The organism is Virgibacillus chiguensis, from assembly GCF_900129865.1.
Lineage (GTDB): Bacteria > Bacillota > Bacilli > Bacillales > Amphibacillaceae > Virgibacillus > Virgibacillus chiguensis.
Map to the genome: position 1 here is coordinate 86130 of NZ_FQXD01000010.1, position 57671 is coordinate 143800.

Here is a 57671-nt window from a genome sequence, read left to right on the forward strand (position 1 = left end):
AAAGCGCTCCTCCTCGTTCGGAAAACGCTCCCGTCCGTCGGAAAAGCGCTCAGCCCCGCGAGGGAAACCGCTCATGCCCGTCGAAAAGCGCTCCTGTTCCTGAAAAAATTGCTGTTCCACGCAGCAAGTCGCTTGCCAATCGATGGCAAGCTTGCTCGGATATGTCATTTTAGACAAAAAAGAGTATGAAGCAATCATCCGATGCTTCATACTCTTCTGCCTACCCATTATTTCCGACAATACCGTAAAAAACAAGCTTTGTAATGTCTTCTGTTATGGGTAAAATTTGTTGAAACACTTCTTTACGTTGAAAAGCTTCTTGAAAGATTTGTAAATAAACAAACAATGCTTCGTTCGATATGTTTTGGTCGATATAGCCTTGTCGTTTCCCTTCTTCAAAAAAATCCATCATCATGGGCACTGCTTTTTTACTGTATACATCTTGAATATAACTATCTTTTCTAGAATATATCTCCATAATTTTTTGGTAAAAGTTATCATTTATCTGTTTTGCTGTTTGGCTTTTATTAAAAATAACCGCCTTTATTTTTTGTGGGAATGTATCATTGCTCTTTATTAACTGCTCAAAATTTGCTAACTCAAGATCTATATAATAGTTGATGACTTCATCTATTAGAATGTCTTTGCTGACAAAATAGTTATAAATGGTAACTTGAGAAACATCTGCTTTACTGGCAATTTCTTTTATCGATACTTTTTGTACCCCGTATTCCATAAACAGATGAAGCGCTGCTTGTAAAATATCCGCTTTTTTCATTTCACGCCTTCTTTGAAACCCATCCATGTAGTTCACCTCAACACTAGTGTATTAAAAGAAATGAAATAAAACAACAAAAATATTTCATATCTTATTGTAAATGTATCATAAATTGTATAATATGAAATATATAAGTAAATTTATTTCATATTATACATTAGCGTACCATGTATTCGCTTTATAAACCTGAAGGGAATGATAAATGATGACAGTTTTACAAACAAAAAGTTTAACCAAACGTTTTGGAAAGTTCACTGCCTTAAATCAAGTCAATATAGACGTGAATGAAGGGGAGGTATATGGATTTATTGGACCTAATGGAGCAGGAAAATCGACTGCAATTCGTGTTTTGTTAGGGATTTTGAAAGCAACGAGTGGGGAAGCACGCATTTTTGGGATGGATGCTTGGAAAGATGCGGTGGCAATTCATAAACGGACGGCTTACGTGCCAGGAGATGTGCATCTTTGGCCAAATTTATCTGGCGGTGAAGTCATTGATTTATTTATTCAATTACGTGGTGGTGTTAAGAATAACCGTAAAGAAGAACTTATCCAACGTTTTGATTTAGATCCTAGCAAAAAATGTCGCACCTATTCAAAAGGGAATAGGCAAAAAGTTGCGTTAATAGCTGCTTTTTCCTCAGAAGCCGACTTATACATATTGGATGAGCCAACATCTGGACTCGATCCATTAATGGAGCAGGTTTTTCAATCTTGTGTGATGGAAGCAAAAGCAGCAGGAAAAAGCGTCTTATTATCTAGCCATATATTATCAGAAGTGGAAAAACTTTGTGATCACGTTGGAATTATTAGACAAGGGGAAATCATTGAATCAGGCTCTCTTCGTAAAATGCGACATTTAACGCGTACAAACTTACTAGTGGAAACGAAACAGCCGATTCTTGATTTGGGAAAACAAATTGGCGTCCATGAAATAGAAAAAGAAGGCGTTGAAGTAACATTCCAAGTTGATACAGAAAATTTAGATCAAATTATTCGGTATGTGAGCACGTTTGGAATTATAAAACTAGAAAGCGCTCCGCCAACTTTAGAAGATTTATTCATGCGGCATTATGAAGGAAAATGAGGGGAGGGATTGTATGAGTCACTTACTGTGGAAACAAACGGGGCGCTTATCACGCTTTCTTTTTAGGCAAAATCGTATTAGAATGCCTATTTGGATTCTTTCTATCGTTATGTTAACGTTAACGATTGCTGTATCGTTCACGGATTTATATGATAATAAGGCAGAAAGACAAGCAATTGCTGAAACGATGCATAATCCAGCGATGACGGCGATGGTAGGGAAAGGATACGGATTAGATGACTATACATTTGGGGCGATGATGGCTCATCAAATGCTATTATTTACAGCGATTATCGTTGCTGTTATGAGTATCTTGTTAGTAACTCGCCATACCCGTGCAGAAGAAGAGGATGGACGGATGGAGCTTATCCGATCACTTCCCACAGGGCGTTTAGCCAACTTGGGTGCCGTGCAAAACTTTGCCTTAGTAATAAATCTACTATTAGCTTTAATAGTAGGTATAGGGTTGTTTTCGCTTCGAATAGAGAGTATCGATGTCCAAGGTTCCTTATTATATGGAGCCTCACTCGGAGCAATTGGCTATTTCTTTGCTGCAATTACCGCTGTTTTTGCGCAGTTGTCTGAGAGCTCTAGAGGTGCAAATGGATTTGCTTTTTTACTTTTAGGTATGGCGTATATCGTTCGAGCAATTGGAGACGTCAGTAATGAGACGTTATCTTGGTTCTCGCCATTAGGCTGGATTTTAGGTGGAGAAGTTTTCGTCTCCAATTATTGGTGGCCAGTGCTGATTACCATTATGGCTTCGTTCTTCTTATGGTTACTCGCTCTTTATTTACATCATATTAGAGACATGGGTGCTGGCTTTCTACCTGCAATAGGTGGGAGAAGGCAGGCATCGAAATGGTTGACTACACCTATTGGATTGTTTGTTCGTATTCAACGCACAACAATGATTGCCTGGGCAATCGCTTTATTTGCTATAGGTGTGTCTTACGGTTCAGTACTTGGAGACTTAGACTCGTTTTTTGCTGATGTGGATATGATGCAACAAATGTTAAATCCGGTGGAAGGATATACGTTAATGGAACAATTCATTACTATGCTGATGAGCATTATGGCAATGATCAGCACGATCCCCGTATTGCTTGCTATGTTGAAAATCATTAGTGAAGAAAAAAAGAACCGTACGGAACATTTCCTTAGCCGTGCTGTTTCTCGTCCGCGTTTAATCGGTAGTTCTCTAGCAATTGCGTTTATCGTAGCGTTTTTTATGATCTCTCTTGCCGCAGTTGGTTTATGGAGTGCAGGGACTGCAGTTGTAGAAGACGGATTGGACTTTATGGTTGTGTATAAAGCTGCTATCGTCTATTTACCTGCTGTATGGGTCATGCTTGGAATTACAGTGACGTTAATTGGAATATCAGTGAAGTTTTCAAGTTTTGTTTGGGGTTATTTGTTGTATTCGTTCATTGTTGTTTATTTAGGAAATCTCCTACAATTCCCTGAGTGGATGATGAAGTTATCTCCATTCGGACATATTCCTCAACTACCTATTGAAGATATGGATTGGGGAGTGACCGTAAGTTTAACCTTGCTAGCGGTTGTTTTTATGTTCATCGGTTTTATTGGCTACCGAAAGCGTGATCTAGAAGGGTAATTTTATAAGGCGGCTTTCATTTTAATGCTTAATATTTGTGCGCGATTTCATGACAAAGCTGTCCATATAGCTTGAAGTAAGCATTCATATGCATCCAAATAAAAACTATATTGCGTATAACGTAACGTCATATGCTAATGTATAAGTATATAATACAATGAGCATTTGGTATAATTAACATAATGCCATGAAGGTTGTTCGGCTTTTTCATGTATAAATGAAGTTGAGTGCTTATGGAAGCTGGAGGTAGCGTTACATATGGAACATAATAAACGTCGTTTTACATCTTTTATCACTTTAATTCGTTCTACCAACATCCCAAAAGTCTCCCTTATTATGGGGCTTGTAGGAAGTATAATTACAACAATCGTTGGTTTAAGTATACCGTTGTTAACGAGAGAGCTAGTGGATGGTTTTTCTGTAGCTACCTTAAGTTGGACGCTCGTTGTTGTCATCGGGATTGTATTTATTTTGCAGGCCATTATTGATGGTGTTTCCACCTATCTATTAGCTGCAGTAGGTCAAAAAATTGTTGCCAGGCTTCGTGAACGCATGTGGTTAAAGCTTATTAAATTACCAGTGAGCTACTTTGATCGAACGAAAAGTGGGGAATCCGTTAGTCGTGTAGTCAATGATACTGGGATTGTGAAAGATCTTATTTCCCAACACTTTCCACAGTTTATCAGCGGGATTATTTCGATTATCGGCGCGGTTGCTATTTTATTAATTATGGATTGGAAAATGACGCTCATTATGCTTATCTCTGTACCTGTGACAATTATTTTTATGATACCTCTTGGGAGAAAAATGGCGTCCATTTCTCGAAGCCTGCAGGACGAAACAGCAAATTTTTCTGGAGATATTCAGCAAACATTAAGTGAAATACGACTGATGAAAGCTTCTACTGCAGAGCCATATGAGGCGAAAAAAGGTGTCCAAGGGATTGGCAAGCTACTTACACTTGGCTTGAAAGAGTCAAAAATTTTAGCTTTGATTGGGCCATTGATGTATTTTATCATTATGGCAGTAGTTGTCCTCATTATTGGTTATGGAGGAATTCGTGTAGCTAATGGAACCATGTCAACGGGTTCGCTAGTTGCCTTCCTACTTTATTTATTTCAAATCGTGATGCCGATTACGTCATTTGCTATGTTCTTTACCCAATTGCAAAAAGCACAAGGGGCTACAGAGAGAATTATTTCGATTTTGGATTTACCTGAAGAAGTCGATCGAGAAGGCTTTGTTAAGGAAAAGGTGAGTGAACCGATTCATGTGCAACATGTTTCGTTTGCGTATGAAGGGAACGATACGGTGCTTGAAGATGTATCGTTTACTGCAAAACCAGGGGAAATGGTTGCTTTTGCTGGTCCTAGTGGTGGTGGAAAAACAACTTTATTTGGTTTGTTAGAAAGGTTCTACCTTCCTACGTCAGGCGATATTTTGATTGGGGATCATTCCATACAAACGATCTCGCTCAAAGATTGGCGAAAGCAAATTGGTTATGTTTCTCAAGAAAGTGCTATGATGGCTGGAACGATTCGTGAAAATTTAACATACGGGCTAGAAGAAGTAGACGCTATTTCAGATGATCAGCTATGGGCGGTAGCTAAAATGGCGTATGCCGATGAATTTATTGCTGCATTTCCTGATCAATTGGATACGAAAGTAGGAGAAAGAGGTATTAAATTATCTGGCGGGCAACGACAACGTATCAATATTGCTCGCGCTTTTCTAAGAGATCCACAAATATTGATGATGGATGAGGCTACTGCGAGCTTAGATAGTCAATCGGAAAGAATTGTCCAACAGGCGTTAACAAAATTAATGCACGGAAGGACAACGTTTGTTATTGCGCATCGATTAGCGACGATTGTAAACGCAGATAAGATTATTTTTATAGAAAATGGCAAGATTACAGGTATTGGAAAGCATGAAGTGTTATTAGAGCAACATACTTTGTATCGAGAGTTTGCTGAGCAACAATTAACGAATGGCGAAAACAGTAACTAGCTAGTGTGTAAGCTTTTTAAGCTAGCTCACTGATGATGGGCTAGCTTATTTTTGCACTATAGGAAACTAATAATCAATCATGTGGGCATTACATTTTCCCCCCTAGCTATTTGTCTCCTCCAATGATTGCACTTCTATTTTCTTTCCAACAAACGGAAGAAGCGTGGTGGAAAGAGCTATTATCCAAGCAATGAGATTGCGATTATCGATTAAGAACACAGCCATTAAAGCATTTGTAGCAATCGTAAACGCGGTTATTACATGAATAACATGGATTCTTTGCATAATAGATCCTCCTGATGATATGTTTTATATTATATTGAAGCAAAAGAGCAAGAGAAGTTCGAATTGCAAACAATACGGATTATCTGTAAGGAGAGAATTGTCTATAATAACCAGATTTATTAATAAATAGTGACAATTCTCTTCGTTCATGTCGAAATGTTGAAATAATTTAAGTAATATATTGCATGTTTGTCGAAAACATAGTATGATGTATGTCATCAGCGATATATTGCATATTATATTGTTTAACTATTTTAACATCGGGAGAGAACATAATATATGAATAAAAAACTATCTTTTTCTAGTTATACAGCAATAGGCGTTATGTTGTTTGCCTTGTTTTTTGGAGCAGGTAATTTAATTTTTCCCGCCCAACTTGGTCAACTGGCGGGAGGTAACATTTGGCAAGCAGTAGCTGGATTTCTGATTACAGGAGTTGGACTACCTCTATTAGGTATTTTAGCTATGAGTTTTTCAAATAGTGAAAGTTTACAGGATTTAGCTGGAAGAATTCATCCTGTTTACGGTGTTTTATTTACATCTGTATTATATTTAACAATTGGGCCTTTTTTTGCAGCACCACGTACAGCTACAGTTGCTTATGATGTTGGTTTTTCTTCTTTTACGGCTGAAGAATTCTCACAAATCGGACTATTTATTTTTTCTTTTCTATTTTTTGTTATAACGATGCTATTTTCACTATATCCAGCAAAAATTGTCGATTATGTCGGTAAACTGTTAGCTCCAGGAATTGTTATATTACTACTTGTATTATTGACGTTTGTTTTTGTTAACCCGATGGGGCCAGCTGAAATGCCGCAAGACGGTTATGTGAGTGGAGCGTTTGTTAAAGGGTTTTTAGAAGGTTATAATACGATGGATGCACTGGCATCACTTGTATTTGGGATTATAGTGATTAAAGCTATCCGTTCCTTTGGAGTAACATCAAAAACAGAAATTATGCGCACCACAGCGAAGGCAGGAACTGTTGCAATTGCGTTACTTGCTACTATTTATGTCGGAATTGCTTATTTAGGAGCTACGAGTACGAGTGTCTATGGTATTTTTGACACAGGCGGCCCCGTTTTAAGTAGTGCAGCGACACATTATTTTGGGACAGCTGGCATGATTTTACTTGCGATCGTTATTACGTTAGCTTGTTTAACAACGAGTATTGGCTTAACAACTGCATGTTCGGAATATTTCCATTCTTTATATCCGAAGTTAAGTTACCGGAAGTTCGTATTACTGTTTACAATTGTTACTTTTACCATTGCGAACTTTGGATTGGCTAACATTATAAAATATTCAATACCCGTTTTAATGTTGATATACCCACTTGCCATTGTGTTAATGATATTAGCGTTTCTATCACCATTGTTTCACCATAAAAGAGCCGTTTATGTTTCCGTCACTTTAGTGACTTTTGGCATTAGTTTAGTTGATGGTTTGAAAACATTATGTGAGACGTTAGGTATCGCGTACTTTCCATGGTTAAAGCCAATTGTTTCTTTTTATGAATCGATGTTGCCTCTTTACAATCAAGGGCTTGGCTGGCTATTACCTGCTTTTATCGTATTGATTATATCTGGAACGGTTTTGAGATTAGTAAAGCCTTCTACGGTTCATGCTTCTTAACGTTCATGTTTCGTTATAGAAGGTATATATTTCTGATAGTCAAAACCACGCCATATGATTTTGCACAAAGCTAAGTTTTCTAAACTTGTACTATATTATGTTTAAAGAGTGTGACTTCAGCAATTTTGAGTGGTTTTTCCATTAAGAGCCAATTCGCTATTATTCATATGTGAAAATGATCTGCTGCAAAAATATGCGAGCAGATCATTTTCGTTTTTATCCTGTAGATAAGATGCTGTAAAATTCCATTTTAAGAATTGGAAGATGGGAGCTAGGTGTAAGTAGTAGAGTACAAAACTTATTTATTTTTCGTAAGCGGCCTTTAGGTCATATTTTTGAGCAATTAAATAAGCGGTGGAAGATAAAAGAAACCTCCCACTAATTAGCAAAAAAGAAGGTTTTCGCTATGAAAAGCTTAACAAATAGCCAAATTTCTAACATAGAGGATTGCTGTTGCAAATAGTAAAATTCTATGCTATGAGGGGGGGAGATGCGGTCATATTGCGAAAGGTGGTGCGAATGATAACGGACGAATATATGCACCTGAAGGGTTGGCGTGAGCCAAGTTCATGATTTACTACGTGTTGGGTTTACAGTTGACTACGCCTTTGTCAGGTATAGATGAGTTTCTTTTATATCTCCTGTATAAATTTATTGTGATGATTCAATTTCGTCTATCGTTCGTAACCAATTCTCTTTCATTATTGGTGATAATGCTTCTTTGTTACTGTTTTTTATTAGTTCAATAATTTTTGCATGCTCTTCGATCGATTTTTCAGTTAAAACAATGGAGTTATGAAAAAATAATCGTCTGACATGCGCTTGCAGATGTGCAATAATTCGCTGGATGTAAGGGTTGTTTGCTATATCAACAATGATTTGATGAAACTCTTCATCGATCTTTAATGCGGCATAGTAATTTTCGGAATGAATGGCTTTTGCAAATCTGTCGTTCGTTGTTTCTAGCAAGTCGAGGACATCTGTCGTTAAATTGTCTACCGCTAATTCAGCAGCCAAAGCTTGCAAAGCAGCTAAAGGCGGTAGCAATTCTTTCATCGATTCTTTTTCCACTTCGGTTACTTGTGTAGCTTTTCCAGGAAACATTTGAACAAATCCTTCTGTTTCCAATAGTTGCAGCGACTCTCTCACTGGTGTTCTGCTAATCCCCAATGCTTGCGCTAATTCTGAATCATTCAGCTTTTCACCGGGCTGTAATGTACCATCAATAATCCATTGCTGTATTTGATTATATGCGCTTTCTTTTGCTGATTGTCGAACAGGTTTCGAATGATTTACAGGTATAGGCATCTCTTTTCCCCCTTTACCGAATAAATATATTGTATAATCAATAGTATACATTAAAATAAGAAGTCATGGAAATATACAATATATTTGTGTTCTTTTCCCTTTTTGAAAAACTTTACTTGTCGAAAGTCGTATGGCGGAAAAACGCTGTCGTTTTTCTTATACAATAAAGGAGGCTTTATTTTATGGATGCTTACGAACAGTCTGTACAACGTGAACTCGCGCAGTGGCGAAAGAAGATGTATCAAAATCCTAATCTGTTTCATCAAGTATCTAAAAAAGCGCAAACGAAAATAAATAGTTGGATTCCTGCTAAGGCGCAACGTTTTATTACAGAAAGCATTAAAAATATGGTGAAAACTATGCTAGTAGGATCGCAACTTACGACTAAAAAAGCGCTTATTCCAGAAAAAAGTTTATACAAGCAGGATGCGCTAGTAAAAGAAAAATTAGAAAGCTATCGCAAAACAGCTACGATTGAGGGGGCTGGAACAGGAGCAGGAGGTATATTTCTTGGTTTGGCAGACTTTCCACTCTTATTGTCTATTAAGGTGAAGTTTTTATTTGAAACTGCGGCTATCTATGGTTTTGATACAAAAGAATACGAAGAACGGTTATTTATGTTACATGTTTTCCAGCTTGCTTTTTCTCGCGATGAAATGCGAAAACAAACGATGTATACGATTGAAAATTGGGAGCAGGAAAAACATAAGCTAGTTGAAATGGATTGGGAAGTGTTTCAACAAGAATATCGCGATTATATCGACTTGGTAAAATTACTGCAAATGGTGCCAGGATTTGGTGCGATAGTCGGTGCATATGCTAACTACAATTTATTGGACCAATTAGGAGACACGGCGATGAATGCATATCGCTTACGTCTACTGACACATCCGGGTGGTGGGTCTTTCATTTCTAAACAAGAATAAAGTAAAAAGCAGTTGGTATTTGGCTATATAGACAGATTCTTTTCAAACATGTAAAATAAATGATATTTTTATGCTATCGATAGTAGAATTAGACAGAAGGCGTCGTTTTTTTCCATAAAGAGTTGGCGCTAAACCAAGTTTTTCTAACACGATAGGAAATAAAAGTTTACAGGATGATCGTATAAGAAAATGACAGCTTTCGCCATATGACTTGGCGACAAGTAAAGTTTTCTAACCAAAGTAGAAGGGGTTTTACGTGTGAAACAAATACAAGCGAAGAAACAAATGTCACCTTCCTATGATCCTTGGGAAGCATATTTAGATGTGGAACAGCATGGAAAGATGACATTATCAAACATTGAATTTACTACAACAACGCTTTGTAATATGCGCTGTGCCCATTGCGCTGTTGGCTACACATTGCAAGCGAAAGACCCAGAAGCATTGCCAATGGAATTATTGCAGCAAAGGCTGGATGAAATTCCCCATTTGCGAACATTAAGCATAACGGGTGGCGAACCAATGATGTCCAAAAAATCGGTGCGCGAACATGTTGTGCCACTATTGCGCTATGCTCATCATCGTGGTGTGAAAACGCAAATAAATTCGAATCTGACGTTACCATATAGTAGATATGAAGCTATTATTCCGTATTTAGACGTTTTACATATTTCTCATAACTGGGGCACTGCCGATGAGTTTGCGGAAACAGGATTTGCAAAAATGGAGCGAAAACCTTCGTTAGAAAACCGGAAAAAATATTTTTCTAGAATGGTAGAAAATGCACAACGATTATCCGAGGAAGGTGTCATGGTATCAGCCGAAACGATGTTAAATCGTCGTACGTATCCATATTTGGAGAGCATACACGATCATGTTCTGGAGATGGGTTGTGCAAGACATGAAATTCATCCGATGTATCCCGTTGATTTTGCAAGCAACTTAGAAACGTTGACTTTGGATGAAATTCGTACTGGAATAGAACGATTACTTAATCATCGAAACCAAGAAGTTTGGATGTTATTTGGCACATTGCCGTTTTATCCATGTAGCTCGTCACAGGCTGATTTAGAACTGCAAAAACGTATATTTAAAGCGAAGAATGTTTCGGTAAGAAATGATCCAGATGGTCGTTCTCGCTTAAATGTGAATATATTTTCCGGGGACATCATTGTAACGGATTTTGGTGATGAACCGAAGCTCGGAAATGTACAAACGACTCGTTTACCGGAGGCTTATGAGCGCTGGCTGGCAACCGAAACGGCTACATCTCTTAACTGCCATTGTCCTGCTGTAAAATGTCTTGGCCCCAACGTATTAGTAAAGAACACATATTACAAAGACGTTGATTTTCAACAGCGACAAGCAAGGATCAAGCGATAAGAAAATTGTATAGGTAGTTTTGAACTACATGATAGGATAAGGAAATAGGCCCATCTTTCGCTAAAAGAGTAGGCGATAACGAAACATTTGGATGACATATACTGGAGGGGGATTGGATGGAAGTATGGGATCTTTATGATCGGAACCGAAACAAACTGAAGGAGATACATACGAGAGGGGAGCCAATACCTAAAGGGAAATATCATTTAGTTGTTCACGTTTGGATACAAAATGAACAAGGAGAATTGTTGCTTTCCAAACGGCATCCAGACAAGTCATATGGAGGTTATTGGGAATGTACAGGTGGCTCTGTGATCGCTGGAGAAAATAGTTTGCAAGGTGCCTGTAGGGAAGTAGCTGAAGAATTAGGTTTGCCTTTGCAAATGGAAACTGCGCAGTTACTTCAGCATGAGGTTAGAGAAAATCATCATCTTGACACGTGGTTGTTTTTTTCGAATATTGCCATCGAAGAACTTACCCTGCAACCGGAAGAAGTTATAGATGCGAAATGGGTGACGAAACAAACCTATCAACAAATGAGGGAACGAGGACAAATTGTTCCAACCATCCACGATTTTTACGCCTTAGTACCCTCCAAAAAACCTAGATATTGCTAAAATATTTAACAATATTTTGGTGTTGGGTATATACCATTAAAATGTAGACTCTGCTTCATTCGCGGAGTGTTGTTTTTTATTTTACTTCTCGGACTTTACTAAACAAAAATTATAAAAAAATGACGTACTTGACTACAGTAATCGTGGTAACTTTGGCATCATTCATTTTTTTCGCTTTAACATATCTATTTAGTGAAGACGGATGGGAAATTATGGGAAATTATGGGTAATTATTTCCTTGCGATTGTCATTGTAGTAGGCGCTTTGATTGGAACCTCCTTCCATTTATCCATTCAAAGTATAGATGAAATACAGATTAATGGAAGCAAAAAAGCACGGTACTTATGCCGTGTTTTTTGTGTTATAGGAAAGGGGACAGAAAGTGGGATAATTGATAACTCCTTTATTGTGCTTGTAAGAAAGATGCAAAGCGTAGCTATACATATCAGCAGTTGAACCCCACAATTCATAGGAATGATAGAACCCCTGCTATGGTTGCCCTTTATTGGCATACTTCTCTTTTTACTGAACGATATTTTCACAAACCTGTATGTCTAATTTCCTGTAATAGCTTATATACATAGTAGCAAGGAAGACATTATGTTGTGGAGGTAAGGTTGGTTTATGTTATGGGATATTTTGCAAGCATATGAAAAAATCATTCATAGCAGTATATCGATTATTGTATTACTAACTTTTTTCTTTTTACGCAAACGAGCGACTCGTTATTTATTTGCATTGTTATTGAAAATTAGTAATCATACATTAAACGGCATTTTTGTTCAGTTGCGTGCTTCTTTTGAAAGACCTATACAAGGGCTTATTGTCATTATGGGCTTATATATTGCTGTGGTCTTATTTCCATATGTTCATCATACAAACGCTTTTTTTCTGCAAGTGATTCGTTCTGCCATTATTTTTATATTTGGCTGGGGGTTATTTCATCTATCTTCTTCCTCCTCCTTGCTCTTTACAAAGTTGAATGAAAAATTTCAATTTAATATCGACTCTATTTTAATCCCTTTTTTATCAAAGGCAGTGAGGTTAATTATCGTTGCTATCTGTTTTAGCATTATTGCCCAGGAATTTGGTTATGATGTCAATGGGTTTGTTGCAGGTCTCGGTATTGGAGGGTTAGCTTTCGCACTGGCTGCTAAGGATGCGCTTGCTAATTTCTTTGGTGGGATCATCATCATCACGGAAAAACCATTTACGATTGATGATTGGATTTTAACCCCAAGTGTAGAAGGAACGGTAGAAGATATCTCTTTTCGTAGTACGAAAATACGTACATTTGCTCAAGCACTCGTTACCGTTCCCAATGCAACGCTAGCTAATGAATCCATCACAAATTGGAGTAAAATGGAAAAGCGACAAATTACATTTAATTTACGGGTGACCTATGACACTCCAAGAGATCGAATGGAGAATGTGATTGCGCAAATTAGAAAAAAACTGTTAGCAAACGAAGCGATTCATAAAGAGACTATTTTTGTTCATTTTGATCAATATCAGGAAAATGGTTTAGATATATTCTTATACTTTTTCACGAATACGACGGATTGGGGAGCGTATTTGCAAGTTAGAGAAGAAGTGAATCTAATGATTTTAGATATTTTGGAAAAAGAGCAAGTGACCATCGCGTTGCCTACACGAAAATTATTTGTCACAAATGAAGCGGATAACTTTTTGAAGCGTGTAAGGGGAGGGGAGGAAGGTTAGGGCGTAGTATAAAAGCTTTAAGGCACAACAACAAAGTGAGGTAAGTGCCTCTTAAAATCATTATAATGATTCAACTAACTGAAGTCACATTCATAGGAGAATGGAAAACTTCATCGGAATGTAGTTGTGATACGAGAACAACTACAAGCATGAGACCATTTTGGCTAAAAATGCTGAATATGGATATGGGTTCTAATGGTTGTGTTGCAACAATTTGAAGGCAGATAGAAAGAATTGTAAGACTTACACTTTCATAATGGCAAATGTGAACGGGGAAGCTTAAGTGGGAGATTACATCAAGTAACCCCCCCCTTTTTCCTTCAGAAGCCAGCCGCTTTAGCTTATACGTTTAGGCTATGTTCGTGGAGAATGAGAGAAAATCCTTACTGTTCTTTTATCCTTGCACAAAAGTAACAGCTATTTCTTTTATAGGTGCTTGTTTATATGTTGAAATCAGTCCTTGCTCGTAAATAGCTGTTTTCGTCACCTGCTTATACGGGTAAGTGAATGTTGTTGCTGATGAAAATGGAAGTTGTGATAGTTGAATTGTTTGTTTATCTTGCCACGTCGTTTCTAGTAGTTGATTTGTAAAGCCTTTCAATTTAGCTGATAATGGGATCCCATTTTTAAAGAAAGGGTGCGTGTTTTCTCCTGGTTTATTGAGGCAAATAAATAAAGAAAGATTATCACAAAGCTGCAATAAATCAAGATGGATAGCTAATGTTTCTTCATCAAACTGTTTCAGAGAACTTATGATTCGTTGTTGTCTCCTTCTTTCTTGATCAACAAATTGTTTACTATAGTAAGAAGTATCTTTTTCAAGAAACCGCGTATAGTGTAAGCTGCATAACAAACCCGCATACAAATCTGCGGAAGCGACTTTTTCGATTCCAGCGGTATATAACACTGTCTTAGCCGGCGTTGGAAAATCTGTGAAATTGTAAGGTGCTTGCGATTGGTCATTCCAAAATGGTTCTTCATCAAACGGTCTCCATCCAACATCATGTTGTTGGATGGCATAAATGGCTGAATCGTGGTATGGAGATTGCGGTAAATATGCTTTGTTCCAATGTTTAATCATACTTTCAGATATGCGAGCATGTTGATCTTGCTCTATGAAGATAAAGCTATTTTGTTGCTTACGAATAATCAATGAAACAGCCTCCTTTTTAATTGGAAGTAAGAAATGAATGCTTTTATTATATATTCCTCATTTTACACGAAAGGAAACGAACATACTTGCTATAAAATTTCATCCTATTCTGTTATGGCGATTTTAGCAGAGCTTATTTTTCTATATATGAATCCAAAGTCATTTCTCATTTGGAAGTGTTTTTACGAAATAGATGCCAAACTTACACGAATAGATTGACAAGAAATTATTTTACCTATACAATTACTTACTATAAATAACTTTATATTAAATGGTAATTATAAGGGAGTGCGGTAATGGAGGCGAAGTTTTTTGGTCATTCGGTGGCTCATGTCAACGAAGTTTCGATTTACGTGACAAATTTAGAGTATTCACTGGCATTTTATCAATATTTGTTCGATTTTTCTTTATTAGAGAAATCTCAACATCAAGCTGTACTGTCAGCAAATGGTGCTACTCCAATATTAACTTTGGAACAGCCAGAATCTGTTTTATCGAAACAACAGGGGAGAACAGGGCTGTATCATTTTGCTATACTGCTTCCAAATAGAAGTGATTTGGCATCATTCTTACAGTTTTGTTTAGAGGAACAAATTCCTTTTGGGGCCTCAGACCATCACGTTAGTGAAGCGATTTATTTAACAGACCCAGATGGAAATGGAATAGAAGTGTATCGTGATCGCCCGTCAAGTAGATGGAAGTGGGATGATGATCAAATAATGATGACAACACATCAGTTAGATACAGCTGGATTGTTGGCGGAACCATCTAGTAATTGGGAGGGTGCACCAAAGGAAAGTCTGATAGGACATATACACTTACATGTAAACAATTTGGAACAAGCGAAAGCGTTTTATGTGAAAATACTAGGTTTTACAGAAGTAGCCCATTACCCAGGAGCATTATTTTTATCAACTGGTGACTATCATCACCATATTGCTATAAATGTTTGGAATGGAGAAAATGCTCTACCACCAGAAAAATATAGTGCTGGTCTAAAGTATTTTTCTATTGCATTTCCGAAAGCGCAAGCAATAGATCTAATTCATGATCAGTTAAAGAAAAAGGGATGGCATTCGATTCGAGCAAAGGATGGGGAGGGGTTATACGTTGACGACCCGTCTGGAAATAAAATTTTTCTATCCGTATAAGCTACTGTCAGATTTGGATTTCAAAAGGAGAAAAGATCCAACGGGATTTTAACAATCAGTGAGGGAGAAAAACAAGCGTTATATTAGAACAAGCGAAGGGGACTTTGCTTGTTTTGTTATGGTCTTAGAAAATCCCTGTCTATGCCAGGGGTTCCAGAAAGCTTCTAGCGTGGGGTCAAAAAAGCCTCTCTTCATGGTAAGATAAGGTTGGTTTCCCGACCACCAAATCTCACCATAGAAGGAGGCATGTCCAATGAAGGACAAGAATAGTTTAGCACACACGCAATGGAGATGTAAGTATCATTTAGTTTTTGCACCAAAATATAGAAGACAAATTATCTATGGAAATATAAAAAAAAGTATAGGGGAAATAATTAGAGAACTCTGCGAAAGAAAAGATGTTGAAATACCCGAAGTAAATGCATGCAGAGACCACGTCCATATGTTGGTGAGTATACCACCAAAACAGAGTGTATCTCAATTTATGGGTTATTTAACCACGTCCGGCTCCAGCGCCCAGCCACTAGGTGACTTCACGAAATCGCCCTAAGCTAAGTCATCATCGGTTCGTTCTAAATAGGAAGATGGACTAAAGAGGGTTTGACAGAGGGCGCCGGCATACTTCTGTTGCAGGAGCATAATTCCTAAGACTTTCGTTGATTCGTTCCAGTTGCTACGTTGCTAACTGGGCGCCCTGAGCCTTTTTTCTTTGCTAGTAGAAAGTATGAAATTACTATGATTTATAGTATAAGCAAAGCGATGGTGTTTTTTTTCAAGGCTTTCTAATAACGTTTTTGCTACATATACGTTAAAATGTGTAGTGGTTAGTGAACTACTCACCACTTAGCTTCGCTTGAAGTGGGAGCTTCTCATTTCCACGACGAAAGCAACCTTTCGTCTCCATGAGCGTTACTTCGGGAAGTTCCTGCCCTAGATGTCCGACGAATCGGAGTTTCTTTCGTACCTAGGATATTTTACGCATGGAAGGATTAGCTTGGTTTTCGCATTATTAGTTTCTCCATGCAACCTCATATATCCAGTTTTCAAAGAACACTTCATGCTCTTATGGTAACATGCGTTCGGTCAATTAGCACGTCTAAAGACGTACTTGACCGAAAGCCAATTCATCTCCACCTTACCGCTGGGATTTCACCCTTCACACGCTTGAAGATGGAGACTTCTTGGCTAAAAACGTTAAAATGAGGGGAATAAGCCTATAAGCGGTAATGTAATTATTTTATGAGCTGCGAAATGCTACATATAGTACATCAATACGTTACAACGTTACATTGTACAGTTACTTAAATTAAAAGATGGTTGTGAAATTGATCACTACCTCTTGGCAGAATGACATACTAATTGACAGAAAAGGAAGATCACATTTATGGCGTATGTTCTATTGATTGTTGGATTTGTTTTATTAATAAAAGGTGCTGATTTCTTTGTAGATGGTTCGTCAAATATTGCCAGACTACTAAGAGTTCCACCAATACTAATTGGTTTAACTATTGTTGCATTTGGTACAAGCTCTCCAGAGGTAACGGTAAGTATTATTGCTTCATTACAAGGGACAGCAGACGTATCGATGGGGAATGTTATTGGGAGCAACATTTTTAATATAACACTTGTGGTTGGAGTCGCAGCGGTATTGTTTCCAATTAAAGTAGAGAATGAAACAATTCGAAAAGAAATTCCTTTTACTTTGCTTGCAAGTGTTACTTTATTAATATTAATGAATGATAAAGTATTGCAAGGACTAAATTTAAATACAATATCTCGAAGTGACGGGCTTGTATTTTTATTGTTTTTATCTGTCTTCATGTTCTATGTCATTGAAGTAGCGTTAAAGAGTCGTGAAAATGGAAGTGAAGTTACTGCTGTTCAAGACGTTAAATGGGGAAAAAACATTACAATTACCATTCTTGGGCTTTTAGGCATTGTCCTCGGTGGTCAGATGGTTGTAGAAAACGGCAAGGACATTGCTTATTCATGGGGAATGAGTGAAGCTCTTGTTGGTTTAACCATCATAGCAATTGGAACCTCCTTACCAGAACTGGTAACTTCCATTACAGCGGCTTTAAAAAAGGAAAGTGAAATAGCCTTAGGAAATATTGTTGGAAGCAATATTTTTAACATTTTATTCGTCCTAGGAACTTCTGCAGTCATTTCTCCATTAGAAGTCAGCGGGAAAATTACTATCGACATTTTGATAATGATTGCTATCACCGTACTATTACTTGCTTTTTCACGCACGAACTTTCGCATTAGCAAACGCGAAGGCCTTGTATTAGTTATAGGCTATATCGTTTATACGGTGTATATCATAGTAAGAAATTAAACACAGACTGGAAACATTTCTAAGTCGCTCTCCAAAGCGACTTAGAAAATCGCTCGTCGAAACAAGAAAATCGCTCGTTCCATGCAAAAATTCGCCCGCTCATTGTGTGAAGCAATAGCGGGCGCACGCTTGCAAAAAAATTGTCTCTGGAATGGAAAAAGGCGAGAGGCATATCAAGAAAGTTGCGCACAAAGATTAGCAAGGTGCGTGTCGATTAAGCAAGTCAGGCGCAGAAATGAGAGCAAGAAACACGCACTTTTACATACATCGTCAGCTATTCAAATAAACGTAAGCGTAAAAAAGCTTATAAATGTTGGTACCATTGTGCTGCGGCTTCTACTTCTTGTAATGTTAATTGGTGACCTTGATTTTCCCAATGCAAGTGGACATTTGCGCCGGCATCCTTTAATATTTTTGTTAAGTCTTTTGACTCTTGTGCTGGACAAATAGGGTCATTTATTTCTGCAGCGATAAACACATGTTTATGAGCTAAATTTGGTAACGCTATACCTCGACGCGGTACCATAGGATGATGGAGTATTGCACCACAAAGTGCATGTTGATAATGAAAAAGTAAGCTTGCTGCGATATTTGCACCGTTGGAGTATCCGATAGCAATGATGTTATCTCTATGAAAGGTATATGTTTCCGCGGCCTCATCTAAAAAGGTATTTAATTCCTTGGTTCGAAAAATGAGGTCTTCCTCATCGAAAATTCCTTCGGCTAAACGCTTGAAAAAGCGAGGCAGGCCATTTTCAAGAATATTTCCCCTTACGCTTAAGACATTTGCCCCTTCATCTATTTTTTTAGCTAATGGAAGCAGGTCCTGTTCTGTACCACCAGTACCGTGCAACAATAATAATGTAGGTTTTGTAGGGGCGCTTCCTTTTTGAAAAATATGTTTCATCTCAAATCTCTCCTTATAAACGCTTTCCAGCTTTTTTTAACACGTCAATAACTACTTTCTTTTGCTCATCACTTACATCCATAAAGAGTTCTTCAATGACTTGCTGATGCTTTGGAAAAATTTCATCCATCAGTTGTTTTCCTTTATCTGTAATATCAATATAAACGACACGTCTATCTTCTTGGGAATGTTTTCTTTGGAGTAATCCTTTTTCTTCCAATTTATCAATAACATACGTAATGGAGCCAGTTTTAATTAGTACACTTTCAGATATTTCCCGAACGGTTTGTTTTCCTTTATGATAAAGCGTTTCAAGAATAGTGAATTCAGAAGTCTTCATGCCATAATTCTTCATATCTTCCATAACATAGTCTTGTAATGCTTTTGACGCTTTAATTAATACGACAAAAGCTTTTAACGATAGATTTTCTTTCATAGTTGTTCATTCTCCTTATCTTACGAAATATATTAATTCATATATTCTTAATTAAATATAAATGGTTTTCTAACATGTGTCAAAGTATGGTGATTACCGTTTTATGGTTCAGAAGACTTCCTAAATTCTTGAATTCAGAAAGTCTTTAATTGTTAAGCAAAAAGGTATATGGATTAAAAAAGTTTACATAGATAGAGCGAGATGAAATATTATTAATGAAGGCTACATGTTAAAATGATTATTAATTTTATGTCAATTTTCGTTGTGGGGCAAGTAAAAACATAAACGAAGACCATTTTTTACTAATACGATGCAGTACAGTACAATATCATCAAAGCTTGTTGCATAAATTTAGTTTATGTAAGAGAGATATTGCTTATCCAAGCAATATCTCCGTCCAGCGTTCCATAGAGTTACCGTTTTTTCTTTGCTTGTAATTCATTTTTTCTGGCGACAAGTTCTTGAAATTCTTGTTCCAATTGGTCTGAAGGCTCTATGCTCAATTTTCCTAGTACTTCAGTGATTTTTGTTTCAATAACCATTCGTTCGTGCTCATTTGCCTCTTCTTTCGGTTGCGATGATGCTTGCTTATACGCTTCATAAGTGCCTTCAAAAATCTTTATGGTCTGATCTTCGAAAGCGAAAATTTTAGTTGCGACGGTCTGAATGAATCTTCGGTCATGGGAGACGAATATGACAGTGCCTTGATATTCTGTTAACAGGGATTCCAAAGCTTCCACTGCTTCAATATCAAGAAAATTAGTCGGTTCGTCAAGAATAATGGTGTTAATATTGCTTACAAATAACTTAGCAAAAGCAACCTTCACACGTTCACCACCACTAAGGACAGCTACTTGTTTATGGACATCGTCGCGATAAAAATGAAGCCTTCCTAAAACTGTACGGATTAAGGTCTCGTTTTGATGGGATGTCTCACGTACATTTTGTAAAATAGATTTTTTCGTATCAAGTACATCTAAATTTTGACTAAAGTAACCGATTTTCATAGCTGGAGAATGGTGAACTTGCTCTGCTGGTAGCAGTAATTTTTTAATCAGTGTTGTTTTCCCACTTCCGTTAGCTCCAATGATCGCTACCTTATCGCCACCTTTTATTTGAAAGCTAACTTTATTCCATAACAAACGTTGATGTACTTCTCCTGTTACATCTTCAACTCGTAAAAGGTTTCTCCCTATAATTGCTGTTTCATTCGGCAACTCCATTTTAAGAAGGGGAACTTCTCGAACTTTTTCTACTTTTTCTAGTTTTTCAATGCGTGTTTCTATTGCTTTAGCGGTTTTGCGTAATTTTTTTTGCTTATTGGCGAAATAAGGTTTTGCTCCTGTTATTTTCGCTTCTGAGTTGCTCGTTTGCTTTGGTTTTTTTGTTGCCCGCTGAGCTTTTTTTTCTTTTAAAGCGAGTGCTGCTTCTAGTTGTGCTTTCTTTTTTATATAGGTATCATACGCTTGTTCTTGCTGTTGTATTTGTAATTCTTTTTGTTGTTGATAATCAGAATAGTTGCCTTTGTATGTTGTAAGACTGCCATCTTCTATCTCCCAAATGTTTGTACATACGGCATCTAAAAATTCCCGATCATGAGAAACAATAATGAAGGCACCGTGCCAGTTTTGTAAGTTAGCTTCCAATGCTTCCATATGGGAGGTGTCTAAATTGGCTGTTGGCTCATCAGCAAGTAAAATGTCTGCTTTTCTTGCGAGTGCTTTGTTTATATATGCTTGCGTTATTTCACCGCCACTTTTTGTTTCCTTTGTTTCTTTTAATTGTGGTATTAAATCAATTGAACCGTACAGAGAAATATGGCTCGTTTCAGCTGTCATGGTTTGTGCAAGTATTTTTAATAGCGTTGTCTTTCCGCAACCGTTTTTACCAACTAAACCAATTCGATTTCCTCGATGCACACGTAATGCATCTATTGATAATAATTTACGATCTTTTATATAGTATGAAATCTTTTTTGCATCTAATAGTAAATGCATAGGATCGCCTCCTGTGTAAATAGGTTCATGTAAACCGAATAATTAGCGGGAACAGGAGGGTTTTTTGCACAATAGGAAAGAGATGTTAGGTGTTTTAGCATAAGCGAAACGACGGCGTTCTATCGTCATAAAGATTGATCCATAGCTATGCTTTTCTAACATGCTATAAGGTTTCCACCCATCGAAAATGGTAGCATCTCGTCAACATTACTAAATAGAATAAATCTACTTCCATAGCACAAAAAAAAGCCTCCTGCACTTTTCAGAACAGAAGACGAATGTAAAGACAATGATAAATAAACACAAGCCTGATTATGTAAGCTGGTGATATCTACATATAAAAGCAATGTGAATAATGTTTTGCCAATTACAAAGCGTACCATCCTATTCTGAAAGGTTTGAAATGCATACAAATTGAACAGGCTTCTGTTGCAAATGCTGCATTTTGTACAATTTTTCAGTAAATAGGATTAATACTTCATGTAATTGGGTCACCCTTTCCGTAATTTGTTGATTCCATTATATAGAATTTTTGCTATTTTGTCTAACTAAAATTGAAAGTTTATTCACTTTATTTAATACTGTCGGTAAATGCAGCAAGCACCATTTGTCGTAAAAGTGCTTATGTACTAGTACTTATTTATAGCAAAGTGAAAGTTTTTTAGTTAGCGGGGTTCCCACCTTAAGAAATGTCGAAGGGCTATGTATTTCTAAGAACAATAGTATAAGAACACGATAGCTTGCTTAAATAATAGTATCCAGTATGCTGTAAACGACGGCACCAAGAATGCATAATCCAATAGTTGTACCGCTAAGCAGGTATTGCTGGCTCTCCTTTATATGCTTCCATTCCATATAGGTGCGAAAACTGAAAAGGGCAGCCATACTTATAAAGATAAATACTCTAAATTCGTGATAATCCTTGATGGTTATTGTAATGATGATCAGAACTAAAAGGTTAAGCGTTTTTTCACCGTATCGATGAAGTTTATTTACGTATTCCTTACTTGTTTCTTCTTCATCATTTACGTTCATGTTCAATCTCTTCACTAGCCGTTTTCGGAGGATAATGTGAAGAACGAGTAAAGAAAACATAATGATGTAAATCAATTTTAGACACCCTTTTCTGAAACTATAGGAAAGTATATTATTATGACGTTCTGCCCCACTGTACCGCAACGAGGCAACTTTACGAACTTAGCCAAGTCATCACCTTTTCTTCATGAAGAGGAAAAATGACTAAAGAGGGCTTGACGTCAAGCGTGAGCATAAACTTGTTTTAAGAGTGTAGTTCTTGAAACTATAATTACCATATATTAGTAATTTGATTATTATTATTATAAGTTAAATATGGAAGGCTGGCAAGAGGAAAATGCGAATGCGAAAAATCATTTTGATTGTTTTTGATCGATGTTTCATTTATTTTGGTTGATTTTGATTGATTTTGAGTGAAATATACTGTATGATAACAATGAACTAAAGCTTGGAGTGATAAAATGCTAACGACAGATCGGTACGTTAAAATAATGCAATTATTAGAGGAAAAGCAATCCATTAAAATACAAGATGCTATGGAAGTAACGAAGGCATCTGAATCAACAATCCGTAGGGATTTAACGGATCTGGAATCACAAGGCAAATTAGTGCGAATTCATGGAGGCGCTACTGTACTTGAGCGTAAATTACAAGAATGTAGCGTAAAAGAAAAATCCACCAAAAACCTTCAAGAAAAAATCAAAATCGCGCAAGTGGCAGCAAATCTTGTTCATGAAGGCGATTGTTTATTTCTTGATGCTGGAACAACAACGTTGCAAATGATTCCGTATCTTAAAGAAAAAGAGGTTGTCGTTGTAACAAATGGTCTTTCCCATGTTGAAGCTTTAATGCAAAACGGTATCTCCACCTATCTTACGGGTGGATACATGAAAGAAAAAACAGGAGCGTTAGTAGGTGTACAAGCTGTTCAATCCATTCATCATTATCGTTTTGACAAATGCTTTTTAGGTGCGAACGGCTTTCACGTGAAGTTAGGCTATACGACACCTGACCCAGAAGAAGCAATGGTGAAAAAGACAGCGGCGAACCATGCCTTACAAACATACGTCCTAGCAGATCAATCCAAAAAAAGTAAAATAAGTTTTGCAAAAGTACTTGATTTGCAGGAGGCTACTTTAATAACGGAAGAACTGCCTCAAGATGAAATAAAGCGTTTTACAAAAGAAACATCAGTAAAGGTGGCAGAACAATGATATACACATGTACCATGGCTCCTTCCGTGGATTACACTACATTTCTTGCATCTTTTCAAACAGGAGAGTTAAACCGAGCAAATGCAGTGAATTACTATCCTGGAGGGAAGGGGATTAATGTATCAAGGGTGTTACAACAGTTTAACATCCCGTCTACAGCACTCGGGTTTGTTGGTGGATTTACAGGGGAGTTTATTACACAAAAGTTGCAAGAAGAAGGCATTCAAACAGATTTCATTCAAACGAATGAGACGACTCGAATTAATGTCAAAGTGGCAGCGAAATCAGCAACAGAATTAAATGGACCAGCGCCACGCATTTCTGAAAAACAGCAGCAAGAACTATTAGAAAGAGTGCAGCATTTTAAGACACAAGATTGGCTTATCTTAGCGGGAAGCATACCGAGTACGATATCAACTACGTTCTTAGAGGAAATGGTTAAAACATGTGAACAATTAGGAGTGCGTCTTGCTGTAGATACGTCTGGACAGCCTTTGCAACAGTTAATGACAATGACACCATATTTCGTAAAGCCAAATGAGCATGAACTTGGTGAGTTATTTAACACAAAGATAACAACCGTAGATGAAGTTATCTATTATGGCAAACAACTCGTGGAAAAGGGGATACAGCATGTTATCGTATCTTTAGGTGCAAAAGGAGCAATTTATTTATCCCATGACTGTATCGCTGTAGCAGATCCTTTGCAAGGTGAAGTGATGAATACGGTTGGTGCGGGGGACTCTATGGTGGCGGCTTTTATCGCGCAAATGACAGCTGAAGCAAGTAAGGTTGATGCCTTTCGTTATGCCGTAGCAGCTGGGAGTGCGACAGCTTTTAGTAATGACTTATGTGACCGACAGCTAGTAGAGAAGTTAGCCCAAGATGTTTGCGTTAATATATATACAGACAGGATGTGAAATTATGAAAATCACGCAGTTAATAACAGAAGAAACAATTTCACTTAATTTACAAGCTAATTCAAAGCAGGAAGTGATTGATGAGTTAATTCATCAGTTGGATCAAGCTGGTAAATTAACGGATAAAAATGCCTTTCGTGAAGCTATCTTACAACGAGAAGAACAAAGTACGACGGGGATTGGGGAAGGCATAGCCATTCCACATGGGAAATCACGAGCTGTGAAGACGCCTGCAATTGCTTTTGGTCGATCTACGGAAGGAGTTGACTACGACACTTTAGATGGGGAGCCAGCGCATTTATTTTTTATGATTGCTGCAAGCGCTGGGGCGAATAATGAACATTTACAAGCGTTGTCACGACTATCCACATTATTAATGGATAAGGCCTTTCGTGCAAAACTATTACAAGCGACGAATAAAAAGCAAGTGTTAGAAGCGATTGATCAGAAAGAAACGGAATTGGACCAACGAAGTGGCCAACAAGAGGAGACAAATAAGAGCTATATACTTGCTGTGACGGCTTGCCCAACAGGGATAGCACATACGTATATGGCAAAAGAAAAACTACTAGAAACAGCCAAAGAACTAGGTCTTTCTATCAAGGTAGAAACAAATGGTTCCGATGGTGTTAAAGACCGTTTAACAGAAAAAGAGATTGCAAATGCTGATACGATCATTGTTGCAGCGGATACAAAAGTAGAAATGGAGCGGTTTACAGGAAAACCTGTTATTCAAGTTCCCGTGGGGAAGGCGATTCATGAAGCAAACGATTTGTTACAACGTGCAGCTGAGAAAGATGCTCCAATATTTCATGGAGAAAAAACGAATGAGGATGTTCCGAATAGTGGCATAAAAAATGGCTTTTATAGACATCTTATGAACGGCGTTTCTAATATGTTGCCGTTTGTTGTCGGTGGCGGTATCCTCATTGCGCTATCTTTTTTCTGGGGCATTCAGTCGAGTAATCCAGATAGTGAACAATACAATGCGTTCGCCGCTATGTTAAATGAGATTGGTGGAGGAAAGGCGTTTTTCCTGATGGTCCCTGTATTAGCAGGATTTATTGCATCAAGTATTGCAGACCGTCCTGGATTTGCACCAGGTATGGTAGGTGGTTTAATTGCGATTACCGTTTCTGATGCAGAAGGCGCTAGTGGCTCTGGATTTTTAGGAGGACTTATTGCAGGTTTTCTTGCCGGGTATATCACCTTGTTTGTAAAAAAAGCGCTAGCTCCATTGCCAGACGCTTTAAACGGATTGAAACCGGTGCTTTTCTATCCATTAATTAGTATTGGAGTAACTGGTCTAATTATGATGGTGATTAACCCACCGTTAACACAAATATATACAGCTATTTCCTCATTATTAGAAGGGATGAGTGGCACGAACCAAATCCTTTTAGGGGTTATTTTAGGAGCGATGATGGCATTTGACCTTGGGGGACCTGTGAATAAAGCAGCTTATACATTTGGTATCGCCATGCTTGATGCTGGCAATTATACATTCATTGCTTCTATCATGGCTGCTGGAATGGTTCCACCACTAGGAATGGCTTTAGCTACAACATTGTTTAAGAATAAATTTACGAAAACAGAGCAGGAAGCAGGGAAAACATCTTATGTACTAGGTGCTTGCTTTATTACAGAGGGCGTTATACCATTCGCCGCTGCTGACCCGACGCGAGTTATTCCATCCGTTATGGCTGGTGCTGCTGTCACCGGCGGGCTTACGATGTTATTTGATATTGGACTACGCGCACCACACGGAGGCTTATTTGTCATTGGTTTAGTCGAAGGTGGTTTGATGTCTATTTTCCTTTATTTAACATCCATTGTTGTAGGTGCTGTTGTTACAGCTATCTTAGCAGGTTTGTTGAAAAAACGACGAGTATAGCAGGTTGAGGTAGTAGACATATTCTTAATGGAATTTGTTCATTTAGTTACCTTGACATCTGTGCAAATCATTCACCCTAAAAGTGGGCCCCTGTTTTTAACACTTTACGTGTGCGACATGAAAGTAGGAGCGTCTTCATTTCATTCTTGTTCATGCATAAAAAGCGTCACATATAAAGTGTTTAAACGAGGTATGATATCTATAAAAAATGTAAGTTGGGATAGGATGTTATTTTACTATCCCGGCTATTTTTTCCCTCATATAAGAGTGAGGAGGAAGATGGAAGGTTTTATAAATGACAACAAAACGATAAAGCCTGTAGTATCAATGTAACCTTCTAGCAAAATCGACGAATTTAAACTTATCTGGTCGATGGCGAGATTCTGTATATTGAAATAATCTTGCGTCATCTAAATACACTAAGCTTTTGATAACTACTATATTTGTATGGTGTTTCATATCTAACCATTTCTTATCTTCTTCTGTTGGCTCCTCGACAGTGATCTCTTTTTGGGCAAAACTTATTGAAAGACCAAGTCCATGCTCAATATATTCATATATGGATTGCGCGCATGTTGCTCGACTTGGCATCGGAATAATCGATTCTATAAAATAGTCTTTGTCTAAAATGACGTTTTCCTCATCAATATTTCTGACACGAACAACCTTCCAAATAGGTTCTTTCGTATGCATGGTTTGCTGAATAGATGGAGCATGATGTCCTTTTTCTAGCTGGATGACCGTTGTGTTAGCAGCTAAGTTTAATTTTTTAGCTAGTTCTTTGAAGCTGACGATCCCGGAAACAGGGAAGTCAAGCCGGTTGCGATCGATCACAACCGAGCCTTTTCCGCGTACTTTTTGGATGTAACCATGTTGTGCTAACAAATGTAACGCTTTTCGAATCGTTTCTCTTGAAGTCTGATATGTCTCCGCAAGCTCGTTTTCAGAGGGGAGTAAAGTATTTGTCGGCAATTGCTGATGATTCATTTGTTCTACTAAATCATGGTAAATACGAATATATTTCTTTTGCATAAACGTCCCTCATTATAAATTAATAACATCCAATTAGTTCCAATCTCTCTAACACTTACCGAACAAGTTGACCTTCTTGCTAAGGTAGATAATAAATAATCGACTCATATGGTCTTAGCGTAATGGTTTTCGAAACAGAAGGAGAATCGGAATAATTCGATAGTAATATCATGCTACTTTTAAGTCCTAAATCACCAAGGCTTATTTCTGTGTGTTGCGCATAAAAGTTACTTACAATGATAATTGTTTGATTTTGCCAATTGCGCGTATAAGCAAAGACAGCTGGATGATGTATATCAATGATTTGAAAGTCTCCATGTATAATAATAGCATATTTTGTTCGTAAAGAAATGAGTGACTGATAATGTTTGAAAATAGAGTCAGGTGCTTTCATCATTGCTTCTGCATGAATTGTTTCGTAATCTTTAGCTAATGGGATCCAAGGATTGCCAGAAGTGAATCCAGCATTTTTTGCGGAAGTCCATTGCATCGGAGTACGAGCATTATCCCTTGATTTTTGCTGTAAAATATCCAGAATTTCTGTTTCTGACTTTCCTGCTTTTTTTAAATGATGATACGCATTGTGTGTTTCTACGTCCCGATATTGGTCAATGGAGTCGAATCCAGCGTTTTTCATTCCGAATTCTTCTCCTTGATAAATATAAGGAGTTCCTTGCATCATATGCAATGTTGTAGCGAGCATTTTAGCAGATGTAGTATGATAGCTTTCATCATCCCCAAACCGAGATACAATTCTTGGCTGATCATGGTTGCACCAAAACAAAGCATTCCATCCACCACCTTCGTGCATGCCAACTTGCCATTTGTTGAGTATTTCTTTTAATTGAATAAAATCAAATGGAGCAGTTGTCCATTTTTTTCCGTTAGGATAGTCGACTTTTAAATGATGGAATTGAAATGTCATATCTAATTCATCCCGATCCTGCCTTGTATAAAGAATGCATTGGGCTAGTGATGTTGAGGACATTTCTCCAACGGTCATCATCTCATTTGGTTGAAATACACGTTTGTTTAATTCATGTAAAAATTCATGGATCCGCGGTCCGTCTGTATAAAATCTACGTCCGTCTCCATGCGCGTCATTAGGAAAATGTTGATCTTTAGAAATTAAATTAATGACATCAAGTCGGAAGCCATCAATTCCTTTGTCTGCCCAAAATTGTACCATGTTAAAAATTTTTTCTCGAACTTGTGGGTTTTCCCAGTTTAGATCGGCTTGGGTTTTATCAAATAAATGTAAATAATATTGTTCTGTTTGTTCATCATATTCCCAAGCGGAACCACCAAATTTAGATAACCAATTATTTGGTGGCCCACCGTTGACAGGGTCCTTCCAAATATAGAAGTCGCGATAAGGGTTGCTTTTTGATGTAGCTGCTTCTTGAAACCACACATGATCTGTTGATGTGTGGTTAATAACAAGGTCCATAATTAGCTTCATATTGCGACAATGTATTTCTTCAAGCAATACTTCAAAATCATCCATCGTTCCGTACATAGGGTCAATATCATAATAATCACTGATGTCATAGCCGTTATCTCTCTGTGGAGATTGATAGATAGGGGTCAGCCAAATAACATCTACGCCTAATGTTTTTAAATAATCGAGTTTTTGAATAATGCCTTGTAAATCACCAATCCCATTTCCTGTTGTGTCTTGGAAACTTTTTGGATAAATTTGATAAACGACAGCTTGTTTCCACCATGTTTTATTCACGTGATCACCTCAGTTGTTCATTTCGTTGTACGATTGGAAACCTTTTGCCCGTATTTAGCAAACCATCTCGTATAATGGAATTGCTTGCTAGTGTTGGAGCTGTTTATGCACATAGAAGTATAAATTTTAAGGTTTATCATATAAGAAGCCAATTTGGCTTGCATTTTGTTTTAATAAATTTTGCGGGATTATGTTTAAATTATTAATATATAAGTTAGTACATAGCTTTAAATTAGGTGCTTAGGAATAACAAAATAACTATGTCACCAACTAGGCGACTTCGCGAAATTGCCCTACGAAGGGTGAGATATTAGTAACAACTACTTTGAAAATAGGAGTTTTCGTGGGGAAAAAGCGCCCCACGAATGAGACTTTCTATTGTATAAATCATATTATGCGGCTAGCTATAGTGAAGGATTTCTTTTTCAATGCGAGCTATGAGCCGTTTCTTATAGGTTGTTCCGTTTTCGTAAAGCTAACATATACGTTATGGTAAATGGAATGATAATAACAATACCTATTCCAATACCAAAGGCTGTCCAATTTCCTGGTACGATAGAAAATATTCCTGGAACACCACCTACACCGATGGATGAGGCTAGGACTTTTTGCATCGTAATGAACGCCCCAGCAATAGAAGAGCCAATAATTGCAGCAATAAATGGATATTTAAAGCGCAAATTCACGCCAAACATAGCTGGTTCGGTTATACCTAGCCACGCGGAAAAGCCTGATGTTCCTGCTAATCCTTTTAATTTTTCGTCTTTAGCAGCTAGCATCATAGCAAAAGCGGCTGCGCCTTGTGCGATATTAGATAAGGCTAAGATCGGCCATAAAAACGTCGCCCCCGTACTACCGATTAATTGCAAATCAACGGCTAGGAAAGTGTGATGCATACCAGTAATAACCATTGGCGCATATAGTGCACCGTAAACCAAGCCTCCAATTACTGCATAGTGATCAAATAATGCTACTAACCCGTCTGTAATCCAGTTTCCAATTGTAAAGGTAATTGGTCCGATAATGATAAATGTTAAAAATCCAGTTACGAGTAATGCGACGGGTGCTACAACAAGTAATTGAATGGAATCCCATACACGTTTACGGAGAAAAATTTCAATTTTAGCCAGTACCCAAGATGCAAATAATACAGGCAATACTTGCCCTTGATAACCGATTTTATTGACTTCTAGTCCAAATAAATCCCATGTTGGTACAGTTCCTTCCTTTAGGGCAGAGCCATATTCCCATGCATTAAGTAAAGCAGGGTGTACAAGAATTAAACCGAGCACGACACCTAATAATTCACTCCCGCCAAACCGTTTCATAGCGGACCAACCGATTAATGCAGGTAAAAACGTTAATGCTGTATTTGCAATGATATTAATCATATCAGCAATGCCAGCCCATTGAGGATATAGTTCCGTAACGGCTTGTTCTGCGAAAATTCCAGAGTTAGCAAGAATATTGTTTATTCCCATCAACAGCCCTGCAGTGACAATAGCAGGTAAAATAGGGATAAATATATCAGCTAAAACTTTTATAGCACGTTGTAATGCATTTTGTTTCTGTCCGCTTACAGCCTTTACCTCTTCTTTAGATGCCTCTTGAATTCCTGTTTGCTCAACCATTTCGTGATAAACTTTGTCAACGGTACCTTGACCAATAACGACTTGAAATTGTCCGTTGGTGGAAAATGCCCCTTTTACGACATCCATATTATCTAAAGCTTGTTTGTCTATTTTTTTCTCATCTTTTAAAGCAAAACGTAGCCTTGTGACGCAATGTGTAGCAACTTGAATGTTGTTAACTCCGCCAATGGCATCAACAATTTTTTTCGCTTCTTTTGCCAGCTCACCTGTTGACGAAGTTTGACTTTCTTGACGTGCTTGGTGAACTAATGTCATTAACTCATCTCCAGCTTGAATGGCCGTGTTCGCTGTAAAACTAGCTATATGCCATTCGTCTCCATTCGTGATGATAATTGGTGTAACTAATTGGAAGCCTTTTTTCTCAAGCAAATCCATGTCGAAGGTGAGCAGCGTATCTCCCTTTTCAATGCGATCACCTTGCTTTACAAAAGCATTAAACCCGTCACCGTCTAAGCTAACCGTTTCTAGACCGATATGAATAAGTATCTCTATACCGTCATCACTCTGTAACCCAATTGCATGTTTAGTAGGGAAAAGTTGTACTACTTTACCGGAAAAAGGAGCAATAACTTTCCCATTAGTCGGTTTGATAGCTAAACCATCGCCCATCATTTTCTGTGCAAAAGTTGGATCCGGGACTTTTTCTAGCTGTAAAATACGCCCATTAAGAGGCGCGTGAATTACATGTTTGCCATTCTTCATTGTGTTTTCCTCCCCATTTTTATCGAAAATATACTCCTACAACGTATTGGGTACGGACAAGTAGAAGTTGGAGCTATTTAGTTCATTCAGTAAGTAATAAAGGCAACATACCATTTTATTTATTAAAAAAACACTTTTAATACAATAAACCAAAACATGTATATACAAGTTGCTTTAAGTGTAACTTGTATATACATGTTTTGCAAGCGTTTTAAATTTGCATACTTAAATAAACTACGAAAAAGAGGCTCGTACTTGGGAAGAAATCGCTCATACTTGCGCAAAAATCGCTCGTACTTGGGAAGAGATCGCTCACGCCCGTGCAAAAATCGCTCGTACTTGGTAAGAGATCGCTCGCGCTTGCGCAAAAATCGCTCGTACTTGGTAAGAGATCGCTCGCGCTTGCGCAAAAGAGGCTCGTACTTGGTAAGAGATCGCTCACGCCCGTGCAAAATTTGCTCGTACTTGGTAAGAGATCGCTCACGCTTGCGCAAAAGAGGCTCGTGCTTGGGAAGAGATCGCTCGCGCACGTGCAAAAATCGCTCGTACTTGGTAAGAGATCGCTCGCGCACGTGCAAAATTCGCTCGTGCTTGGGAAGAGATCGCTCACGCACGTGCAAAAATCGCTCGTGCTTAGGAAGAGATCGCTCGCGCACGTGCAAAATTCGCTCGTGCTTGGGAAGAGATCGCTCACGCCCGTCCGAAAGAGGCTCGTACTTGGGATGAAATCGCTCACGCACGTGCAAAATTCGCTCGTACTTGGTAAGAGATCGCTCGCGCACGTGCAAAAACCGCTCGTACTTGGGAAGAGATCGCTCGCGCACGTGCAAAATTCGCTCGTACTTGGGAAGAGATCGCTCACGCTTGCGCAAAATTCGCTCGTACTTGAGAGGAGATCGCTCACGCCCGTGCAAAAATCGCTCGTACTTGGGAAGAGATCGCTCACGCTCGTGCAAAAATCGCTCGTACTTGGGAGAAAATCGCTCACGCTTGCGCAAAAATCGCTCGTACTTGGGAAGAGATCGCTCACGCTTGCGCAAAAATCGCTCGTGCTTGAGAGGAGATCGCTCACGCCCGTGCAAAAATCGCTCGTGCTTGGGATGAAATCGCTCACGCCCGTGCGAAAATCGCTCGTGCTTGAGAGGAGATCGCTCACGCTTGCGCAAAAATCGCTCGTGCTTGGAGTAAATCTCTCCCGCGCGAGAATGCTCACGGAGTTAGTGGCAAAAAAGGAAAATTATTAATGATAGATATATAGATAGGTTAGAAAGTAAAGAGGGGGGGAGGAAGGGCTAGCAGCTGGTGGATTCCATGCTTCTCATTTGAGGTTGATTATAGTACGCATTTATTTTCCCTTGATAAACGAGATGGAAAATGCCTGCATCCTCCAAGTCATGAGGAGTAACTAGGGGAGCTGGTTTATTAAACTTGACTACATTGCTCTCTTGTAGGACTGTAGCTACGAATTGTGAGCAGAAAAAAGCGTTTTTTCTATTAATCGGGCGTTTAAGAAGAAACCCAAATAAACCGATGAAATTGTATCGATAAGCATCTTTTTCTGCATATATGTTCTGAATATATTGGTTTATTAGTTGCCACTGTTCTTCTGTGATGGATATGGAATAGATAACGCCGTTTGCATGTTTAAATAAACCTTCATGCATATTTTCTTTTACAAAACCACCTATAAATGGATTTTTAGGAGCTTTTCTCCCAAAGCTGTAGACGTGCTCAAGTTTTTCATCAAAAGCTATAGAAGCATGATTGTATGGTTTTTTTGTATACAATTTAATTAGTCTTGTAAGCCATGAATTTGTATCTGTAAGTAATAAGTAGATTTCTTTTTGTTGCACAATCATCTCTCCCATCTGTATGTATTCTTTTTCTGTGCTATCAGTAGTATTATTTTATACGAAAAAGATTGCGATTTGGATTCTAAAAATTTTATATCCATAGTCGTACTGTGGAAATTCCGTTCTTTCATAAGCGTTTTGTTTTAAAGTAGCTGCATAAGTTCCTTATAAGTCTATGCTAATTATAATCAATATGAAACTATTATTAAAGATGCTTAAGCTATATAATAGTCTAAGCCTTCCGATGTATAGATTTAATTATCTAATGATAGGTACTGTTCATTATTTAATAGTTAACTATAGTTTATACCTTGCTACTAAATAATGCAAGGTAGTGATTTGGAGTTCTTTTCTATGTGTACAGAAAAATGGTTCACATAACTACGCTTCGTTTACTGCTAAAATTCATATATATGTAATGCTTTTTGTTCAAAATGATCACTTGGGCATGTTGCTACTACATAGAATATGTGATGATTCAATGTAACTATCTATGTTGTTTTACCTTTTAGGTGACTAATTTCGCTACCTTCAAGTTGGCGCTTATCAGACTTCACGAATAGCTGGGAATATTAAGATTTAAAGTAATGAAGCTTGTGCATGAAAAGGTCGGAGTAGTTCCATTTTTACTCCGACCGATGAACAAAAAGCTCTTTGACACTACATGAAAACATAAAATTTTAAGGGAGTGAAGTAATCCTAACTAGTAATAAAGCGTAGATCGCATTTAGAAAGCTAACTTGGTAAAATCACAAGTTAAGCTAAATGGATTTTTTACACTACAGAAAAGTATAAAGTTTCTAGAGTATAAGCAAAAACTAAGGTATCCGCCACAAAATTTGGCGACAAACCAAGTTTTTCTAACCATATAACTTTGCAATAAGTTAACCCCTGCCTAGATTTTTTTCTTTCACTGCTTTTGTCATTTGACTCCAAATGGATCCTTTTGCTTCTTCTCCGTCTTTAATTCGTGCTAAAGCCATTTTTGCTTGCATGCGTACTTCGAATTCAGGGTCGTTCACTGCATCTTCCAAAGCTTCTATAGCAGTTTCATCGCCTCGCTCATATAAAAACATCGCAGCACGCCAGCGAACTAATCTGCTTTTATCTTTTAGTGCCTCGATCATCGCTGGTATGGCTTCGGAAAAACCAAGGTCGGATAGGCAATCACCTGCCGTTCGCCTTACGTTAACAGCCTTATCTTTTAGTGCTTTATATAAATATGGAAGCACTTCTTTATTTTCAATCATACCTAAATAGGCAGTAGCTAACCTGCGAACGGATGCTTTTTCATCCGCAAGTGCTTTATTTAAAACAGGTAAGTCTGCTTTGGAAGGTTCCATGCGGTCTAGTGCAGCATACCGTTCTTTCCAATTGGGGTGATCTAACATCTCCATTGTTACTTTTTTATGATAGGAAGAAATAAATGACGCATCATTTGTTTTTGCATATTGAATGAGATTATGTAGTCGTTTTTCATCATAGCTTGCAGTAATTTCTTCAACGACTTCTTCTCCCACAGTCTCTATCTCGCCATAGCGGGGATTTTGCTCAATCCATTTGCGCTCTTCCAACATATTATCAGATGCCGTTGAAGCTTCCATTACGGCGTCCATAAATCGCTCTGGTAAACCAAACCGCTTTTCTGTGTTTCCATCTGTTACTTTTACTTGCATGGGGATGTAGCGAAATAATTGCAAATATACTTGAACTTCTCCAAAAGCTTCATCTGTATTTAGGAAACTTGTAGGTGAAATGGCATTATTTTCTTCTGCAGAGCCTAGAACTTCGCTTACTTTGGGCAAGATGTCTTCCCAAGCTACACGCGGATTTCGTTCTAAAGCGATAAAGTCGACTACTCTATAAATACCTTTTACTCCGTTAATTTGAAATAATTGCTGTATATAGGCAGGTGCATCTTGTAAGTCATCCTGAAGCGTGTAATTGAACGTTTCCCCATCTTGTAATTGTTCATTCACATTAATTTTCATGGAATATGGACTGGGGGTCGGTTCGATCGATATGATTTGCATGTTATAAACCTCCTCAAGTATGAAACTTTTTATGAAGTAAAAAATTAAAGTGTGAAACCATATTTTCTAAATAAATCTTAACAAAAAAGCAGATTATAATCTTGTGCAAGGGCTTCTTCATGGATCGTTTATTCCGTTGGTATTTCACTTTTTCTATTGTGCTTCTTTTCCAATTAGATCTAAATGACGGGCGACTCTTGAACAGGGATTGTTCTAGAAGCTTAGATACTGGATAAAACTAGCGCTGCAATTATATGTTATACTAATAAAGTTGTGTCTTCATAGGAGAGTCTGTCATTATGAATGGAATGATGTAAAAATAATTCCTTACATACTACTTAAGAAAATGAGCTAAGATGATAGTTTGCGAGCCGTTTATGTAAGCGCAACAAGTTAATGCATAGGGAATAAGTTTCTTGTAAGGGGGAAAAACAGATGGAAAAACTACCAATGAGTGCCTCGAGAACGGTTCAAACAAGACTGGTTTTACCGCCGGATACAAATCATTTAAATACGATATTTGGTGGTAGAATCCTAGCATATATTGATGAAATTGGTGCGTTATGTGCCATGCAGCATGCTAAAAGTACAGTAGTAACCGCATCGATTGATTCGGTAGATTTTTTATCGCCAGCTAAAGCTGGAGATGCTTTAACGATTGAAGCTTTTGTTAGTTATACAGGAAGAAGTTCGATGGAAATTTACGTTAAAGTAACAGCGCGTGATTTAATTAATCAAAACGAACGGCTAACGACAGAGTCATTTCTCACGATGGTTGCAGTAAATGAGGAAGGCAAGCCAGTACCAGTGCCGCAAGTATATCCAGAAACGGAAGAAGAGAAGATTTTGTATGAGTCGGCACCGTTTCGTAGAGAGAACCGGAAGCTAAGATATACAAGTCGAAATAAATAAGTAAAGAAAAAACTGTTGATTTCTTATGGATTGACAGTTTTTTCTTATTTTAATTTATAGAAAAAAATTTGAAAGAGTCTTATGGAGCAATTCATTATCTATCATACAAATAGATTGCTTGATGAAGGAAATTCTTACACCCAGGTTTTTCATACAAAGTACACGTAGCTATTGCTGTAAGACTACCATTTCAAACACTAGAAAATCTATATGACAAGTCTAAGTGGAAATTAAAGCACTTAAATGCCCAATTTTCACTGGTGGAAAAATACTTCGTGACTAATAAGCAGAATATAATCGTTTTGAACGGAATATGTAACGATTAGCCGAGTTTTTCTATAAGTAAGGAAAGAAAACGAGTTTCAAACAATTGCCGATCTTCCTCAGAAAAAGCTTTTGGCCCTTTCGTTCGTTTTCCGCTTTTCCTTGCCATCGCATTTAAGTAACGTGTCTGTAAAAGCGAATCTATATTTTCATTTGTGTATAGAAATCCTTTATGGTGCATCACATGGCATCCTTTAGCAAGTCCTAATGAAGCGAGTCCATAATCTTGTGTAACAATAATATCTCCACGACTTACGAGTTGCATAATACGGTAATCCGCGGCATCAGCCCCTGAATCTACATAGATCGTTTCGACCCCTTCTGGATTTGTTTTACTAGAATAATGGGAAAAACTTTGCACGAGTGTAACTGGGATGCGATATGCTTGAGCTAACTTTATAATAGACTCTTTAACTGGGCAAGCGTCGGCATCAACAAATATTTTCATGAAAACAACCTCTCATCTGTTTATCTCGAATAATATGGCGGTAAATGATTCTTCAAAAAATAAGCTTGTAAGAAAATAAAGAAGCAGATAACGTTACGTCAACTCCAATTTGTTTGGGATTTTTAGGTCATGCTTTTAGGTTACGAGCAATTCAAAGGCTTATAATTTCCCATGTATGGAAGGGAAGATATGCGATAGGAAAACACAAATTGGTCAGCAGTTTCCCTATCAGATGTAAGCCGAGTTTTCTTCACATGCATTGCAGTGAGCATAATTCGAACAGAAGAAAAAGTCAAGTAGCGTGAATAAATAGTAAAGGGGTGGATGGAGTTAAAAATGAAAATGCAAAACCTTTGAAATACCTCACAAAGTTAGGAATATAACTCTGTATCCATAAAAATGAGCAAAGTAAAAAAATGTATATCTTTTTATAGAGATATCGTTTATAATTACGAACTAATATAACTGTTTTATATGAAACCACACTGTTGTATACCAATGAAAGAGTAGCAAAAAAAATTAAAGCGATTACTATTTGTTTTATGTACTGTGGGAACATATAAATTCTAGGATGATCCAGCGCAAATGAAATGTTGACGAGGAGGGAAGTCATGCAATTAGTTACACCGAGTTTAAAATGGGAGTCTGAACATCAGGCTTATTGCAAAGAGTGGGGGTCATCAAAAATGATCCCAAACAGTTTCAGTTTAGATGGGTATACAGATTACAGTGTTTATTTGAAAGCATTAAGGTTAAAGCAAAAAGGAAGTGAGCATTGGGTTCCCAACTCTAATTACTTCTTAGTTAACGGGGAACAAAAAATCGTAGCGATGGTTAGTATCCGACATGAGCTGAATGACTTCCTCTGGAGGGAGGGCGGACATATCGGTTACAGCGTGCGACCATCACAACGTAGAAAAGGGTATGGCGCGAGAATACTAGAGGAAGCTTTAGCTAAATGTAAGCAATTGGAATTAGGAGATATTTTAGTTACATGTGCGGCAACGAATGTTGGCTCTGCAAAGGTCATTATGCATAATGGTGGCGTAGAAGCTGAATCACATCGAGATGAAAACGATTTGGAAACAAGACGATTTTGGATAAAGAATGGTTGAATTCCCTTTTTCAAAGCACTATAGCAAAGTTGATTCCGTATCAGCGAAATGATGGCTTACACCACAAAGATTTGGAGATGATGTACTGCGTAGAGAGTTTCGCAGCATGAATAAGCAAAACAATTAGCAATGGCTTTCTGTTAAAGCTAATAAATAGACAAACCGCATGAAAGCTCTTCCCGTTTTTGTTTTTGAGTGAGCTCATGCGGTTTATTTTAAAAAAATTGTTCCTTTAGCTTTGGCATTTTCCCCAATCTACAAGGCTTCGCGTAGTTAAATCTTTCAGAGTAAGTGGAAAATTAAATGAAAAATCTTCAAAGTTACAACGATATTTATCCAGTTGATCTTGCCCACAGGAATTACTTCCTAATCCGTTCTGTTGTTTATCCAAGTGAAGGATGAGATAATCGCGTTCCACTGAATTAATCGTATGCTTTGCCATCTCCAAGTCCCGGTCTTCATACTTGGAAACGCTAAAGTTTAGCGGATTTTCTGTGTGGATGAGTATGCCTTTATTCTGCTTTGCCAAGCCAATCCAATCGCAATCCATATGGTTTCCATTTTCTTGCAATAACTCATCTACATGTGCATGGAATATGCCATGGTAAGCGGATTGGCAGGAATCAACGTAGTTCTCGTGTGGACCTAAGCCGCGCCAAGACACGTTGTCGTATTGTTGATGAATAATGGATCTTTACTCCAATTCTTTGCAACATGGGTGGTGCATTTTCTTTGCGTCCAGAAGCAATGCCAGCAATGGCGACTTGTAATTTCCCATCTGGCGTGATGGTATAGCGATAGGTTAAGTCATAGTACCAGGAACTGTTCGTTGTCCCGTAAAAAGCATGGATTATCCAAATAAAATGGTTATCATAGTCTACGTTTCGAACGATGTGATGGTCTAAGTGCATAAAGTATTTGGTCGGTAATCCTCTAAAAGATACATATCATTATCGATCAGAGCACGCCCATGTAAAAACAGGACCTTATTAATTATTACTACGTTTATATTCGCTGAGGATGCCATTATGCCTAAGTTTTTTCCTTATAGAAATGAATATTGTTTACACTATAGGAAGTATAAGGTTTTATTCGGTTATAGTATAAGCAAAACGGAGCCGTTTTTTTACAAGATAAGAATAATGGAATAGCGGTGTCCGGATCGATCGCACAGCAACAAAACAGCTTCACTTCATTACCTTAAGTAAGTCATCATTGGTTCGTGCTAAATAGGAAGCCGACAAAAACGAGCTGGCGGAGGGCGTCGGCATATTCCTGATGCAGGGCATGATTCCTGTCTCAATGAATACTATCCAGTCCCCTGGCTGCTAACCAGAAACTTATGCCTTTGTTTGAAATTCTAGCAAAGTACTTTTATATAAAAACTTTAGCAATGATAGCAACATCTTTCCCTTTTGGTACTCCTCTCAAATGGTCTACATTTCCACCTTCAACTTGCTAATTATGTTTATATATTATATACTACATTACAAGACTAATGCACTCATGTACATGACGGAAAGGGGGTTGCAAATTTGCTGTTAGATACGAGTGGGATGAAACCGATTTATATTCAAATTGCCGAGTGGATAGAAGCAGAAATATTGAATGGAAACTTTTTGCCACATGATAAAGTGTATTCGCAATATACGCTTGCTGATATGTTTACCATTAATCCGGCAACGGCGGCAAAAGGATTAAAACTCCTGGCAGAAGAAAATATTTTATACAGTAAACGAGGACTAGGGAAATTTGTAACCCCAGAAGCAAAAGAAATCATCATGGATAAGCGGAAAAACCAAACATTAAAACAATTATTGGAAGATGTAGTGGTCGAAGCTGAACAGTTAAAGGTGGATGAACAGGAGCTTATGCAGCTACTTCAAGCAACCATAGCGAAGCGGAAGGGGAGAAAATAATGGAAGCGATTGTCTGTGAAGGGTTGACAAAAAAGCAGAAACAATTGACTACGTTAAAAGAAGTGTCTTTTTCCATTCCTGAAAATACGATCGTAGGCGTTGTCGGTCGAAATGGAGCAGGAAAAACGACATTGCTTAAAATTTTAGCTGGATTATGGAGGGCATCAGCTGGAAATGTCCATGTGTTAGGAGAAAATCCGTTTAATAGTTTATATGTATCAACAAATACGATTTACATTAGCAATGAAATGGTATTGCCGAACTCGCTTTCTTTATCGGTGTTACTAACAGAAGCAGGTCGTTTTTATCCGCGGTGGAATGACGATCTAGCTAGACGGTTAGTTGAATACTTCGGGTTTCGGGGCAATGACTTATATACACAGCTTTCAACAGGTAAAAGAAATACATTTAATGCAATTATTGGACTGTCTTCCCGCTGTCCGATCACAATATTTGATGAGCCAACTACAGGAATGGATCAGGCAGTGCGCAATGATTTTTACCGAGCTTTACTAAAAGATTATTTGCAAGTACCGCGTACAATTTTACTATCTAGTCATCATTTAGAAGAAGTAGAAGAGTTATTAGAAGCTGTATTGCTACTGGATAGAGGGAAAAAACAACTCTATCTCCCTATGGATGATGTAAAACATGAAGCTGTAGGTTTAACGGGGAGAACAGAGATGGTTTATACATATACACAAGCCAAAACGGTCTTTTATCGAGAAAGTATTGGTATGGATACAACGTATACGGTGATAAAAGCGAATCAAGTGGATATGGAAAAAGCAAAACAGCTCGGTATTCAGGTAACTCCTGTATCCGCAAGTGATTTTTGTGTTTACCTAACGCGTGCAGGAAAAGGAGCGATTGATGATGTCTTTCAATAATATTTCGCTGTCATCCATTGTTTGGAAGCAGTACCAATATAAACAAAAAAGCTATGTTGGTATGTATATGTCTTTAATGGTATTGCAGCTTATTGCAATACTAATTTCTATAGAAGGTACACTTTACACGGGGGAAACTACGGATGTTTTTACTTTAAACATGCATCACTATTCTGCAGATGTCGCCTTCTTCTTCACCGTTATATGGGGAGGGATCAGCGCTACATTGCTTACGACAAAGGGATATTGGGTAGAAAATTTTATGTTTGTAACGAATCGTCTTAGCAATCATTTGGCAAATATTATGTTATTGACTACGGTAAGCATTGTAGGTGGGATAACGGCATTGTTAACCAAGTATGTAAATGTCGTTATGCACTATATGTTGCGTGATGAACCGATTATACAAATAAGTACGTTAGAAAGTTCTGAGCTGATTGCTGGTGTCCTAGCTATGATTTTATATATATTGTTCGCTTGTGCGATTGGGTATGTATACGGAATTATTCTACAATGGAATCGTTTTATAGCAATTGTCATTCCAGTTTTGCTCGTTGGTTTGAACTTTGGACTCGGCTATATAGGCTTATATGCAACAATGTATGATTTTTATCTTCAAGAAACTTCTTTCCTGTTATTTATAATAAAAGTGCTAGTTACAATTACTGGTTTATTTGGTTTAGCCATTGTTCTATCTAATAGGAAGGAGGAATTGAAATAATGGGCGTTTTAGCGTATTTGCCTCTGTTAATTTTGCTTCTGTTTGTTGCCATTATTTTTGGTGTTCTCAAACTCTCTAAACATCGTTTTCGTCATTACCATCAATATGTAAAGTTTATTTTTCTAGGGTATGTCAGCCTACTATTGATTGCTGCCGGGATCTCAATTTTTGTTCCATATAATGAAGTTGTTAAAAGCGATGCGAAGAAAACGGATATCTTTTTGAATAATTATTTTGCAGGTGACCGCCATTGGCAGGATGTAGATTCCTCCTATCAGCAAAAACAATGGGAGTTTTCTGTATCTTCTAATCAACCATTACATATAGTATCGCCTGATGGTGGCATGGATGTGTATGTGGAAAGAACAGGGGATTTGCAAAATAAAATTGACATCCGTTATTTTCAGTCTCCACACTTTATTAATGGTATCAATGTGATGCAATTTATAGAAGAAGATGTATTTCCAATCGTTACATTTCAAGACTCGCAACTGACGATAAGGGAGCCGAAAAGCATAGAAAAAAACTTTTATACGATACAATCGGAGCTCCCATTTAAACAGTTTAGCGAAGAAAGCAACTTGTCAGATGGGGCGTTTCGTGACGGTGAAAGAATCTTGTTGATTCGTGCTAGTGAGGATATAGAATTGAAGCCGGATGGCAACATCACATATATTAATCAATAACAATCGGATAGTAGATAAGTCTCTAAGGAAATGCTGTAATCGGAGAAATTGACATTTACAGTGTATCTAGATAAGGGGACTTTTTGCTTGTGTTTTTAAAAAGAGTATAAATTTTTTTGTAGTATAAGAAAAACGACGGCGTTCTATCGTCATCAAGACTTTTGCGATAACCGTCGTTTTTATTTTATTGAAATGTACAACAAATATGAAAGAAGTCAACATTGCAAGCGTATTGTCTTTAAAACATTGCCATTTGTCCGTTGCATTGCTACTTCCTACCTACTTGGGAAGAATATTTTTGTAAACAAATATAGGCAAAAGTTCCTCTTAAAACAAAGTTTTCAATACTATATAATAGAAGTAAGTGGATGAAAGACAACATATAGCTGGAAGACAGAAGTCCGAGGTGAGGAAATGGAATCATTGCATTGGATTAATGGACAAATTACCCGAACACAAAATTCACTATATATGCTTCATCTTCAATTAGATGAAAAAAGAAGAGATCTAGAACGACTTGTATTAGCACAAGCAAATTTACAGGAGAACCAGGAAAAACTCAAACAGTATAAAACACAGTGTACAAAGCCAGATTTAACTGAAAATACATGGGCGGGTCACTTAGCAGATCAATATGAGCAGTGGAAAGAACTTACGCTGTTTAGAAGTTATATTGATTTATATGATTATCAATTAACCCAAACGTTGGAGCAATTAAATGATAAAATTAAAGAAACGAAACAATCCATTATTGATATCCGTATGGATTTGTCAACTCAAAGTCATATTTTAGATGATTTATATGGGAAACAACGAAGGGAGTTATTGAATTAATGAGTGACGAAATTAAGGTAACCCATACTCCAATTCAAAAAGCGATTACAAATGTAGAAACAACGAGCAATCAATTGCATGTGAATAGGATAAGTACGCAATTAGCCAACAATACACTTGGTATGGCAAGAAAATTAGAAGAAATGAATGACTTGCTAGAGGATCTTATTTCGAAATACCAAGCATTGTTATTAGAACACGGAGAAACAACAATGAAAGCGGTTAATTTATTTATCGAATCGGAACAGGCTACTGCTTCATCCATGAATTTGATAAAATAAGTAGAAACAATTGTCACACAATTATTAGGCTGTTCATAAAAGTTTTACATATGAAAGAAATCATTCATTACATGGAACAATTGATTGTGAAATTAAGTACATTATAAAGGCACTTGCCATAAGATTTGACACATACAATCGGGTTAAAGAGCTTTTCATTTCTTTATTGGCATGCCATAATAAAGAAAAAACGTAGGTTAGGAATGAAAAAATGGGTAAAGAAGTAACATTACATATAAACGATGATTATAGCAAACAAATGCGAGAAGGGTATCCGCTTATCCATAAAGAAGCTGTAAAGGAGCAGGAGTTGCCAGAAGAGGGCTCCGTGGTTCGGCTATTGGATATGAAAAATCGATTTATTGCTAATGGATATATCGGTGTTCAAAATAAAGGAGTAGGCTGGGTATTGACGCACCGTCAGGGTCCATTGGATCTTGCAGCGTTATTTCAGTCTAAGATGTTAGCGGCGATGAATAAACGCCAAGGCTTTTTTCAATCCCCGGACACAAATGCGTTTCGCGTATTTAATGGCGAAGGAGACGGTATAGGTGGTTTAACGATTGATTATTATGCGGGTTATTACTTAATTAACTGGTATAGTGAAGGGATCTATGCATATAAACAGTTGGTCATCGACGTTTTAGATACATTAGGCGATTATGATGCCATTTATGAGAAAAAGCGATTTCGTAAACATGGTGAGTACGTGGAAGACGATGATTTTATAAAAGGAGAGCGCGGGGAATTTCCGATTATTGTGAAAGAAAATGGCATGCAATATGCTGTTTATTTAAACGATGGTGCTATGACAGGTATTTTCCTAGACCAACGTGATGTTCGTAAGGCAATACGTGATACATATGCTGAAGGCAAGCGTGTTTTAAATACATTTTCTTATACGGGTGCGTTTTCCATCGCTGCTGCGTTAGGTGGAGCTGAGAAAACGACAAGCGTGGACCTCGCAAAACGGAGTAAGCCAAAGACTGTAGAACAGTTTAGTGTAAATGAGATTGATTTTGAGCAACATGAAATTGTGGTCATGGACGTGTTTGATTATTTTAAGTATGCGCGCAGAAAGCAATTGCAATATGATTTAGTCATCCTTGATCCTCCTAGTTTTGCACGATCTAAAAAACGAACATTCCGTACAGCAAAGGATTATCCTACCTTGCTTCAAGATGCCATTTCCATTACAAGTAATCATGGTGTCATTGTTGCATCTACCAATAATGCTAGTTTTGGTATGAAGAAGTTTAAAGGTTTCATCAAGCAAGCGTGTCATAAAATGCACGTGAATTATAATATTCTGGAACAGTATCAACTGCCAGCTGATTTTCAAACGAATAAACAGTTTATCCAAAGTAATTACTTGAAAGTGTGTATCGTGCAAATACAGAAAAAATAAGTGTAAGCTTGATGAAGACAATTGCTTGCTATTCATCTTTTATAAGCAATAGCTGTCGTATTTCCTGAAGATTTATATCCTTTTATAGTGAAAAGCTCCGTTCACCTTTTGCGTGTATGGAGCTTACTTATATCCTATATGACCATTTTCTTTCACATCATCCCTCCATAAAAAGATGTTTTATTTATAAATTACAAACAATTTCGCATGCTCCTGTTGTATATTTATTATTAATAGTGCATAATAATTCATAAACAATTAAAAAAGGGGGCGATAGGATGGTAATTGGAGTGAAAGAAACGTTAAAAGGTTTAAAAGGGAGAGACTTTTTAACTTTGGCTGATTATACCCGTGAGGAAATAGAAGAGTTAATTGATTTTGCGCAAAGATTGAAAGCAAACCATAAAATTGGTAAGCCAGATCCATTGCTACAAGGTAAGACGTTAGGGATGATTTTTGAAAAATCTTCAACGAGAACGAGAGTGTCCTTCGAGGTCGGAATGTATCAACTAGGTGGGAACGGAATTTTTTTAAGTTCCAATGATTTACAAATTGGGCGTGGGGAAACAATTGCAGACACAGCGCAAGTATTGTCAGGATATTTAGACGGAATTATGATTCGCACTTTTTCGCAAACAGATGTAGAAGAATTAGCGAATAAAGCTAGTATACCTGTAATTAATGGGCTAACAGATGTATATCATCCTTGTCAGGTTTTAGCCGATTTGTTAACGATAAAAGAAATAAAAGGTCAGCTTCAAGGCGTGAAAATAGCCTATATAGGTGACGGCAATAATATGGCACATTCGTTAATGCTTGGCGGGAGCATGTTAGGAATGGATGTTGCGATAGCATCTCCGAAAGGCTATCAACCAGATGAGGAGATTGTAACCGAAGCTAGCAAACGAGCTGATCAGTCTGATGCGAGCCTCCTAATTACGGATGACGCTCGAGAAGCTGTACAGCAAGCGGATATTATCTATACAGATGTTTGGGCGAGTATGGGGCAAGAAGCAGAGCAAGCTAAGAGAGAAGTAGCATTTGCTGATTTCCAGGTAAATAGAGAATTAATGCAACTAGCAAAAAATGAGGGCAACTTTATGCATTGTTTACCAGCCCATCGAGGGGAAGAAGTGACTGCTGAAGTGATGGATGGTTTACAATCCGTTGTTTTTCAGCAAGCAGAAAATCGATTACATGCTCAAAAAGCTTTATTAGCTGCTTTAATGAGCGATTAAGTAGAAGTTCACAGGAAATGTGCTCGAATTTGTAGAAAAGTCGCTGAAGTTTATAATATTTACCGAATATGCAAAACGCCTTTACGATAACATACATCGTTTTCTGCGTTCAAGGCGTTCAAATCTTCGAAAAGCAAAAATTACTTTCGTGTGAGTGCTTCCGTTTGTACTGTTTCTTACAGGAATTTAGCCTACTTTTATTTGGGGGGTTTCCATTTTATAAAAAATGAGATTTAAAACGTAGCATATCACCTTATCGTTTTGGAGATATGCTACGTTTTTTAATAGCTGTTTGCATGATGTCCCTATTTCATCCACGTACACGATAGAAAAGGAGTAAGGTTCATATGGTATGAGCCTCTATTTATCTTGAAGGAGTTGGAAAAACCCATCGATGTAGATGGGAGCTCTAAGCCTACTTCTTTTCTACTCGTAAACCTGTAGAATCCATTTTTCTTTGCTGGATGTTGTAGCTAGGAAATGCTGCTTGTAACTTTTGCTTGTTCTGGGTGCCAGTTCCTTTAGGGAAAAAGGAGATCATCGTTGGCCCAGCACCACTAATCACCGTACCATATGCACCAAGCTCGTTCGCTTTCTGTTTGATAGGCGCATAGTTTGGAATTAATTCAGCGCGATAAGGTTCATGAAAGATATCCTTTTCCATCATCTTTCCTGCCATTGGATAGTCTTCGTTCATTAATGCTGCAATAAAGACATTCCCAATACTGCTTGCTTGTGCAGCATGAGCTCGTGAGTACGTATCCGGTAACACATTTCTTGCAGCTTCGGTTTTTAATTCATCTTGTGGAATAAAAATGATCATATCTATGTTTAATTGATCTATTCTATAAATATCAACAGAAGTATCCTCGTTATAATTCGTTATGACAAGTCCACCAAAAAGAGCCGCACCCACGTTATCGGGATGGCCTTCTTGCTCTGTAGCTAACTGTAGTTTTTCCTCTTTTGAAAGGTGAAGCTGACAACATTGGTTGGCTAATTCAATGCCAGCAATAATTGCTGATGCGCTACTTCCCAAGCCACGAGCTAATGGAATGGAACTATCGATGGTTAAACAACAAGTAGGTAGTTCTTTTCCGTATTGTGTAGCCGTATGTTGCGCTATTTGATAAATAAAATGATCTGTATAATTGTTGCAAGCTGGGAGTAACAGAGACTGTTGGTAGATTTTCCATGCATCATTTTCAGAAACAGTTAATGTAAGATATAGATCCAGTGCTAGTCCTAATGAGTCAAAGCCAGGTCCGATATTTGCGGAACTGGCTGGTACAGAAATGGTAAAGTTGTTCATACGTTAACCTGTTTCGTTATATAGTCTATTACTGCCTGTTCATCATTTGGCAATGATACAGGATCGATGTTTAATTGATCGATTGCTGTTTGTGGATCTTTTAACCCGTTTCCTGTTAACACCGCTACCACTTTACTTCCTTGTTTAATTGTTCCGTTGTTTGTTTCGCGAATAACGCCAGCAATGGACGCATTAGATCCTGGTTCAGCAAAAATTCCTTCCGTTTGCGCTAATGTTTTAAATGCATGGATAATTTCATCGTCACTAACAGCTTTTATCATTCCTCCCGACTCATCTCTAGCAGCTTCAGCTAATTTCCAACTAGCAGGGTTTCCAATCCGAATCGCTGTTGCGATCGTCTCTGGTTGTTCAATGACTTGATTTTGAACGATGGCTGCAGCTCCTTCCGCTTCGAATCCGAACATTTTTGGAAGACCTGTTTGCTTAAAAGCGTCGTATTCTTTAAAGCCTTTCCAATAAGCACTGATATTTCCTGCATTACCTACAGGGATAGCAAGCACATCAGGAGCACTTCCTAAGGCATCACAAACTTCAAAAGCAGCTGTTTTCTGTCCTTCTATCCGGTAAGGATTCACCGAATTAACTAAGGTAATGGGCTGGGTTTCACTTAAATGACGTACCATCGTTAATGCCTCATCAAAATTACCATCTATTTCGACAATCTCTGCTCCGTACATGATCGCTTGTGCTAGTTTACCGAGCGCGACTTTTCCTTTAGGTATAACAATAATTGCTTTGATGCCAGCTTTTGCAGCATAGGCTGCAGCAGAAGCCGAAGTGTTTCCAGTTGAGGCGCAAATAATAGATTTACTACCTTCTTCGATTGCTTTTGCGACAGCCATTACCATTCCTCGATCTTTGAAAGATCCAGTTGGGTTAGCACCTTCTATTTTTCCATACAATTCAATACCTAATTTTTGTGACAAGTTTGTCAATGGAATAAGCGGGGTGTTCCCTTCATGTAATGTTAGTGCAGGTGTATGATGTGTTGTTGGTAAATACTCATGATAATGCTTTAGTAGTCCCGGCCACTTCATCTGGCGCATCTCCTTCCACTTTATAGTAGCTTTTAATTTGCTGGACGACATCTAGATCATAAAGTTGTTTTAATGCATTTTCAAAAGTTGCTAAAGATGTTTGATGTGTAATCAAAATGATTTCTGCTAAATCTTGTTGCTTCATTGGTGTTTGTAATATACGTTTAAAGCTCACATGTAAGTCATTAAATAATGTGGAGATTTCCGAGAATGCTCCAATTTGATCTTTGACATGAATACGTAAATAAAATTGTCCAGAACGTTGTTCACTGCTGCGCAATGTCGCAGAAATTCTTGGTTTTAAAGAAGAATTACCATTTACGCCTAATCGCATATTCTTTATTACGGTAATAAGATCCGAGACGATAGCGGTCGCTGTCGGCAAGCTTCCCGCACCAGGGCCGTAAAACATTGTTTCACCAACCGCTTTACCATATACATAAACGGCGTTGTATTCATTCTTTACAGCTGCTAAGGGATGGTCATTGGATAGTAAGGTAGGTTGTACACTCACTTCTATTTGTCCGTCTTCACATTCGGCAGAACCAATCAATTTCATGGTATAGCCAAATTTTTCTCCATACTCTAAATCTGCTAATTCTAAATCTTTAATACCGTTTACTTCTACTTCGGATAAAGCAACATCTGTAGAAAAAGCGAGTCTCCCTAAAATCGCCATTTTTCTAGCCGCATCTAATCCCTCAACATCTGCTGTTGGGTCAGATTCTGCAAAGCCTAAATCTTGCGCTTCTTTTAAGGCTGCTTCGTACGTCATTCCTTCGTTTGTCATTTTTGTTAAAATGTAATTTGTAGTTCCATTCACAATTCCCATCACTTTTTCAATTTTATCTGCAGCTAAACCGTCCGTTATCCCTCGTAAAATAGGAATACCACCTGCTACGCTAGCTTCGTAATAATAATCGCATTTATGCTCACGAGCCGTTTCTTCCAATTCTGTTCCATGTAAAGCAATTAAATCTTTATTGGCAGTAACGACATGTTTTTTAGCTTTAAATGCCTCCAGTGTATATTGATAAGCTTCTTCAATACCTCCCATAACTTCGACGATCACGTCTATTTCTGGATCTTCGAGAACGTCTGTTGGGTCGGTAGTGAGAAACGTTTGTTGCACATTAACGTTACGAGCTTTATCGAGATCGCGCACTAATACACTCTTAACTTCAACAGAACAGTCTAATTGGTGAACAAGCTCTTTTTGCTGACTTTCAATAAGCTTCATAATTCCTGAACCAACGACACCTAACCCTAATAGACCGATAGAAACCTTGTTTCCCACATCATCACCTCATTTTATGTTTAATAGTAATTTAAACACGAAACAAGGAGTATAGCAATAGTGAAAGTTCCCAATAATTAATTTCACTTCAATATTTGGAAGACTTTTATGTGTTTTCATAGATTGTAAAATCTAGCCGCAATGTAAGGAGGCTTTAAGATAAATACTTCCTTATTTAAAATGCAATTATTTTATGGAGATACGAATTCCTTTGCCTTTCCATGTAAGCTTTTTCTATGCTTATTTTAGAGGTATGCATAAATCAGAGATATATTTGTGGAGAAATTGCGTTCCAGTATTAAATTTACGTTAAGAACAGGAGCTCATGTTCATTTAGTTGGCATGATACGAGTAGGTACATTCATATAATTTAGTTGGGGGTGGAAGTGTATGAAATTAAATCCAACAGAATTAGAAAAGTTTGTAGATGCTTTACCTAAAATGCCTATTTTAAAACCAAAAGGGAAGAAAGATTATGTGGATTACTATGAAGTTAGGATGGTTGAATTCACGACTTCTTTGCACAGAGATTTACCTCACACATTGGTATGGGGGTATGAATATAGTGTTCCGGGCCCTACAATTGAAGTGTGTTCCAGCGCGAGCATAAAGGTAAAATGGATCAATGCATTGCCGGAACGACATCTTTTACCTATCGACCATACAGTACATGGTGCTGGAAAGGATGTGCCAGATGTTCGGACCGTTGTGCATGTCCATGGTGGAGTAACGGAGCCGGAAAGTGATGGCTATCCAGAAGCATGGTTTACAAAAGACTTTGGGGAGGTAGGCCCTTTTTTCACAAAACAAATTTATGATTACAGCAATAATATGAAAAGTACTGCGCTTTGGTATCATGACCATACATTAGGAATAACGAGATTGAATGTGTATGCTGGTTTAGCGGGCTTTTATATTATTCGTAGTCAACAAGAAAAAGAGTTGAATTTACCTGCTGGGAAATATGAAATTCCATTGTTGGTGGAAGATAAGACAGTAAATGCAAATGGTTCACTGTATTATCCATCACAGCCGCAACCCCCTATCCCATCTTTGCCTGTATCTATCGTTCCTGAGTTTGTGGGAGAACTAAATATGGTGAATGGGAAAATATGGCCTTATTTAGCTGTGGAACCGCGTAAATATCGTTTTCGTTTATTAAATGCTTCAAACTCTCGTTTTTACCAATTTTACTTAGATTCTGGTCAGTTCTTTTATCAAATTGGTACAGATGGTGGGTTCATGAATCAAACCATTGCTGTGAGACAAATTCTGCTTGCACCTGCTGAACGTGTAGATGTCATTGTTGATTTTTCGAATATGTATGGAAAAACAGTCGTGCTCCGAAACAATGCGCCCATACCTTACCCTAATGGAGAAGCTCCTAATCCAGAGACAGTCGGTGTTGTGATGCAATTTAAAGTAATAGAACAAGCAACTTCTATTGATACAAGTTGTATCCCGGAATTTCCTGGTTGTGTTGATAAAATTGAGACTGAATTAGCAATGAAAGAAAGGATGTTAACGTTAGATGTAACAAGAGATGCTTATAATCGCCCAGTTTTGCTCTTGGACAATAAAACATGGTCTCAACCCATTACGATCTCTCCAAGATGGGGAACCACGGAAATATGGTATCTTATAAATACAACGGGGGACACCCACCCGATTCATATTCATTTGGGTTTTTTTCAAATTATAAGTAGGCAAACTTTTGATGTGGAACATTTTAATGAAACAGGAGAGATTATTTACACAGGTGACCCTATGCCTCCAGAACCGATTGAAAACGGCCGGAAAGATACTGTGCGTGCCAATCCAGGGCAAGTAACAAAAATAATAAAACATTTTTTTACGTATACTGGAAGATATGTATGGCATTGTCATATATTAGAGCATGAAGATTATGAAATGATGCGCCCGTTTATTATTATAAAGTAGTGTGGATATTTTTTATAGAAAATAAGGCTGATTGTAAAACTTTATGGTGGAAAAACTTTTTGTTTATATTGTAAGCGCTTTGGATTCTGTTAGCTATTTTGACAAGCTATCGAATGGAATAAATACAGCATGAAGTTTTCATTCTTTTTTGATATACTTAATGTTATACCTCAGATTGATATAGGGAGGAAACATTGTTGGTTAAAGATGTGAAGTTACAAAAGGATGCAATGCGTGTTTTAAAAGAAACGAGCAGAACCTTTTATATTCCGATTAAGTTGTTAAAGTCAGTATTAAAAGATACGGTCGGCTCTGCATACTTATGCATGCGTGCCATTGATGAAATAGAAGATCATGAACAGCTTTCTGCCGATACAAAGCAGCATTTACTGCGGGCTACTTCTAAGCTATTGCAAACGTCTGTATTTGATAAAGAAGCTTATCTACAATTAATGAAGCCATATCAAGCAATACTTCCAGAAGTTACTATGCGGCTTGCTGATTGGTTGCACGTATGTCCAGAAGATATCGTAGCAAAAATTAAACAGTCTACAAGTATGATGGCTGATGGTATGGCGAAATGGACCGAAAAGAATTGGAATTTACGTACAAAAGAAGATTTAGATGAATATACATATTATGTTGCTGGCCTTGTCGGGGTGATGCTTTCAGATATTTGGAATTGGTATGATGGGACGAAGACAGACTATGATTTAGCCATTGGATATGGCAGAGGTCTCCAAGCAGTAAATATGTTAAGAAATCAACAAGAAGATGCAGAACGAGGCGTTGATTTTATGCCTGATGATTGGACAAGAGCGGATTTATTTATGTATGCAAAAGAAAACTTACAACAAGCGGATCGCTACTTAAAAGATATTCAAACAAGAAACATTTTATTGTTTTGTAAAATTCCGCTAGCTTTAGCGAAAAAGACATTATCGGCTTTAGAAAACGGTGAAGAAAAAATGTCGCGAGCCGAAGTTGAAGCTACAGTCGATGATATTTTAAAAAAATAGATTGATGCGGTAGAAAACATGGAAAAGTTAATAGAAAATAACATGTGCCAGTAAACTTGCGAATAAAATAAAGTATTCTTTCAGGTGTTTTTTTAAAGGAATAAGAAAGCATAAGAATTTGATACTATGGCGTAACCGAATGAGCCACCCTGTTCTATCGCCCAGCAACTAGGCGCCTTCACGAATCGCCTTAAGCTAAGTCATCATCGGCTTGTGCTAAATAGGAAGGCCGACTAAAGACGGGTTTGCCGGAGGGCGCCGGCATACTCCTGTTGCAGGCGCATGATTCCTAAAACTTTCGTTGATTCGTTCCAGTCACTACGTTGCTAACCGGGCGCCCCGAGCCTTTGTTCCACTATAGAAACGTATAAAAGTTTAAAGGTTTATAGTATAAGAAAAACTACAGCTTTTTCCATAAGGCTTGATGACGAGTCTTCGTTTTTCTAGTATAGAAGTCTTGATTGGTTGACAAAATAATAACATCAACCTATAATCATGAATTGTGTTTAAAAACGAGCAAGTCGATGGATTTTTGTCAAGATTATTTCATACTGCACTTGCGGTATAGGTGCGACGAAGGCTTTTGCTTTAGTAACGCAAGGAAAACTACCTAGTGAAATGGCGAGGAATAATCTTTATCCATCCAATGGTCTTTAATGACGAGTGAAAAGATGTTTGAAAAGGAGGATGAATAGGCGACTTGAATTTCGATTGTGTTTTGTTTCGAACAACACGTAATGGAATGGCATAATACTTCTGTATAGGTAGAAACAAACCGTCAAAGAAATTCGCTATGCCATTTTACTGACTTTTTAAACCAGCTTGTGTAAGCAAATTATAGGCACTTGCTCCTAAAATTAGGAGGAAAAACGTGGACTTAAAAAAAGACACGAAGTTAGATTGGCCAGTATTCATGATTAGTGGAGGAATACTGATACTGTTTATTCTGTTGTCACTTTGGAGTAGCGATGCAGTCGGGAATGCAGTGGATACGTTGTTTGCATATGCTTCAGATATTTTTGGTGCTTATTGGCAATTATTATTGTTAGGAAACTTCTTTATTGGTTTATTTCTAGCTTTTTCAAAATATGGAAGAGTTAAGCTAGGAAATCAAGATCAGCCAAAATATAGTTACTTCAAATGGGTTTCCATGATATTAGTAACACTCCTAGCAAGCGGTGGTGTGTTTTGGGCTGCTTCTGAACCAATGTACCATTATATGACAAACCCACCATTATTTGGAGGTGGTGAATTTCAGAATATCAACGCTGCCTTTGCACAATCGTTTATGCATTGGGGATTTTTAGCGTGGGCCATTCTAGGAACACTTGCTGTTATAGTGATGATGTATGTGCACTATAGCAAAGGTTTTCCGCTTAAACCAAGAGGGTTGCTATACCCTTTATTTGGTGAAAAAGTATATCATAAAAGTGCAATCGGTACTGCCGCGGACGTATTTGCTATCTTTGCAACAGTAGCAGGAACACTTGGACCTTTAGGGTTTTTAGGTTTGCAAATATCTTATGGAATGAGTCATTTGTTAGGCACTCCTAATACTTTAACGGTAAGTATCATTGTAATTATTGGTTTGGTGCTTGTTGCAGCTATTTCAGCTGCTACTGGTGTAGATCGAGGAATTGTAACATTAAGCCGCTATAATGTAGGCTTTACCATATTTTTAGCTGTACTTGTACTCATTGTAGGACCAACTGCGTTTATTATTGATGCTTTTGTTGGTGGCACGGGGGTACACTTGCAAAATTTCTTTACCATGACATTATTCCGTGGTGATGAAGGCTGGCTGTCGTCTTGGACAATCTTTTTCTGGGGTTGGTTCCTTGGCTATGCACCGATGCTAATTGTATTTATTAGCAGAATCTCGAGGGGAAGGACGATTCGGGAATTAATTATTGCTGTTTCTATCGTAGCCCCGATCGTTAATAACTTTTGGTTTTCCATTGTTGGCGGAACAGGAGTGTTTTTTGAGAATAAACATCCCGGATCCATTTCTGAGTCGTTAAATGAGGGAGGCATGCCTGCAGCAGTAATGGCAATTACGGATCAATTGCCATTAGGTATGTTGTTCGGTATCGGTTTTCTCATTGTTTCTATTATCTTTGTTGCTACGACAGCTGATACGATGTCGTATACTATAGCAGCGACCATTACTGGAAACGATCATCCAAAACGTTGGTTACGTGTATTTTGGGCTTTAATTTTCGGTGGAACAGCGGCAGCAATTTTAACTATTGGTGAAGACAGTGTTGCTTCCATTCAAAATTCTATTGTTATAACAGCTGTACCTGTTTCGGTTTTACTGCTCCCAGCTCTTTGGAACGCTCCAAAAATTGCCCGGACAATGGCATTGGAACAAGGTTTAATTTGGCAAAGAGAATTACTGAAAAAAGTAGATAAATAAAATATAATCTCTATCTAATAGGAGTGGACTTCCTGTTGGGTGGAGATTTTTTTATAGTCTAGGAAATTGCATTTGTGGATAAATTTACTAAGTTATTTAACCACGTCCGGCTCCAGCACCCAGCAACTAGGTGACTTCACTCCATTTGCCTTACGATAAGTCATTATCGGTTCGTTCTAAATAGGAAGGGAAGGCCGACTAAAAACGGGCTTGCCTGGGTGCGTCGGTAACCCCTGTTTTAATGGCATGATTCCTAAAACTTTCGTTGATTCGTTTCAGTCGCCCGGAGCCTTTGTTCTAATTCAATGAAGTTTATTATAATTTCGTTTGAGTTTTATAAAAAGTCGCTGAAGTTTACAAGATAGTTACTTGAAGTTCCCAATGAAGTCGCTGAAGTTCACAATTATTCACGAGGCTGCTACTGTTTTTATTGGCTTGGGTTGAAAAATCTTTAGGTGTTTTCGCGGTATGAAACGATCCTTAGGGAAGGAAAGACCTCCCAACTGATGGAAGATTCACTTTATAAAACGTTGAGTATACGCACTTTTATGTTCAATTGTGAACAAATTCAAAACCTTGAATTAAATAAGAAAATTAATTAAACTATACATAAGGTCATCAGATGACCTTACTATGGGATGGGTGAAAACGCTTTACTTAAAGAGAGAGAAATGAGGGGTTTCTATGTATCTATTGGTGGCACTCAGTGCAATCATTGCACCGTTTGTTTTTTTAGTAGTTTTTCGTTTGCCTGCTACAAAGGGAATGACATGGAGCGCTTTCATTGTGATTGCGCTTGCTATGACAATCTGGGGAGTAGAAGGAAAATTAATTGCTTCCTCCATTTTACAGGGAATACACAAAACGTTAACGATACTTTGGATTTTATTTGGGGCACTTGTACTTTTAAATACACTACGGAAAACAGGAGCAGTTGATCGAATAAATCAAGGTTTTCAAAACATTTCAACAGATATGCGTGTACAAGTAATTATTGTTGCATTTTTATTTGGATCGTTAATCGAGGGGGCTGCTGGTTTTGGGACACCAGCAATGGTAACTGGTCCATTAATGATCGCACTTGGTTTTCGTCCATTAGCGGCTGCAACACTTGCTTTAATTGCAGATAGTACAGCAGTTGCTTTTGGTGCAGTCGGAACTCCAGTTGCTGTTGGTTTAAGTACACTTCCAGAAGCCAGTCCTACGTTTTATCAAGAAATAGGTATTGCTATTACGACACTGGATTTATTTGCAGGAACATTTATTCCATTTACGTTAATTGTAATTATGACAGTGTTTTTTGGAAAAGGAAAAGGAAAAGGGCTGAGAGATGCATTACCAATGTTACCGTGGACGTTACTAATTGGCATCGTTTACACGTTATCTGCTTTGCTATATGCCGTTGTATTTGGGCAAGAATTTATTGCGATTTTAGCTTCCTTAACGGCTTTAATTGTTGCTACTTTCACCGCAAAAAAGGGGTGGTTACTACCAAGAAAATCATGGCAAGACGCATTACAGGAAGATTTTCAGTTAGAAACGAAGCCATCAAGTATGGGGTTGTTTGCTGCGTGGTCACCGTATGTCATTGTCGTTGTTCTGTTGTTAATGACGCGGATTATTACACCACTTGCTGAGTTTACGAAAAGCGCCATGGATTTTTCTTGGACAAATATTCTTGGGGTGGAAGGCATCACTTCCAACTGGGAGTTTTTGTATTCCCCTGGAACTGTTCTAGCAATAGCAGCATTGGTATCGGTTTTTCTACATAGAAAACGTTTTTCCGTTTTTGTTGCTGCAGCAAATCAGTCTTTTTTTACCATGAAAATGACAGCGATATCTTTAATAGCTACATTGGCTATGGTGCATGTGTTTACCAATTCAGGTATAAACGCTCATGAATTAGTAAGTATGCCGCAGTATATAGCTGCGTCTTTAGCGAACTCTTTAGGATCTATTTGGTTTTTAGTAGCTCCCTTTGTTGGTGAACTTGGATCGTTTATTACAGGAAGTGCTACCGTGTCAACGTTAACTTTTGCACCAATTCAACATAGTGTTGCAAATCAGATAGGTATGGACGTAAATGCTGTGTTAGCAGCGCAAATTGTAGGCGCAGGAGCTGGTAATATGATTTGCGTGCATAATGTCGTAGCAGCCAGTGCAGTCGTAGGCTTATCAGGGAAAGAAGGCGATATTATAAGGAAAACATTATTACCAGCCATTTTATATGGCTTGGTTATTGGACTAGCTAGTTATGTTCTCTTCTATGTGTGATGTTAAAGCATACTATCATTAATAGTACGGGTTGAGTTTATACGTTAGGCAAGTGTTACATTTAAAGGTTTATCGTATAAGAAAAACGAAGGCTTCCGCTATGGGACTTGGAGGCAAGCCAAGTTTTTCTGAAATATGCATTTATATT

At 37.8% G+C, this 57671-nt stretch carries 48 protein-coding genes and 1 pseudogene; 28 read left to right on the forward strand and 21 right to left on the reverse strand.

Features of this window, described 5'->3' with window-relative positions; all coding sequences use genetic code 11:
* Both BUB45_RS20205 and BUB45_RS12240 read right to left on the reverse strand, forming a co-directional pair.
* Positions 1–210: hypothetical protein (locus tag BUB45_RS20205; RefSeq protein WP_212590771.1), on the reverse strand; the 210-nt coding region annotated here is incomplete at its 3' end.
* A gap of 10 nt (positions 211–220) precedes the next feature.
* Positions 221–778: a TetR/AcrR family transcriptional regulator gene (locus BUB45_RS12240; protein ID WP_244527729.1), complete on the reverse strand. Its 558-nt coding sequence runs from the start codon at positions 776–778 to the stop codon at positions 221–223.
* Positions 779–983: 205 nt separating this feature from the next.
* Here BUB45_RS12240 and BUB45_RS12245 point away from each other — a divergent pair, with 205 nt between their 5' ends.
* The 3 genes from BUB45_RS12245 to BUB45_RS12255 all read left to right on the forward strand — a co-directional run bounded on the left by BUB45_RS12245 (position 984) and on the right by BUB45_RS12255 (position 5493).
* Positions 984–1865, forward strand: coding sequence for an ABC transporter ATP-binding protein (locus BUB45_RS12245; protein ID WP_073009855.1), 882 nt, complete (start codon positions 984–986; stop codon positions 1863–1865).
* A gap of 13 nt (positions 1866–1878) precedes the next feature.
* The gene (locus tag BUB45_RS12250) at positions 1879–3483 is read left to right on the forward strand and encodes an ABC transporter permease (RefSeq protein WP_073009704.1); all 1605 of its coding nucleotides are present in this window, start codon (positions 1879–1881) and stop codon (positions 3481–3483) included.
* Between the two features lie 258 nt (positions 3484–3741).
* Positions 3742–5493, forward strand: a complete 1752-nt coding sequence (locus BUB45_RS12255; RefSeq protein ID WP_073009707.1) for an ABC transporter ATP-binding protein — start codon at positions 3742–3744, stop codon at positions 5491–5493.
* Positions 5494–5595: 102 nt separating this feature from the next.
* Here the strand turns inward: BUB45_RS12255 and BUB45_RS12260 are convergent, their stop codons facing one another.
* On the reverse strand, positions 5596–5778 hold the full coding sequence (locus BUB45_RS12260; protein WP_073009710.1) for a hypothetical protein: 183 nt from the start codon (positions 5776–5778) through the stop codon (positions 5596–5598).
* 279 nt (positions 5779–6057) lie between these two features.
* Between BUB45_RS12260 and brnQ the strand changes: the two genes are divergently transcribed.
* Complete coding sequence (gene brnQ / locus BUB45_RS12265; RefSeq protein WP_073009713.1) at positions 6058–7416, forward strand: branched-chain amino acid transport system II carrier protein; 1359 nt, start codon at positions 6058–6060, stop codon at positions 7414–7416.
* A 651-nt stretch (positions 7417–8067) separates the two neighbouring features.
* Here the strand turns inward: brnQ and BUB45_RS12270 are convergent.
* Positions 8068–8724 carry a GntR family transcriptional regulator gene (locus BUB45_RS12270; protein ID WP_073009716.1) on the reverse strand — a complete coding sequence of 219 codons (657 nt, stop codon included), beginning with the start codon at positions 8722–8724 and terminating at the stop codon, positions 8068–8070.
* A gap of 182 nt (positions 8725–8906) precedes the next feature.
* Here BUB45_RS12270 and BUB45_RS12275 point away from each other — a divergent pair, with 182 nt between their 5' ends.
* The 4 genes from BUB45_RS12275 to BUB45_RS12295 all read left to right on the forward strand — a co-directional run bounded on the left by BUB45_RS12275 (position 8907) and on the right by BUB45_RS12295 (position 13372).
* Positions 8907–9650 (forward strand): EcsC family protein, encoded by a 744-nt coding sequence (locus BUB45_RS12275; protein WP_073009719.1) that lies wholly within the window; start codon positions 8907–8909, stop codon positions 9648–9650.
* Between the two features lie 285 nt (positions 9651–9935).
* Positions 9936–11033 (forward strand): radical SAM/CxCxxxxC motif protein YfkAB, encoded by a 1098-nt coding sequence (yfkAB, locus tag BUB45_RS12280; protein ID WP_073009856.1) that lies wholly within the window; start codon positions 9936–9938, stop codon positions 11031–11033.
* A 116-nt stretch (positions 11034–11149) separates the two neighbouring features.
* Positions 11150–11650, forward strand: a complete 501-nt coding sequence (locus BUB45_RS12285) for an NUDIX hydrolase (protein ID WP_073009722.1) — start codon at positions 11150–11152, stop codon at positions 11648–11650.
* Between the two features lie 624 nt (positions 11651–12274).
* Complete coding sequence (locus tag BUB45_RS12295) at positions 12275–13372, forward strand: mechanosensitive ion channel family protein (protein ID WP_073009728.1); 1098 nt, start codon at positions 12275–12277, stop codon at positions 13370–13372.
* A 394-nt stretch (positions 13373–13766) separates the two neighbouring features.
* Here the strand turns inward: BUB45_RS12295 and BUB45_RS12300 are convergent, their stop codons facing one another.
* Positions 13767–14525, reverse strand: a complete 759-nt coding sequence (locus BUB45_RS12300; RefSeq protein ID WP_073009731.1) for a DUF3891 family protein — start codon at positions 14523–14525, stop codon at positions 13767–13769.
* Positions 14526–14821: 296 nt separating this feature from the next.
* Here BUB45_RS12300 and BUB45_RS12310 point away from each other — a divergent pair, with 296 nt between their 5' ends.
* The 3 genes and pseudogenes from BUB45_RS12310 to BUB45_RS12320 all read left to right on the forward strand — a co-directional run bounded on the left by BUB45_RS12310 (position 14822) and on the right by BUB45_RS12320 (position 18014).
* Positions 14822–15676, forward strand: coding sequence for a VOC family protein (locus tag BUB45_RS12310; RefSeq protein WP_073009736.1), 855 nt, complete (start codon positions 14822–14824; stop codon positions 15674–15676).
* 253 nt (positions 15677–15929) lie between these two features.
* Positions 15930–16187 (forward strand): annotated as a pseudogene (tnpA, locus tag BUB45_RS12315) (IS200/IS605 family transposase); the annotation flags it as partial.
* A gap of 873 nt (positions 16188–17060) precedes the next feature.
* Positions 17061–18014 carry a calcium/sodium antiporter gene (locus BUB45_RS12320; protein WP_073009741.1) on the forward strand — a complete coding sequence of 318 codons (954 nt, stop codon included), beginning with the start codon at positions 17061–17063 and terminating at the stop codon, positions 18012–18014.
* A 304-nt stretch (positions 18015–18318) separates the two neighbouring features.
* Here BUB45_RS12320 and BUB45_RS12325 read toward each other — a convergent pair whose 3' ends face one another.
* The 4 genes from BUB45_RS12325 to BUB45_RS12340 all read right to left on the reverse strand — a co-directional run bounded on the left by BUB45_RS12325 (position 18319) and on the right by BUB45_RS12340 (position 22449).
* The gene (locus BUB45_RS12325) at positions 18319–18921 is read right to left on the reverse strand and encodes an alpha/beta hydrolase (RefSeq protein WP_073009744.1); all 603 of its coding nucleotides are present in this window, start codon (positions 18919–18921) and stop codon (positions 18319–18321) included.
* A gap of 13 nt (positions 18922–18934) precedes the next feature.
* Entirely contained in the window at positions 18935–19357 is a 423-nt protein-coding gene (locus BUB45_RS12330; RefSeq protein WP_073009747.1) for a MarR family winged helix-turn-helix transcriptional regulator, read from the reverse strand.
* A gap of 413 nt (positions 19358–19770) precedes the next feature.
* Complete coding sequence (locus BUB45_RS12335; RefSeq protein WP_073009750.1) at positions 19771–21354, reverse strand: Vga family ABC-F type ribosomal protection protein; 1584 nt, start codon at positions 21352–21354, stop codon at positions 19771–19773.
* A 744-nt stretch (positions 21355–22098) separates the two neighbouring features.
* Entirely contained in the window at positions 22099–22449 is a 351-nt protein-coding gene (locus tag BUB45_RS12340; protein ID WP_073009859.1) for a DUF4181 domain-containing protein, read from the reverse strand.
* A 401-nt stretch (positions 22450–22850) separates the two neighbouring features.
* Between BUB45_RS12340 and BUB45_RS12345 the strand changes: the two genes are divergently transcribed.
* The 3 genes from BUB45_RS12345 to BUB45_RS12355 are packed head-to-tail and all read left to right on the forward strand — an operon-like array spanning position 22851 to position 26417.
* The gene (locus BUB45_RS12345) at positions 22851–23603 is read left to right on the forward strand and encodes a DeoR/GlpR family DNA-binding transcription regulator (RefSeq protein ID WP_073009753.1); all 753 of its coding nucleotides are present in this window, start codon (positions 22851–22853) and stop codon (positions 23601–23603) included.
* Entirely contained in the window at positions 23600–24523 is a 924-nt protein-coding gene (gene pfkB, locus BUB45_RS12350; RefSeq protein ID WP_073009756.1) for a 1-phosphofructokinase, read from the forward strand. Before BUB45_RS12345 ends, pfkB begins: the two co-directional genes overlap by 4 nt.
* Before the next feature lie 4 nt (positions 24524–24527).
* Positions 24528–26417 (forward strand): PTS fructose transporter subunit IIABC, encoded by a 1890-nt coding sequence (locus tag BUB45_RS12355; protein WP_073009759.1) that lies wholly within the window; start codon positions 24528–24530, stop codon positions 26415–26417.
* Positions 26418–26741: 324 nt separating this feature from the next.
* Here the strand turns inward: BUB45_RS12355 and treR are convergent, their stop codons facing one another.
* From treR to BUB45_RS12385, 6 genes are all read right to left on the reverse strand, one after another.
* Positions 26742–27449, reverse strand: coding sequence for a trehalose operon repressor (gene treR / locus BUB45_RS12360; RefSeq protein ID WP_073009762.1), 708 nt, complete (start codon positions 27447–27449; stop codon positions 26742–26744).
* Between the two features lie 79 nt (positions 27450–27528).
* Positions 27529–29187, reverse strand: a complete 1659-nt coding sequence (treC, locus tag BUB45_RS12365; protein WP_073009765.1) for an alpha,alpha-phosphotrehalase — start codon at positions 29185–29187, stop codon at positions 27529–27531.
* 449 nt (positions 29188–29636) lie between these two features.
* A complete protein-coding gene (gene treP / locus BUB45_RS12370; protein WP_073009768.1) occupies positions 29637–31541 on the reverse strand; it encodes a PTS system trehalose-specific EIIBC component in 1905 nt (634 codons plus the stop codon).
* Positions 31542–31663: 122 nt separating this feature from the next.
* Entirely contained in the window at positions 31664–32707 is a 1044-nt protein-coding gene (locus BUB45_RS19595) for a splicing factor U2AF large subunit (RefSeq protein WP_139300155.1), read from the reverse strand.
* Between the two features lie 126 nt (positions 32708–32833).
* Positions 32834–33394, reverse strand: coding sequence for a hypothetical protein (locus BUB45_RS12380; protein WP_073009774.1), 561 nt, complete (start codon positions 33392–33394; stop codon positions 32834–32836).
* 884 nt (positions 33395–34278) lie between these two features.
* Positions 34279–35427 carry a conserved virulence factor C family protein gene (locus BUB45_RS12385; protein WP_073009776.1) on the reverse strand — a complete coding sequence of 383 codons (1149 nt, stop codon included), beginning with the start codon at positions 35425–35427 and terminating at the stop codon, positions 34279–34281.
* A 435-nt stretch (positions 35428–35862) separates the two neighbouring features.
* Between BUB45_RS12385 and BUB45_RS12390 the strand changes: the two genes are divergently transcribed.
* A complete protein-coding gene (locus tag BUB45_RS12390) occupies positions 35863–36339 on the forward strand; it encodes an acyl-CoA thioesterase (protein ID WP_073009779.1) in 477 nt (158 codons plus the stop codon).
* Positions 36340–36661: 322 nt separating this feature from the next.
* Here BUB45_RS12390 and BUB45_RS12395 read toward each other — a convergent pair whose 3' ends face one another.
* A complete protein-coding gene (locus BUB45_RS12395) occupies positions 36662–37111 on the reverse strand; it encodes a YaiI/YqxD family protein (protein WP_073009782.1) in 450 nt (149 codons plus the stop codon).
* A 611-nt stretch (positions 37112–37722) separates the two neighbouring features.
* On the opposite strand from BUB45_RS12395, the gene BUB45_RS12400 reads away from it, so the two are divergent.
* A complete protein-coding gene (locus BUB45_RS12400; protein WP_073009785.1) occupies positions 37723–38226 on the forward strand; it encodes a GNAT family N-acetyltransferase in 504 nt (167 codons plus the stop codon).
* A 232-nt stretch (positions 38227–38458) separates the two neighbouring features.
* On the opposite strand, the gene BUB45_RS12405 is transcribed toward BUB45_RS12400, so the two are convergent.
* Positions 38459–38890, reverse strand: coding sequence for a beta-galactosidase small subunit-related protein (locus tag BUB45_RS12405; protein WP_073009788.1), 432 nt, complete (start codon positions 38888–38890; stop codon positions 38459–38461).
* Positions 38850–39137: a hypothetical protein gene (locus tag BUB45_RS20210; RefSeq protein ID WP_139300156.1), complete on the reverse strand. Its 288-nt coding sequence runs from the start codon at positions 39135–39137 to the stop codon at positions 38850–38852. Before BUB45_RS20210 ends, BUB45_RS12405 begins: the two co-directional genes overlap by 41 nt.
* A gap of 624 nt (positions 39138–39761) precedes the next feature.
* Here BUB45_RS20210 and BUB45_RS12410 point away from each other — a divergent pair.
* The 8 genes from BUB45_RS12410 to argF all read left to right on the forward strand — a co-directional run bounded on the left by BUB45_RS12410 (position 39762) and on the right by argF (position 46203).
* Positions 39762–40145, forward strand: coding sequence for a GntR family transcriptional regulator (locus tag BUB45_RS12410; protein WP_073009791.1), 384 nt, complete (start codon positions 39762–39764; stop codon positions 40143–40145).
* Complete coding sequence (locus tag BUB45_RS12415) at positions 40145–41035, forward strand: ATP-binding cassette domain-containing protein (protein WP_073009793.1); 891 nt, start codon at positions 40145–40147, stop codon at positions 41033–41035. The genes BUB45_RS12410 and BUB45_RS12415 overlap by 1 nt, the downstream gene beginning before the upstream one ends.
* Complete coding sequence (locus BUB45_RS12420) at positions 41022–41756, forward strand: hypothetical protein (RefSeq protein ID WP_073009797.1); 735 nt, start codon at positions 41022–41024, stop codon at positions 41754–41756. Before BUB45_RS12415 ends, BUB45_RS12420 begins: the two co-directional genes overlap by 14 nt.
* Positions 41756–42442 carry a hypothetical protein gene (locus BUB45_RS12425; RefSeq protein WP_073009799.1) on the forward strand — a complete coding sequence of 229 codons (687 nt, stop codon included), beginning with the start codon at positions 41756–41758 and terminating at the stop codon, positions 42440–42442. Before BUB45_RS12420 ends, BUB45_RS12425 begins: the two co-directional genes overlap by 1 nt.
* Positions 42443–42856: 414 nt before the next feature.
* Entirely contained in the window at positions 42857–43276 is a 420-nt protein-coding gene (locus BUB45_RS12430) for a DUF5082 family protein (RefSeq protein ID WP_073009802.1), read from the forward strand.
* Positions 43276–43557 carry a DUF5344 family protein gene (locus BUB45_RS12435; RefSeq protein ID WP_073009805.1) on the forward strand — a complete coding sequence of 94 codons (282 nt, stop codon included), beginning with the start codon at positions 43276–43278 and terminating at the stop codon, positions 43555–43557. The genes BUB45_RS12430 and BUB45_RS12435 overlap by 1 nt, the downstream gene beginning before the upstream one ends.
* A 211-nt stretch (positions 43558–43768) precedes the next feature.
* Positions 43769–44965, forward strand: coding sequence for a class I SAM-dependent rRNA methyltransferase (locus BUB45_RS12440; RefSeq protein WP_073009807.1), 1197 nt, complete (start codon positions 43769–43771; stop codon positions 44963–44965).
* A 278-nt stretch (positions 44966–45243) separates the two neighbouring features.
* Entirely contained in the window at positions 45244–46203 is a 960-nt protein-coding gene (argF, locus tag BUB45_RS12445) for an ornithine carbamoyltransferase (RefSeq protein WP_073009810.1), read from the forward strand.
* Positions 46204–46618: 415 nt separating this feature from the next.
* Here the strand turns inward: argF and thrB are convergent, their stop codons facing one another.
* Genes thrB through BUB45_RS12460 form a run of 3 tightly spaced genes read right to left on the reverse strand, consistent with a single transcriptional unit; the run spans position 46619 to position 49870 of the window.
* Positions 46619–47515, reverse strand: a complete 897-nt coding sequence (gene thrB, locus BUB45_RS12450) for a homoserine kinase (RefSeq protein ID WP_073009813.1) — start codon at positions 47513–47515, stop codon at positions 46619–46621.
* On the reverse strand, positions 47512–48573 hold the full coding sequence (gene thrC / locus BUB45_RS12455) for a threonine synthase (protein WP_073009817.1): 1062 nt from the start codon (positions 48571–48573) through the stop codon (positions 47512–47514). Before thrC ends, thrB begins: the two co-directional genes overlap by 4 nt.
* Positions 48539–49870, reverse strand: a complete 1332-nt coding sequence (locus BUB45_RS12460; RefSeq protein WP_073009820.1) for a homoserine dehydrogenase — start codon at positions 49868–49870, stop codon at positions 48539–48541. The genes thrC and BUB45_RS12460 overlap by 35 nt, the downstream gene beginning before the upstream one ends.
* A 390-nt stretch (positions 49871–50260) precedes the next feature.
* Here BUB45_RS12460 and BUB45_RS12465 point away from each other — a divergent pair, with 390 nt between their 5' ends.
* From BUB45_RS12465 to BUB45_RS12480, 4 genes are all read left to right on the forward strand, one after another.
* Entirely contained in the window at positions 50261–51811 is a 1551-nt protein-coding gene (locus BUB45_RS12465; RefSeq protein ID WP_073009823.1) for a multicopper oxidase family protein, read from the forward strand.
* A 197-nt stretch (positions 51812–52008) separates the two neighbouring features.
* The gene (locus BUB45_RS12470) at positions 52009–52830 is read left to right on the forward strand and encodes a squalene/phytoene synthase family protein (RefSeq protein WP_425303968.1); all 822 of its coding nucleotides are present in this window, start codon (positions 52009–52011) and stop codon (positions 52828–52830) included.
* A 913-nt stretch (positions 52831–53743) separates the two neighbouring features.
* Entirely contained in the window at positions 53744–55249 is a 1506-nt protein-coding gene (locus BUB45_RS12475) for a BCCT family transporter (RefSeq protein ID WP_073009864.1), read from the forward strand.
* A gap of 684 nt (positions 55250–55933) precedes the next feature.
* Entirely contained in the window at positions 55934–57523 is a 1590-nt protein-coding gene (locus tag BUB45_RS12480) for an L-lactate permease (protein ID WP_073009826.1), read from the forward strand.
* Positions 57524–57671: the final 148 nt, after the last annotated feature.

Bases quoted from the DNA above. Each gene is read 5' to 3' on its own strand.
- BUB45_RS12400 (WP_073009785.1), top strand. From the start codon at position 37,723: ATGCAATTAGTTACACCGAGTTTAAAATGGGAGTCTGAACATCAGGCT.
- BUB45_RS12390 (WP_073009779.1), top strand. From the start codon at position 35,863: ATGGAAAAACTACCAATGAGTGCCTCGAGAACGGTTCAAACAAGACTG.
- pfkB (WP_073009756.1), top strand. From the start codon at position 23,600: ATGATATACACATGTACCATGGCTCCTTCCGTGGATTACACTACATTT.
- BUB45_RS12440 (WP_073009807.1), top strand. From the start codon at position 43,769: ATGGGTAAAGAAGTAACATTACATATAAACGATGATTATAGCAAACAA.
- BUB45_RS12385 (WP_073009776.1), bottom strand. From the start codon at position 35,427: ATGCAAATCATATCGATCGAACCGACCCCCAGTCCATATTCCATGAAA.
- BUB45_RS12325 (WP_073009744.1), bottom strand. From the start codon at position 18,921: ATGAAACATATTTTTCAAAAAGGAAGCGCCCCTACAAAACCTACATTA.
- thrC (WP_073009817.1), bottom strand. From the start codon at position 48,573: ATGAAGTGGCCGGGACTACTAAAGCATTATCATGAGTATTTACCAACA.
- BUB45_RS12295 (WP_073009728.1), top strand. From the start codon at position 12,275: ATGTTATGGGATATTTTGCAAGCATATGAAAAAATCATTCATAGCAGT.
- BUB45_RS12395 (WP_073009782.1), bottom strand. From the start codon at position 37,111: ATGAAAATATTTGTTGATGCCGACGCTTGCCCAGTTAAAGAGTCTATT.
- BUB45_RS12415 (WP_073009793.1), top strand. From the start codon at position 40,145: ATGGAAGCGATTGTCTGTGAAGGGTTGACAAAAAAGCAGAAACAATTG.
- BUB45_RS12465 (WP_073009823.1), top strand. From the start codon at position 50,261: ATGAAATTAAATCCAACAGAATTAGAAAAGTTTGTAGATGCTTTACCT.
- BUB45_RS12240 (WP_244527729.1), bottom strand. From the start codon at position 778: ATGAAAAAAGCGGATATTTTACAAGCAGCGCTTCATCTGTTTATGGAA.
- BUB45_RS12435 (WP_073009805.1), top strand. From the start codon at position 43,276: ATGAGTGACGAAATTAAGGTAACCCATACTCCAATTCAAAAAGCGATT.
- BUB45_RS12335 (WP_073009750.1), bottom strand. From the start codon at position 21,354: ATGCATTTACTATTAGATGCAAAAAAGATTTCATACTATATAAAAGAT.
- BUB45_RS12285 (WP_073009722.1), top strand. From the start codon at position 11,150: ATGGAAGTATGGGATCTTTATGATCGGAACCGAAACAAACTGAAGGAG.
- brnQ (WP_073009713.1), top strand. From the start codon at position 6,058: ATGAATAAAAAACTATCTTTTTCTAGTTATACAGCAATAGGCGTTATG.
- BUB45_RS12475 (WP_073009864.1), top strand. From the start codon at position 53,744: ATGATTAGTGGAGGAATACTGATACTGTTTATTCTGTTGTCACTTTGG.
- BUB45_RS20210 (WP_139300156.1), bottom strand. From the start codon at position 39,137: ATGCACTTAGACCATCACATCGTTCGAAACGTAGACTATGATAACCAT.
- BUB45_RS12340 (WP_073009859.1), bottom strand. From the start codon at position 22,449: ATGTTTTCTTTACTCGTTCTTCACATTATCCTCCGAAAACGGCTAGTG.
- BUB45_RS12255 (WP_073009707.1), top strand. From the start codon at position 3,742: ATGGAACATAATAAACGTCGTTTTACATCTTTTATCACTTTAATTCGT.
- argF (WP_073009810.1), top strand. From the start codon at position 45,244: ATGGTAATTGGAGTGAAAGAAACGTTAAAAGGTTTAAAAGGGAGAGAC.
- BUB45_RS12320 (WP_073009741.1), top strand. From the start codon at position 17,061: ATGGCGTATGTTCTATTGATTGTTGGATTTGTTTTATTAATAAAAGGT.
- BUB45_RS12425 (WP_073009799.1), top strand. From the start codon at position 41,756: ATGGGCGTTTTAGCGTATTTGCCTCTGTTAATTTTGCTTCTGTTTGTT.
- BUB45_RS12355 (WP_073009759.1), top strand. From the start codon at position 24,528: ATGAAAATCACGCAGTTAATAACAGAAGAAACAATTTCACTTAATTTA.
- yfkAB (WP_073009856.1), top strand. From the start codon at position 9,936: ATGTCACCTTCCTATGATCCTTGGGAAGCATATTTAGATGTGGAACAG.
- treP (WP_073009768.1), bottom strand. From the start codon at position 31,541: ATGAAGAATGGCAAACATGTAATTCACGCGCCTCTTAATGGGCGTATT.
- BUB45_RS12480 (WP_073009826.1), top strand. From the start codon at position 55,934: ATGTATCTATTGGTGGCACTCAGTGCAATCATTGCACCGTTTGTTTTT.
- treR (WP_073009762.1), bottom strand. From the start codon at position 27,449: ATGCAAAAGAAATATATTCGTATTTACCATGATTTAGTAGAACAAATG.
- BUB45_RS12310 (WP_073009736.1), top strand. From the start codon at position 14,822: ATGGAGGCGAAGTTTTTTGGTCATTCGGTGGCTCATGTCAACGAAGTT.
- BUB45_RS12260 (WP_073009710.1), bottom strand. From the start codon at position 5,778: ATGCAAAGAATCCATGTTATTCATGTAATAACCGCGTTTACGATTGCT.
- BUB45_RS12345 (WP_073009753.1), top strand. From the start codon at position 22,851: ATGCTAACGACAGATCGGTACGTTAAAATAATGCAATTATTAGAGGAA.
- BUB45_RS12420 (WP_073009797.1), top strand. From the start codon at position 41,022: ATGTCTTTCAATAATATTTCGCTGTCATCCATTGTTTGGAAGCAGTAC.
- thrB (WP_073009813.1), bottom strand. From the start codon at position 47,515: ATGAACAACTTTACCATTTCTGTACCAGCCAGTTCCGCAAATATCGGA.
- BUB45_RS12330 (WP_073009747.1), bottom strand. From the start codon at position 19,357: ATGAAAGAAAATCTATCGTTAAAAGCTTTTGTCGTATTAATTAAAGCG.
- BUB45_RS12430 (WP_073009802.1), top strand. From the start codon at position 42,857: ATGGAATCATTGCATTGGATTAATGGACAAATTACCCGAACACAAAAT.
- BUB45_RS12275 (WP_073009719.1), top strand. From the start codon at position 8,907: ATGGATGCTTACGAACAGTCTGTACAACGTGAACTCGCGCAGTGGCGA.
- BUB45_RS12250 (WP_073009704.1), top strand. From the start codon at position 1,879: ATGAGTCACTTACTGTGGAAACAAACGGGGCGCTTATCACGCTTTCTT.
- BUB45_RS12245 (WP_073009855.1), top strand. From the start codon at position 984: ATGACAGTTTTACAAACAAAAAGTTTAACCAAACGTTTTGGAAAGTTC.
- BUB45_RS12270 (WP_073009716.1), bottom strand. From the start codon at position 8,724: ATGCCTATACCTGTAAATCATTCGAAACCTGTTCGACAATCAGCAAAA.